This is a genomic window from Tenacibaculum xiamenense (assembly GCF_964513065.1).
Classification (GTDB): Bacteria; Bacteroidota; Bacteroidia; order Flavobacteriales; family Flavobacteriaceae; genus Polaribacter; species Polaribacter xiamenense.
In genome coordinates this window covers 634386-692056 of record NZ_CAZEQU010000033.1, presented here as the reverse complement: position 1 = coordinate 692056, position 57671 = coordinate 634386, and the positions used below count along the sequence as shown (strand labels likewise).

48 protein-coding genes (2 of these 48 cut by a window edge) are annotated in these 57671 nt (G+C 31.3%); 15 read left to right on the top strand and 33 right to left on the bottom strand.

The genetic code is table 11. From position 1 onward, the window contains the following. On the top strand, window positions 1-422 hold the 3' end of the coding sequence (acs, locus tag ACKTTV_RS14125) for an acetate--CoA ligase (protein ID WP_408031495.1). The gene continues 1504 nt to the left of window position 1, outside the view; only the last 422 of its 1926 coding nucleotides appear in the window; its start codon lies beyond the left edge, outside the window; it ends in the stop codon at window positions 420-422. Window positions 423-549: 127 nt separating this feature from the next. On the opposite strand, the gene ACKTTV_RS14120 is transcribed toward acs, so the two are convergent. From ACKTTV_RS14120 to ACKTTV_RS14105, 4 genes are all read right to left on the bottom strand, one after another. Further along, window positions 550-828, bottom strand: a complete 279-nt coding sequence (locus ACKTTV_RS14120; RefSeq protein ID WP_408031494.1) for an STAS domain-containing protein — start codon at window positions 826-828, stop codon at window positions 550-552. 104 nt (window positions 829-932) lie between these two features. Continuing rightward, window positions 933-1490: an RsmD family RNA methyltransferase gene (locus ACKTTV_RS14115; protein ID WP_408031493.1), complete on the bottom strand. Its 558-nt coding sequence runs from the start codon at window positions 1488-1490 to the stop codon at window positions 933-935. Next, the gene (locus ACKTTV_RS14110; protein WP_408031492.1) at window positions 1490-2314 is read right to left on the bottom strand and encodes a DUF3822 family protein; all 825 of its coding nucleotides are present in this window, start codon (window positions 2312-2314) and stop codon (window positions 1490-1492) included. Before ACKTTV_RS14110 ends, ACKTTV_RS14115 begins: the two co-directional genes overlap by 1 nt. Then, window positions 2292-3023, bottom strand: a complete 732-nt coding sequence (locus ACKTTV_RS14105; RefSeq protein WP_408031491.1) for a hypothetical protein — start codon at window positions 3021-3023, stop codon at window positions 2292-2294. Before ACKTTV_RS14105 ends, ACKTTV_RS14110 begins: the two co-directional genes overlap by 23 nt. A gap of 107 nt (window positions 3024-3130) precedes the next feature. On the opposite strand from ACKTTV_RS14105, the gene ACKTTV_RS14100 reads away from it, so the two are divergent. From ACKTTV_RS14100 to ACKTTV_RS14090, 3 genes are all read left to right on the top strand, one after another. Beyond that, entirely contained in the window at window positions 3131-4561 is a 1431-nt protein-coding gene (locus tag ACKTTV_RS14100) for an ATP-dependent DNA helicase (protein ID WP_408031490.1), read from the top strand. Between the two features lie 177 nt (window positions 4562-4738). Continuing rightward, window positions 4739-5416 (top strand): energy transducer TonB, encoded by a 678-nt coding sequence (locus tag ACKTTV_RS14095; RefSeq protein ID WP_408031489.1) that lies wholly within the window; start codon window positions 4739-4741, stop codon window positions 5414-5416. A 209-nt stretch (window positions 5417-5625) separates the two neighbouring features. After that, the gene (locus ACKTTV_RS14090; protein WP_408031488.1) at window positions 5626-8106 is read left to right on the top strand and encodes a PIG-L family deacetylase; all 2481 of its coding nucleotides are present in this window, start codon (window positions 5626-5628) and stop codon (window positions 8104-8106) included. Window positions 8107-8193: 87 nt separating this feature from the next. Here the strand turns inward: ACKTTV_RS14090 and ACKTTV_RS14085 are convergent, their stop codons facing one another. Continuing rightward, complete coding sequence (locus ACKTTV_RS14085) at window positions 8194-9084, bottom strand: LysR family transcriptional regulator (RefSeq protein ID WP_408031487.1); 891 nt, start codon at window positions 9082-9084, stop codon at window positions 8194-8196. A 144-nt stretch (window positions 9085-9228) separates the two neighbouring features. Here ACKTTV_RS14085 and ACKTTV_RS14080 point away from each other — a divergent pair, with 144 nt between their 5' ends. Together ACKTTV_RS14080 and ACKTTV_RS14075 are read left to right on the top strand one after the other, a co-directional pair. Beyond that, entirely contained in the window at window positions 9229-10266 is a 1038-nt protein-coding gene (locus ACKTTV_RS14080) for a hypothetical protein (protein ID WP_408031486.1), read from the top strand. Beyond that, the gene (locus tag ACKTTV_RS14075) at window positions 10259-13165 is read left to right on the top strand and encodes a T9SS type A sorting domain-containing protein (protein WP_408031485.1); all 2907 of its coding nucleotides are present in this window, start codon (window positions 10259-10261) and stop codon (window positions 13163-13165) included. The genes ACKTTV_RS14080 and ACKTTV_RS14075 overlap by 8 nt, the downstream gene beginning before the upstream one ends. A 109-nt stretch (window positions 13166-13274) precedes the next feature. Here ACKTTV_RS14075 and ACKTTV_RS14070 read toward each other — a convergent pair whose 3' ends face one another. Continuing rightward, entirely contained in the window at window positions 13275-13709 is a 435-nt protein-coding gene (locus ACKTTV_RS14070; RefSeq protein WP_408031484.1) for a winged helix-turn-helix transcriptional regulator, read from the bottom strand. 92 nt (window positions 13710-13801) lie between these two features. Here ACKTTV_RS14070 and ACKTTV_RS14065 point away from each other — a divergent pair, with 92 nt between their 5' ends. Then, entirely contained in the window at window positions 13802-14812 is a 1011-nt protein-coding gene (locus ACKTTV_RS14065; RefSeq protein ID WP_408031483.1) for an SDR family oxidoreductase, read from the top strand. A gap of 40 nt (window positions 14813-14852) precedes the next feature. Here the strand turns inward: ACKTTV_RS14065 and ACKTTV_RS14060 are convergent, their stop codons facing one another. After that, entirely contained in the window at window positions 14853-16475 is a 1623-nt protein-coding gene (locus ACKTTV_RS14060) for a class I SAM-dependent methyltransferase (RefSeq protein WP_408031482.1), read from the bottom strand. Between the two features lie 923 nt (window positions 16476-17398). Here ACKTTV_RS14060 and ACKTTV_RS14055 point away from each other — a divergent pair. Continuing rightward, window positions 17399-17992, top strand: coding sequence for a GNAT family N-acetyltransferase (locus ACKTTV_RS14055; protein WP_408031481.1), 594 nt, complete (start codon window positions 17399-17401; stop codon window positions 17990-17992). A 16-nt stretch (window positions 17993-18008) separates the two neighbouring features. Here the strand turns inward: ACKTTV_RS14055 and ACKTTV_RS14050 are convergent, their stop codons facing one another. From ACKTTV_RS14050 to ACKTTV_RS14015, 8 genes are all read right to left on the bottom strand, one after another. Further along, a complete protein-coding gene (locus ACKTTV_RS14050; protein ID WP_408031480.1) occupies window positions 18009-19514 on the bottom strand; it encodes a cryptochrome/photolyase family protein in 1506 nt (501 codons plus the stop codon). Window positions 19515-19535: 21 nt separating this feature from the next. Then, window positions 19536-20837: a DASH family cryptochrome gene (locus ACKTTV_RS14045; protein ID WP_408031479.1), complete on the bottom strand. Its 1302-nt coding sequence runs from the start codon at window positions 20835-20837 to the stop codon at window positions 19536-19538. Between the two features lie 220 nt (window positions 20838-21057). Beyond that, window positions 21058-21954: an MBL fold metallo-hydrolase gene (locus ACKTTV_RS14040; RefSeq protein ID WP_408031478.1), complete on the bottom strand. Its 897-nt coding sequence runs from the start codon at window positions 21952-21954 to the stop codon at window positions 21058-21060. 63 nt (window positions 21955-22017) lie between these two features. Continuing rightward, entirely contained in the window at window positions 22018-22755 is a 738-nt protein-coding gene (locus ACKTTV_RS14035) for a hypothetical protein (protein WP_408031477.1), read from the bottom strand. Window positions 22756-22864: 109 nt separating this feature from the next. Then, window positions 22865-23440 (bottom strand): hypothetical protein, encoded by a 576-nt coding sequence (locus ACKTTV_RS14030; RefSeq protein WP_408031476.1) that lies wholly within the window; start codon window positions 23438-23440, stop codon window positions 22865-22867. A gap of 45 nt (window positions 23441-23485) precedes the next feature. Beyond that, window positions 23486-24343, bottom strand: a complete 858-nt coding sequence (locus ACKTTV_RS14025; protein WP_408031475.1) for an ExbD/TolR family protein — start codon at window positions 24341-24343, stop codon at window positions 23486-23488. Between the two features lie 521 nt (window positions 24344-24864). After that, window positions 24865-26583, bottom strand: a complete 1719-nt coding sequence (locus tag ACKTTV_RS14020) for a hypothetical protein (RefSeq protein WP_408031474.1) — start codon at window positions 26581-26583, stop codon at window positions 24865-24867. A 53-nt stretch (window positions 26584-26636) separates the two neighbouring features. Further along, window positions 26637-27059: a hypothetical protein gene (locus tag ACKTTV_RS14015; RefSeq protein WP_408031473.1), complete on the bottom strand. Its 423-nt coding sequence runs from the start codon at window positions 27057-27059 to the stop codon at window positions 26637-26639. Window positions 27060-28016: 957 nt separating this feature from the next. Between ACKTTV_RS14015 and ACKTTV_RS14010 the strand changes: the two genes are divergently transcribed. After that, a complete protein-coding gene (locus tag ACKTTV_RS14010; RefSeq protein WP_408031472.1) occupies window positions 28017-28760 on the top strand; it encodes a LytR/AlgR family response regulator transcription factor in 744 nt (247 codons plus the stop codon). Window positions 28761-28767: 7 nt separating this feature from the next. Here the strand turns inward: ACKTTV_RS14010 and ACKTTV_RS14005 are convergent, their stop codons facing one another. The 5 genes from ACKTTV_RS14005 to ACKTTV_RS13985 all read right to left on the bottom strand — a co-directional run bounded on the left by ACKTTV_RS14005 (window position 28768) and on the right by ACKTTV_RS13985 (window position 36521). After that, window positions 28768-29493, bottom strand: a complete 726-nt coding sequence (locus tag ACKTTV_RS14005; RefSeq protein ID WP_408031471.1) for a (S)-benzoin forming benzil reductase — start codon at window positions 29491-29493, stop codon at window positions 28768-28770. 429 nt (window positions 29494-29922) lie between these two features. Continuing rightward, entirely contained in the window at window positions 29923-31536 is a 1614-nt protein-coding gene (locus tag ACKTTV_RS14000; protein WP_408031470.1) for an RluA family pseudouridine synthase, read from the bottom strand. A 77-nt stretch (window positions 31537-31613) separates the two neighbouring features. Then, entirely contained in the window at window positions 31614-33386 is a 1773-nt protein-coding gene (locus ACKTTV_RS13995; protein ID WP_408031469.1) for an AMP-dependent synthetase/ligase, read from the bottom strand. A 301-nt stretch (window positions 33387-33687) separates the two neighbouring features. After that, a complete protein-coding gene (locus ACKTTV_RS13990; RefSeq protein ID WP_408031468.1) occupies window positions 33688-34863 on the bottom strand; it encodes an aspartate aminotransferase family protein in 1176 nt (391 codons plus the stop codon). 5 nt (window positions 34864-34868) lie between these two features. Next, window positions 34869-36521 (bottom strand): OstA-like protein, encoded by a 1653-nt coding sequence (locus ACKTTV_RS13985; RefSeq protein WP_408031467.1) that lies wholly within the window; start codon window positions 36519-36521, stop codon window positions 34869-34871. Between the two features lie 397 nt (window positions 36522-36918). Here ACKTTV_RS13985 and ACKTTV_RS13980 point away from each other — a divergent pair, with 397 nt between their 5' ends. Next, window positions 36919-38352, top strand: coding sequence for a pyridoxal phosphate-dependent decarboxylase family protein (locus ACKTTV_RS13980; RefSeq protein WP_408031466.1), 1434 nt, complete (start codon window positions 36919-36921; stop codon window positions 38350-38352). 55 nt (window positions 38353-38407) lie between these two features. On the opposite strand, the gene gcvT is transcribed toward ACKTTV_RS13980, so the two are convergent. After that, the gene (gene gcvT / locus ACKTTV_RS13975; RefSeq protein ID WP_408031465.1) at window positions 38408-39490 is read right to left on the bottom strand and encodes a glycine cleavage system aminomethyltransferase GcvT; all 1083 of its coding nucleotides are present in this window, start codon (window positions 39488-39490) and stop codon (window positions 38408-38410) included. 206 nt (window positions 39491-39696) lie between these two features. Here gcvT and ACKTTV_RS13970 point away from each other — a divergent pair, with 206 nt between their 5' ends. Next, complete coding sequence (locus ACKTTV_RS13970) at window positions 39697-40248, top strand: TlpA family protein disulfide reductase (RefSeq protein ID WP_408031464.1); 552 nt, start codon at window positions 39697-39699, stop codon at window positions 40246-40248. A 50-nt stretch (window positions 40249-40298) separates the two neighbouring features. On the opposite strand, the gene ACKTTV_RS13965 is transcribed toward ACKTTV_RS13970, so the two are convergent. Together ACKTTV_RS13965 and ACKTTV_RS13960 are read right to left on the bottom strand one after the other, a co-directional pair. Then, a complete protein-coding gene (locus tag ACKTTV_RS13965; protein ID WP_408031463.1) occupies window positions 40299-40637 on the bottom strand; it encodes a hypothetical protein in 339 nt (112 codons plus the stop codon). A 298-nt stretch (window positions 40638-40935) separates the two neighbouring features. Further along, complete coding sequence (locus ACKTTV_RS13960) at window positions 40936-41286, bottom strand: hypothetical protein (RefSeq protein WP_408031462.1); 351 nt, start codon at window positions 41284-41286, stop codon at window positions 40936-40938. A gap of 215 nt (window positions 41287-41501) precedes the next feature. Between ACKTTV_RS13960 and priA the strand changes: the two genes are divergently transcribed. Both priA and ACKTTV_RS13950 read left to right on the top strand, forming a co-directional pair. Further along, window positions 41502-43943: a replication restart helicase PriA gene (gene priA, locus ACKTTV_RS13955; RefSeq protein ID WP_456243527.1), complete on the top strand. Its 2442-nt coding sequence runs from the start codon at window positions 41502-41504 to the stop codon at window positions 43941-43943. Between the two features lie 287 nt (window positions 43944-44230). Continuing rightward, window positions 44231-44386: a hypothetical protein gene (locus tag ACKTTV_RS13950; protein ID WP_408031461.1), complete on the top strand. Its 156-nt coding sequence runs from the start codon at window positions 44231-44233 to the stop codon at window positions 44384-44386. A 169-nt stretch (window positions 44387-44555) separates the two neighbouring features. Here ACKTTV_RS13950 and ACKTTV_RS13945 read toward each other — a convergent pair whose 3' ends face one another. The 9 genes from ACKTTV_RS13945 to ACKTTV_RS13905 all read right to left on the bottom strand — a co-directional run bounded on the left by ACKTTV_RS13945 (window position 44556) and on the right by ACKTTV_RS13905 (window position 55204). Further along, on the bottom strand, window positions 44556-45122 hold the full coding sequence (locus ACKTTV_RS13945) for a type 1 periplasmic binding fold superfamily protein (RefSeq protein WP_408031460.1): 567 nt from the start codon (window positions 45120-45122) through the stop codon (window positions 44556-44558). 20 nt (window positions 45123-45142) lie between these two features. After that, window positions 45143-47545 (bottom strand): TonB-dependent receptor, encoded by a 2403-nt coding sequence (locus ACKTTV_RS13940; protein WP_408031459.1) that lies wholly within the window; start codon window positions 47543-47545, stop codon window positions 45143-45145. 39 nt (window positions 47546-47584) lie between these two features. Then, entirely contained in the window at window positions 47585-47863 is a 279-nt protein-coding gene (locus ACKTTV_RS13935) for a hypothetical protein (RefSeq protein WP_408031458.1), read from the bottom strand. A 118-nt stretch (window positions 47864-47981) separates the two neighbouring features. Beyond that, the gene (locus tag ACKTTV_RS13930) at window positions 47982-48755 is read right to left on the bottom strand and encodes a TerC family protein (protein WP_408031457.1); all 774 of its coding nucleotides are present in this window, start codon (window positions 48753-48755) and stop codon (window positions 47982-47984) included. A 3-nt stretch (window positions 48756-48758) separates the two neighbouring features. Next, complete coding sequence (locus tag ACKTTV_RS13925) at window positions 48759-49208, bottom strand: hypothetical protein (protein ID WP_408031456.1); 450 nt, start codon at window positions 49206-49208, stop codon at window positions 48759-48761. Beyond that, the gene (locus ACKTTV_RS13920; protein WP_408031455.1) at window positions 49205-49771 is read right to left on the bottom strand and encodes an adenylate kinase family protein; all 567 of its coding nucleotides are present in this window, start codon (window positions 49769-49771) and stop codon (window positions 49205-49207) included. Before ACKTTV_RS13920 ends, ACKTTV_RS13925 begins: the two co-directional genes overlap by 4 nt. Before the next feature lie 4 nt (window positions 49772-49775). Further along, window positions 49776-51119: an adenylosuccinate lyase gene (purB, locus tag ACKTTV_RS13915; protein ID WP_408031454.1), complete on the bottom strand. Its 1344-nt coding sequence runs from the start codon at window positions 51117-51119 to the stop codon at window positions 49776-49778. A gap of 238 nt (window positions 51120-51357) precedes the next feature. Then, a complete protein-coding gene (locus tag ACKTTV_RS13910; RefSeq protein ID WP_408031453.1) occupies window positions 51358-54459 on the bottom strand; it encodes a T9SS type A sorting domain-containing protein in 3102 nt (1033 codons plus the stop codon). Between the two features lie 148 nt (window positions 54460-54607). Then, a complete protein-coding gene (locus ACKTTV_RS13905; protein ID WP_408031452.1) occupies window positions 54608-55204 on the bottom strand; it encodes a Crp/Fnr family transcriptional regulator in 597 nt (198 codons plus the stop codon). Window positions 55205-55271: 67 nt separating this feature from the next. On the opposite strand from ACKTTV_RS13905, the gene ACKTTV_RS13900 reads away from it, so the two are divergent. Further along, entirely contained in the window at window positions 55272-55679 is a 408-nt protein-coding gene (locus tag ACKTTV_RS13900; RefSeq protein WP_408031451.1) for a group III truncated hemoglobin, read from the top strand. Window positions 55680-55769: 90 nt separating this feature from the next. Here ACKTTV_RS13900 and ACKTTV_RS13895 read toward each other — a convergent pair whose 3' ends face one another. Next, on the bottom strand, window positions 55770-56114 hold the full coding sequence (locus ACKTTV_RS13895) for a hypothetical protein (RefSeq protein WP_408031450.1): 345 nt from the start codon (window positions 56112-56114) through the stop codon (window positions 55770-55772). A gap of 132 nt (window positions 56115-56246) precedes the next feature. On the opposite strand from ACKTTV_RS13895, the gene ACKTTV_RS13890 reads away from it, so the two are divergent. Then, a protein-coding gene (locus ACKTTV_RS13890) for a VWA domain-containing protein (protein WP_408031449.1) crosses the window boundary here: on the top strand, window positions 56247-57671 show its 5' portion. The gene runs 594 nt beyond the window's last position; only the first 1425 of its 2019 coding nucleotides appear in the window; its start codon is at window positions 56247-56249; its stop codon lies off the right edge, out of view.

The following is a 57671-nucleotide window of genomic DNA, read 5'->3' as shown; positions in this document are numbered from 1 at the left end:
GAGTAGATGACGTAATTATTGTTTCTGGACACAATTTAGGAACAGCTCCAATTGAAGATGCTATTAATGAGCATCCAGCAGTTGCAGAAAGCGCTATTGTTGGTTTTCCACATGACATTAAAGGAAATGCTTTATATGGTTATGTAATTTTAAAGGAAACAGGAGAAGGAAGAGATCATAATAATCTACGAAAAGAAATAAACCAAATTATAACGGAACATATTGGCCCGATAGCCAAATTAGATAAAATTCAATTTACCGAGGGGTTGCCAAAAACTCGTTCTGGTAAAATTATGAGACGAATTTTGCGAAAAATAGCGCATAATGAGTTAGATAACCTAGGAGATGTATCTACTTTGTTAAACCCTGAAGTAGTTCAGAGTATTATTGACAAAAGATTGAGCAGCGAGTTGGTTAGCTAAAATAAATAGGGAACTATTTACATTTTTGATTAAGATGCCCTCGAACCTTACCAGTTCGAGGGTTTTTTATATTCAACAGCTTTAATAGCTTATTATAAATCTCTTAAGAAATAATATTAAGGTAGTTTTAAAGTATATCTCGAGCAATTAGCTCATCATATATATCTTTTGTTCCATAGCCAACGATATTTACCTGCTTTTTATGACTTAAAGCATCTGTAAACATTTGAGCAATACAGTTTACTGCACGTGTATCAATTTCATTTACATCGTTGATGTTAAGAGTAACATTAGATTGCTTTTTTAAAAAATTATTGACTTTTTTCTCAACTTTTTTGAAGTTCGTTACGTTTAAGTCGCCTTTTAAATAAAAAAGGTCGTCGCTTTTTGTAATTTTTAGGGGCATTGTATAAATGTTTAAGGTTACTTAAAACTATTTATAAAGAATAAGGATTTAATGTTTTTTAGTTTAATGTTCCCGTAAATTCGTTAAAATACCAATTACTGTAGTTAATCAGTTTCTGCTTCTACTTCTGTTTCAAAAAAGCTAAATACACTACCACCATATCGCTTTTCATAGCTGTATTTTGGGTGATTTGATAATTTGGTATGTTTTGAATGTTCAATAATTAATACTCCTTCTTCATTAAGTAAGTTTCTTTCAAAAACAAGATCGGCAATTTTTATAAACTCTTCTTCTTTGAAGTCATAAGGTGGATCAGCAAAGATTAAATCCGTTTTTAATGGTGTTTTTTCTAAAAATTTATATACATCACTCTTGTATGTAGAAATATTCAAATCGAGTTCTTTTGATGTTTCATTGATGAATCTAACACATCCATAATGAGCGTCGATAGAATATATTTCTTGGGTTCCTCGTGAAGCAAACTCAAAACTTATGTTTCCTGTACCAGCAAATAAATCCATTACAGAAATACTATCGAAGTAATACAGATTATTAATAATATTAAATAAAGATTCTTTAGCCATATCAGTAGTCGGTCGAACAGGCAGTTTTTTTGGGGCTGAAAATCTTTTTCCTTTATGTTTTCCAGAAATAATACGCATTATGAAAGTAATAGATAGGTTGAGTGATTAGAAAGCTCATCATTGTTATTAAAAAAAACGGTTGAACTTTCTATAAAATTAATATTTCTTACAAAATTGTAAGTAATTTGATATAAATCTGATGTCTCTTCAATATTTCCGAGCAAGGTAAGGTTAAATAACTCGGGATCTAAGTGCAGTTGCTCAGCAACAAATAAAATGTAGTAAATAAAATCTTCTTTTGTTTCAAACAAAAAAGAATTATACAGTACTAACTGTTTATTATGAACAACTAAAATATCCATTTGAGAAACACCTACATAAACAAACATCTCTTTTTCTACTGATTTTGAATATGGAAGTAGTTTGTTTATTAAGATGGAGGCATGGTGTTGATATTCGAACTCTCCAAAATTTTGAAAAATAAAATTATTGATATTCACATAAGGAATATAAACATTATGAGCTTCAATAGCCTCAAGATTATCATATGTTAAAAAATCGGTAGATAATGTTTTTACCGAAAAGTTTAAATAAGGCTTTAAATTGTTTCGATCAAAACATTCACTAGGAACAATAGTGGCTAAACTATTCTGATGAATAGCGAAAACATTGGTGAAATCTTGTTGTAATTCTGGATCGTTTCCAAAGATAAACATGATTTTTTCTAGCAATAACTCCGGAGAAGCCACTGTTTTCTCAAAAGAATATTCAGTATAGTTTAATACTTCTTTAGACTCCGAATTTCGAATACAAAAAGAAAATCCATCCAAACTGAATTGGATGGATAGACTTTTATGTGGCGCTATTGCGCTAATTTTTTTACTTCTTTTTTGCAAGTGCATCAGCTTTGTCGTAAGAAGGAGGCCAGTTTCCTCCTGTTGTTACATCTCCTAAAGATCCAACAGAAACGTGAGTTCCTTTAATTTGGTCGGCTTCTTTTGCTTCAAGTTCTTGTTTAATTAAAGAACGAGACAACCCTTTTAAGATAGGCTCTTTACTTACTTTGGCTTCAAAAACTGGTACGTTTAATCCTTGTACTTTTTCAACAGTTCCAGTAGCTAATTCAAATTCAGCATCAGTACCAGGTACTTTAAACATGTTTGAGTAGTCTTTACCTTCAAAGTATTTCTTTACTGGCTCATACCCAATAGTATCAATAACCTTTTCAGAAATTTCTTTAGTAATTCCACCACCTAATTCAATTACTTTAGGCTGGTTTCTTGTTTTAGTTAAAACTAATTGCCCATTTTCAATAAAGTTGATAAGAGTATCTTTGTTATTGGTATATTGTCCGTGAACTTCGTTATATTTTATTTCAGCGTCGCGTATTAATTTTAAATTCTTAATAACTTTAGCGTAGCGAACCTTTTTCTCCTTGGCAAAATTAATAGGCTCCATAATTCCGTTATAAATCTTGAAAACCAAGAAAACAGCAAGTGCTAATAATACAACAGATACTAACCATCTTAATTTTAGTGGTACAAACTTAACAATCACGATTGCCAGTAAAACTGCCACAACAACCGCTGCTAAAATCAATAATAAATTCATTTTATTTCTAGTTTTTTAATATATGATATTCGCAAATCTACAATTTTTTTTTAATGATGAAAATTTTTAACTATAAATAGATTTATCTTTGAAAATTATTTGAATTTATGATAGCATCAGCACACAAATTTTATACTGAAATACTTAAAAAATTTCCATACGAGCCAACTTACAGACAAAATGAGTTATTAAATGAGTTGACCAACTTTATTTTTGAAGACAATAATCGTGCCTTATTTGTTTTAAAGGGGTATGCAGGTACTGGAAAAACAACAACAATTAGTACTGTAGTAAATAATTTGTGGAGAGCAGGAAAGAAAGCTGTTTTATTAGCTCCAACTGGACGAGCAGCCAAGGTAATTTCTGGATACTCTGGGAAACAGGCGTTTACAATACATAAGAAGATATATTTTCCTAAAAAACAAGGTAGTGGTGGAGTAAGTTTTGTAATGCAACCTAATAAACATACCAATACTATTTTTATTGTTGATGAAGCTTCAATGATTTCGGATGAAAAGCAAAATTCTAAATTGTTCGAGAACGGTTCGTTATTAGATGATTTAATTTCTTACGTCTATTCAGGAAAAAACTGCAAAATCGTTTTTATTGGAGATACGGCTCAGCTACCACCAGTAAAGTTAAACGTAAGTCCTGCTTTAGAGGCAGATAAACTTTCTTTTGAATTCAATAAAGAAATTACTGAAATTGAATTGAATGAAGTTGTTCGTCAACAAGGAGATTCAGGAATATTGTTTAACGCAACAGATTTAAGATTACTTATACAAAATGATGCTGTTGATTTTAAGTTTGATACTGATTTCCCTGACATTGTTCGATTACAAGACGGATATGATATTCAAGATGCGATAACTTCTGCCTATGATGGAGATATTGGGGTGGAAGATACAGCTATTATTGTTCGTTCAAACAAAAGAGCAAATCAATATAACCAACAAATAAGAACCAAAATTAGAGGACAGGAAAGTGAAATTTCTACTGGAGATTATGTTATGGTTGTTAAAAACAACTATTTCTGGTTAAAAGATTCATCTTCTGCTGGTTTTATAGCCAATGGTGATATATGTGAAGTTTTAAGAATTCGTAATATTAAAGAGTTATATGGATTCAAATTTGCTGAAGTTGAAGTTCGAATGATTGATTATCCTGATATGCAACCTTTTGAAACGGTATTGTTACTTGATACCTTAACAAGCGAGAGCCCTTCACTAACATATGAAGAATCAAATCGGTTATATGAAGCGGTAAAAGAAGATTTCGCTCATGAAAAATCGAAATACAAGCAGTTTATGGGGGTGAAAAAGAATAAATACTTCAATGCCTTACAGGTTAAGTTTTCATATGCTATGACTTGTCATAAATCTCAAGGGGGGCAATGGAAAACCATTTTTATAGAACAACCTTATTTACCAGACGGTCCAAATGTTGAATATTTACGTTGGCTGTATACAGCGGTAACTCGTGCTCAAGAAAAGTTGTATTTAATAGGCTTTAAAGACGAGTATTTTGTGAACAATTAGCCGATAAATGGCGTTCAACTTATTATATAAAAAATCAATACATCTCACCGATTATTAAATTGTTTTCACCGATTTAATGTTTTGAATGTGACTTATTTACGGAAATTGCGTCATAATAGTAGAAACCTCTTGAAACTATTAAGATAAAATTAAGTAAAAGAATTAGAACATTTTATCATGAAGAAACTAACATTTTTAATCGCCCTATTAATCGCTCAACAGATTGTTGCCCAAGAACACTGTACATCTCCTAAAGATGAGATCAACGACCCAAATTCAATTTCATTAAGTAAATGTGAAGTTGATAAAGAAGATAATGAAAAAGTAGAAGCTACAAAAGAGTTTCCATTAAGAACGAGATATTTAAAAAGAAGAAGAAACTCTAGAAGAGCGGATATTGTAGCGAATATAATTGAAAGCGAAAAAAGCGTTGAAAACTTAGAGTTAGCTAATATTAAAAAGAATATAAACAATGTTGTTAATTCAAAGACTGAAGAAAAAGTGGTTTCTTTTTCTGAAGTAGAAACCTTACCAGCGTTTGAGTCTTGTAAAGAAGGAAACATTGATGGAGAACTTTGTTTTAACTACGAAATACAACAACATATTAACGCCAATTTTTCATACCCAGAAGAGGCATTAGAAAATAAAATTGAAGGTATTGTTTTAGTTAGTTTTGTTATCGATAATAATGGTAATGTAACAGATCTTACAACAATTGCACCTCAAAATACTGAAATATTGAAAAAAGAAGCTATTAGAATCGTATCATTACTTCCAAAGTTTGTCCCAGGAAAACATAAGGGTAAGGAAGTAGGAGTAGCTTATAGCTTTCCAATGGAATTTAAGATTCATTAAAATACTTTTGCGTGAATAAATCCTTCCCCTAAATAAACACATGATAACTCCTTGTTTAATCAAGGAGTTTTTTTGTTGTATCATTTAACTAATTTAAAAAGGGATCTATGAAAATTTACTTTTTCTATAATTTAAATGTTAGCGTTTTGTTAATTTGATGGAATGCCGAAACAAAAAACTTATTTTTGTTAGCAATCAAAACCTTAAAAATGAACAAAAAAGTAACCATTTTTCTTTCATTTTTATTGATGACTTCATCAATAATAGCCCAAAAACAACAAAAACTAACTTCAAACCAGATTTATGAAAAAATTCAAAAGTTAAATTTTTTAGGGTCGGCTTTGTATATAGCAGCGCACCCAGATGACGAAAATACACGTTTAATAGCCTATTTGGCAAACCATGATAAAGCAAGAACAGGATATTTGTCTTTAACAAGGGGAGATGGAGGACAGAATTTAATTGGACCTGAAATTAGAGAATTGTTAGGGGTAATCAGAACACAAGAACTTCTTGCAGCAAGAAATGTTGATGGAGGTGAGCAACTTTTTTCAAGAGCGAATGATTTTGGATATTCAAAACACCCAGATGAAACTTTGGAAATATGGGATAAGGATAAAGTATTGGCAGATGTTGTTTGGACTATTAGAACGTTTAAACCTGATGTAATTATAAACAGGTTCGATCATAGAACACCAGGAACAACTCATGGTCATCATACAACTTCAGCTATGTTAAGTGTAGAAGCATTTGATTTAGCAAATGATCCATCGAAATATTCAGATCAATTGAATTATACGAAGACTTGGCAACCAAATAGATTGTTTTTTAATACCTCATGGTGGTTTTATGGAAGTCGTGATAATTTCGCTAAAGCTGATAAGTCGAAAATGTTGAAGTTCGATATTGGAACTTATTACCCTTTAAAAGGATTATCAAACAATGAATTAGCTTCAATTGCAAGTAGTCAGCACTTATGCCAAGGATTTGGAAGATTGACAACTAGAGGTAGTCAAGAAGAGTATGTAGAGTTTTTGAAAGGTGATTTTCCAACAAGTAAAGAGGATATTTTTTCAGGGATTAATACTACTTGGAGTCGTGTAAAAGGAGGTAAAGAAATTGGAGATATTTTAAACAAAGTTGAAAACGAATTTGATTTTATAAATCCATCAAAACATTTACCAGAACTAATGAAGGCTTACAAATTGGTTCAAGGGTTAAAAGATGAGCATTGGAAAGGAATAAAGTCAAAAGAACTTAAAGCCATTATAAAAGCTTGTGCAGGTTTGTATTTAGAAGCTTCTGCATCAAGTTCAAGTGCTACACCAAATAGTACGGTAAAAGTGAATTTTGAAACTCTAAATAGAAGTAATACTCCAATAGAGTTGGTATCTATGGAAGTTCAACCTCAAGAAAGACTTCTATTGAAAAATTTGAAATTGAACTCAAATAAAAAAGAGAATTTTTCGGAAACTCTAAATATCGGAAATATGAAATATTCTGCCCCTTATTGGTTAGATCAACCTTGGGGATTAGGAATGTATAAAGTGGCAGATCAAACCGAAATTGGAAATCCTGAGAGTAAAAGACCTTTCAATGTCAAATACAACCTTTCAATTAATGGAGAGAGCATTTCATTTGTAAAGCCTATTGTTTACAGATATTCTCAGAGAGATAAAGGAGAAATTTATGAGCCTTTTGAAATCGTACCTCAGGTATCAACAAAACTAACCGATAAAGTATTGATTTTCTCAAAAGGAGATGCACAAAAAGTTAGTGTTGAAGTAAAGGCAGGAGCAGACAACTCAAATGGAATTGTAAAAATTCAAGCTCCAAAGGGATGGAAGGTGAGTCCAGCAGAAATTTCTTTTTCAATAGAACAAAAGGGAGATGTTCGAATGACCGATTTTATGGTTACCCCTACATCAAATGAATCAGAAGGTTATATTAATGCAATTGCTGTAGTAAATGGAAAAACGTATGATAAGGAATTGGTAGAAATAAATTATGACCACATACCAAAACAAACTGTTTTACTTCCATCAAGAGCAAAAGTAGTTCGTTTAAATATTAAAAAGGAAGGTTCTCATATAGGTTATATTCAGGGTTCAGGTGATGCCGTACCAGAAAGCTTAAAGCAAATTGGCTATAAGGTAACCGAAATTACTCCTAGTGAAATAAATGACAAAATTCTTTCTCAGTTCGATGCAGTTGTTGTTGGAATTAGAGCATATAACACCAAAAAGGAACTTCAGTTTAAACAAAAGTACTTGTTGGAGTATGTTAAAAATGGAGGGAACATGATTGTTCAATACAATACAAATCGTCGTGTTGATGTAAAGGCTCCATTTGAATTGAAATTATCTAGAGATAGAGTTACTGACGAGTATGCAAAAGTAACAATGTTAGCAAAAGATCACAGAGCTTTACAATATCCAAACAAAATAACAGATCAAGATTTTGAAGGATGGGTTCAGGAACGTGGATTGTATTTCCCAAATTCTTGGAGTAAGGAGTATGTGCCAATTTTATCAATGAATGATAAAGGAGAATCACCAAAAAAGGGGAGTCTTTTAATTGCAAAATATGGTAAAGGAAATTATGTATATACAGGAGTAAGTTTCTTTAGAGAACTTCCTGCAGGAGTTTCTGGAGCCTACAAATTATTTACAAATTTATTGTCTTTGTAAGACTTATTAATAAATAGAATAATATATCCCATGCTTGTATTAATCAGGCGTGGGATTTTTTTTAAACTTGTTGTTAATTCTATTTTCTTAATTTTTTTTATCCAATACGATTTTGAGAAAACTATCAAGAAAAGGATTGTCATTAGTTTTCCGATACGATAAGTTAACAGGTAACTCTTGAGCCTGTTCTTTTGTAGGAGAAATAAATTTAACTCCCGAAATATTATACTTCGCAAAGTTTTTTCCCGTAAATGTAATACCAGTTCCTAAAGAAACTAGATTAATTTTTTTCCACATAGATTCAACATGTTGAACAATTTTTGGAGAAAAACCGAACGAATAACACCTTGCTAGAAAAGTTTCGTACCATATAGGGTCAACCAATCTAGGAAACAAAATAAAGTTTTCATCTTTTAAATTACCCAAACATATTGATTCGTTTTTAGAAAACTTATTACTTTCAGGAATGGCATATAAAACATGGTCATGTTCAATAACTACACTCTCAATTCTTGTATCTAATCCAAAACCATAAGTGATTCCTATATCAGTTTTGTTACTTAAAATTTTTTCTTTCACATTGTATGTCCCCTCTGTTTCACTTATAATTAGTTTTACTTTAGGGTATTTCGTTCTAAAGCTATCGATGCATTTCTGCATACATTCAGATATTCCGAAAAAAGTAAAGTCAATACGTAAAGTACCAATAGTATCTTCATCAAACAATCTTAAAGAATCAGTAGCTTCCTCTAGTTTTAAAAGGACTTCTCGAGCCTTTTCTAAAAAAATAGAGCCTTCATAGGTAAGTGAAATTTTTTTCTTTTCTCTTTTAAATAGTGTTACTCTTAATTCACTTTCTAAACTTTTAATAATTCTGGTTAAAGGAGGTTGAGAAATGCACAATCTTTCCGAAGCTTTCCTGAAACTAAGCTCTTCGGCAACAACAATAAAACTTTTAATCTGCTTAATGCTAACCATATACTAAATATAGCAAAAAGATCAAAAAAAGTATCAAGTGATATAATATTAGAAATGAAAGAGATAACGATCAACGATCATAATAATGATATTTGATAGAAGTTCTACAGCTTCATCCAAATTTTAAACTTAAATCCGCAAATCATGAAACTACGAATAGTAACCTTTGGACTGATTTTATTTAGTTATACTGCATTCTCACAATGGACAGGAACTGATCCTGTGATTCAAAGTGGAGCAGCCAAAATAAACAAAAACCTAACCATTGGAAACCAGTTATTTGGTATTGCTCCAGTAGGCGTTCCGTCGCCAATAGTATTGCCAGAAAGAAAATTGAACATATTTCGAAAGCATATAGGAGGACTCGCTTATCCTTTAGGAGCACCCTTGTCTAGTTACACTACTGGTTTAAAAATAGTTCATAATGTAACAGCTTTTGGACCTAGTCCAGAACAAAATTATAATTGGGAAATCGCTGCATCTAATCGCCATCTCTTTTTTCACTATGGAAACGATAATCGCACTTTATTAACTATGAAATCTAATGGAAGAATTGGTGTAGGAGTTATAAACCCTGATGCCACCTTACAAGTAAAGAATAATAACGGCACAGGTCTGGATTCTCACTTAGAGGGGTTTACTTTAATGGATGGGAATCAAGCATCTTTACTTCTAGGAGCTGAAACTAATGCACCTTATGGTGAATGGGGAATTGAATACAACCAAGGAGCTCAGGGACTGAATTTCTGGAAGCCAGCTGGAGCTAGTACTGGGCATGGTAATTATTATATGTTCATTAAAAATAATGGAAAAGTAAGTATTGGTCTTGATCCATTGGAACCATCTACCTATAACGGTAATTATAAGCTTTATGTGGCTGATGGTATTATGACAGAAAGAGTTAAAGTAGCATTGCGTGATTCAAGTGACTGGGCCGATTACGTATTCGAGGAAAATTATGACTTAAAACCTCTTTCTTATGTAAAATCGTTTATTGAAAAGAACAAGCATTTACCTGGTGTTCCGAGCGCTGAGGAAGTTGTTGAAAAAGGAATTGATCTTGGTAAAATGGACGCTCTTCTTCTACAAAAAATAGAAGAACTAACCTTATATATTATTGAGTTAGAGAGTAAGATAGAGAAACAAAATCAAGCAAAGAATAAAAAATGTAGTCATGAATAAGGTTTTTATATCCATAGTTCTTGTGTTGGGTTTGATCATTCCTTTCGAATGTTTATCCCAAAGAAAAGGAAAATCTTTTAGTGATGAGATAGAGGCTGCCGATTACATTTTTGGTCAGCTAAACCCTTCTTATTTTGATGGTGTATTGTTAAATAGATCTTTTGACAAGAGTCCGATTACAATGGAGCAAATCAAAGGAAAGTATGATCAGACTTTTACATCAAATGATTTTCTAGATGTTTTCTCAAATATTTCAGTCTCCTCTTTGAATTCGAAAAAAACTTCGAACATACAAGGTGTTACGAATGATATTTTAGATTTTTTTAAAAATCAAACAGATGAAGATGAGCTGGTTCAGCCCTTTGGGCTGATTTTAAACAATGCTAGTTTTATTGATGAGCAAACAGGAGAAACAAAATTTAGAGATAAATCAGGGCGATTGGTTCCAAACTTTGAGAGTCGATCATTATATAAGAAAGTATTACTTAAAGCGGCAGGAGTTATTGAGTTATATCCTGATAATGGATATGAGGTAGGTCAGTTGAAATACGATTCAAAATTTATAAATACGAGCAAAGACATTAGTATTAAAAGCATTGAAATAAATCTTAACGATGGTAAGGGGTTTCAAATGTTTGGGAAACGTAATCCTAGTTTATCATATAATAGAACAGTCGATTATTCGAAAGCAATAGCAAGAGTATCGTATGAATTAAATGGTCAACATTTTACCGACAACATTAAATTTTACATTACCACAAAAAGCAATGAATCTGTTAGATATGAAAACAGAGGAAGCGATGGGCCTTGGGATGAAATTTGGCGAAATGTGAATCCCATACCTTTTAATGGACTTAAGTTTAGAGTAGGTATTAAATATGGTTGTGGTAATAATGGTAAGATTAGAAGACCAATTATTATATCACCACCTTACAGACCTCTAATTCAACCCTTTTCCATGAAAAAATATTGGAATCAATTTAATGTTGGAGGGTTATTTGATAAATATGTAAACTTGGGTTATGACATTATATTCATAAGGCAAAATTTTGGTTTTTTATCCCTGCAGAAAACGGGTGCTGAGTTAGCTGAATTTATCAAATACATCAATAATCTCAAAAAAACGAATTATCCGAATGAGGATTGGGAAAATATTTTAATGGGGTATAGTATGGGAGGACAAAATGCGCGCTATGCCTTACTTAAATTAGAAAAAGAACATATGGAAGCAGGAGGGGAACATCATCATACAAGGTTATACATTCCTTTTGATTCACCTCATCATGGAGCCAATATTCCACTATTCGCTCAGGCTACTTATAAAACATTCGCTAATACGAATATTGTAGCTAGTATCGCTTATAGTAGTTTGATTGACCCAGCATCGACTGACATGGGACTTTATAGTATTAATAGTTATACTGATTTACCTGGAACTAATATTTTTAGAAAAGAACGAATACCGCATCCTCATTCAAATGCAATCGATTATCAAAATGAAATTGTAAGTGATTTTAATCACCATTATTCGAACACAGGAGACACTCGAAAGACTTTTCCAGCTTTTACGAGAAATGTAGCGGTGTCAACAGGAAGCTATAAAGACGATTATGAAGATAAATGGAATTTATACCCAGGGAAACTTCTCTTCTCTCAAAATGCTCCAGGTATAACACCTTATGGAGTAGGAGTGGTAAATAGAGATATAAATGCGTCTTATTACTCAACTAGCTCTCCTAGGCGTATTTTCAGAAGGCGAGATTTTTATCTGGCAGTATTTATTCCTCTTTATATTAGAAAGGAATATCATATGCAAAACGCTTATGAATGGGATTTGGCGCAAGGAGGGTATAAAACACTTTTTTATGATGGAGCAGCAGGTGGAGCTACAACCATTTTAAGATTAGGGGCTTTTGGATTTGGTACAAAGCATTATAAGGATGAAATGTCGTTTTTACCATTGGTATCTTCTTTGGCTATAAACCCTACAATTTGGCAAAACAATAACATCAAATATAATTTACAGGCAAATGATTTGTTTATCGCAGGTCTTACTCCAAGTGGATCCAATATTGTAACCAACAATTTTGGATATCCGAACTTAGGGCATCCTTCGGATCATTTTAAGATTACACCTTTTGAAGCTATTTATGCTGATATTCATAGTTGGGATCATATTGTAATGAAAAAAACAGTGGAAGATTATGGCAGCGTAACCAGTGCAGATTTTAACCCACTTGTTGATTTTCTAGTTAATGAGGTGGAGGCAGAAGAAGTTGCTCTTCAAAATAAAGTTATTGGAGAAAACCATACACTCTCATCAAATTACCGTTATAAAGCATGGTATAAAGGGTGGAAAAAGGTTTCATTTGGAAGTAATATTACATACAAAACAGATCCTGGTGATTATATCATTAAAAAAACTGGTGATATAACATCGTTTTCTGGAGGAGCTGTTACTTTGGAACCAGGATTTAGCGTTGAACCTGGTGGTACTTTTCTAGCGTATATAGATCAGAAGCGTAGAGATAATTCAGCATGGTATGATTGTTATTATTATGGACCAAGGAATGGAGAGCAAACATCAACAGCTACTGATAGTAATTTGGATGATTTAGAAAATAGCATAGAGACAGATACCCCCGATAAATTGACTGAAAATAAATTGTTGGTATTTCCCAATCCCAATTCGGGTAAATTTACTTTGCAAGTTAATAAAACCAGTAATGGAGGTCGTTTGGAGATATTCAGTTTAGATGGTCGATTGGTGTTCCGTCAACAAATCTTAAAAACTAAAACGAATGTATTAGCAGATCTAAAACCGGGCTTATATGGAATTGTGTACTATCCTAATGATACAAATGAGGAGGTACAAACAACAAAGCTGGTTGTAGATTAAAATCAACACATCAAGAGTGCTCTTTCGCGCTCTTGATGTGTTATCTTTATTTTTCTACTTCATTTTTAAGTTTACTGTTGAATTCATTCTCACACATTACAAATGGGTTTTATATATTTAATGAAGCTACTTTTTTTCGATATCTTTCTTCAAGCATATTCGCAAAAGTGTTTTTATCGGTTCTTAAAATCTCCATAGCTTCATTATCAATTAATGTAGGGTTTAATTCTCTTAAGTTATCATCACCCCATGCCGCCAATTCTACAATTAAAGGTATTAGTGCTAGTCCTTTATCGGTTAGTAGGTAGAGATTCGTTTTTTTATTATGAGGTAATTTGGTTTTCTTTATAATAGCAAATTCTTCAAGCACTTTTAATTTTGTTGATAATATATTGGTAGCTATGGCCTCATCACTTTCTGTAAAATCTTTAAATGTGTGTTTATTTTCAATCAAAATTTGTTTTATAATAACAAGCATCCATTTATCACCGAGTATATCTAAAGTAGAAGTTATGGGGCAATTGCATCGAAATTTAGTGTCCATGATTAAAAAGTTTTATTATTACTTGCAAAATGAAAGTAATTATGTATTTTTACTTGCAAAACAAAAGTAATAATAATTAGGGAAATCATATCATGAAAAAAAAGGTTTTGTTGACGGGAATATCTGGGTTTGTAGGGCAACATTGTGCTGTTGAATTATTAAAACAAGGATATAAAGTAAAAGGATCGGTAAGAAATTTATCAAAAGAGCAAGAGGTTAGGAGGGGACTGGCAGAGGTTATTGATGTAAAAGATAATCTTGAATTTTGTAAACTCGATTTATTAAATGATACAGGATGGGAACAAGCAATGAGAGATTGTGATTATGTATTACACGTGGCATCTCCTTTTGTTATAGCACAGCCAAAGGATGAAAATGAATTAATAAAACCTGCGGTTGATGGAACATTAAGAGCGTTGAAGTTTGCTCAGAAAACAGGAGTGAAGAAAGTTGTATTAACATCTTCGACAGTTGCAATGGCGGGAGACAAAAAAGTTAATCATTTACATGAGAATAGTTGGACTAACGCTAAAAAAGATAAAGTATCAGCTTATATTAAAAGTAAAACAATGGCTGAAAAGGCCGCTTGGGATTTTTATAATAATCAAACAGGTCCGAATAAAATTCAACTTACAGTAGTAAATCCTGGACCTATTTACGGACCAACACTCACAGGAAATTTATCAGGAGCTTCGATGGAACTGATAAAAAAGGTAATAACGGGAAAAATGCCAATGCTACCAAACAGTAATTATGTAATGTCAGATGTTCGAGATATTGCAAAAATTCATGTTGCAGCTTTAGAAAACTTGAAATCCGAAGGAAGAAGATTTATCGTTTCATCAGCCAAACCTTATTCGTTTGTTGGAGTTGCAAAAATTTTAAAGGATAATGGTTTTAAGAAGGCAAGTCCGAAAAGAGCACCAAGTCTAATGGTAAAATTTATGAGCCTTTTTGATAGTGAAATGAAAGGAATGTTACCATTTGTTGATGTTTTGGTTAGTGCAGATATTTCACCTGCAATGGAAATTTTTAAATGGAAACCAATTCCATTCGAAAAAACGATTATAGATACCGCGGTTTCAATAGAAAAAAATCTTTAAACCAATATAAGAGTTCATGATCGGAAAATTATATTTCCGATTATGGACTCTTTGTTTTAAATAAATTTATAGAAACCGTAGCTAAATCAGAATTTGGAAACTTTTTAAAAGCTTTCTCATCGGGCAACAGACCAATTGACTCCATAGCTTCCATATATTCATCCAATTCAATGATATACTGATCGGAATATCCATGAGTGGCGTCATAAGCTGTGGCAGCTGTTTTTCCAAGGTTTTGAGATACTAGTTTAGGATCTGAAGTATGAAGTTCAATTAGTAAAAGACCAAATTTATCAATATAAGGTTTCCATTTAGTAAAATGTTGTTTCAACGATTCTATAACTAAATTATTATCGAGTCGCTTTCCACGATACGCATAAGCACCGGTAGATTTTGACAAAGACATATTTTTTGAAATAGACGGTTCTTCCCAAATTCTATTATGATCTAAAAAGGTTCGCACATTTAGTAAATCTGAAAGATTGATACCATATTTTTCTTCTAAGTCATTCGATAGCGCTTCAGGATTTCCAATATCGCCCCAAATCACCTTTGCCCAAATGTCTGCTTGTACTAAATTCTTTCGAGTTATTTTTAAGGCAGCTTCATTGTAATCTACACCAATTAATAAGAGCGGGTGTTCTTCTAATTGCTGTCCTCTATTGGTTCTGTTTTCAATTAAATTGAAAAGATGTTTCAAAAAAGCACCGTTTCCACAGCCAACATCTAAAATTCCTTTAGGTTGTTCATCAATCGGTCCGTTAAACAAATCGATAATAATCTCATCTATAACTCTAAAATAAGCGGCATGCGCCCCACCACTTCCCCAAACATTCATCTCTCTATCTACATGAATTTCTTGATTGCCAATCCCTTCTGTTCTAAAAATACTTGGATTACCAAAAATTAATTTATCAAGTTTTCGAAGTGTAGGTATATACGATACAGTAACACCATATGCACTCGCTCGTTTGGCAAAAAACAGTCCTTTATCAGTAAATTCATAAGATTCATTGTTTTTTGTAAACCAACCCAGTTTACTAAGAATATCTAATAGACGTCCAAAACTCTCAGGATCTTTATGAAACTCTTCTGCTTTAAATTTTGTTTGCATAAAGTATTTATGAAACATACCACTCATTCCAAGTAAAACAATTGTTGGTCCGACAATAATGCCTTCAATATGCTGAAGTACTTGTGATAGAATAGTTTTCTCTTTTGAGTTTTCTTTTACGGAAACATTAAAGTTTTTAGTGAAATTTTTAAATAGGTTTTCTAATTTATAAAAAGGTTCTTTTTCGAATTTTCTTGAACTGTAATTTTCGGAATATTTCAATAACTCGAAGGCTTCTTTATAAATGTAAAAATAGTTGAAAGCAATTTCTGAGGTTTTATTGCAAGTATATGTAACAATATTAGTTGTGTTATCAACTTCTTGATGCAACCATCCTTGCGAACATAGTGTTCTTAGAGCAACATTTAAATAACCATCATTCGCTTTGAATTTTTCAGCTAATTCAGATAAAGTTGCTTTCTTATTTTCTAAAAGATACTTGGTAATTCCTTTATCGAAAAGCACAAATGCAGAAGGGCAAGTTACGATTCCATCTAAATGTCTAAATAATTGATTTCTGAGGTGAGATTTTTCTTGTTTGGTTAGCATGCAAATATTCTTTTCTTAAATATAATCAATTGAAATTGAATTATAAAAAGAATAAAAGAGATGTGGATGTGAATTTAGAACAAAATAAAAGGCCTACTCAAAATAGCAAGCCTTTGACTATGTTTAATAGCCATCCAAGGTATATTGTAATATTTTATGTTTTTACTTTCTCGATGAGTTAAATATAGTTAATAACTAACTGATAACGTGTAACATTTGTTACAGAAGCTTTTTATTTCTTGTAAGGTAGATATGATATTGTTGTCATGTAACTTAGAGTGTTTGATAACATGTTACGTAGTGTGCAAGGATATGAATTTGTAGTAAGTTAATTTACCAATTAGCTCTGTATTTTTTTAATATTGGTAGATTGCAACCTATGTAAATGTTTCTTTTTAGTGACCTCGGTCTGTCCAATGAGGTTTACTTTATGTTTCATCTATCTGTTATCAATCGATTAATATCGAGTAAAATTCGTATGTGGTGTAGTGTAAGTAATTAGTGATAAACGCAGTAGTAAGCCCTATTTCTTGACATAGCAATTAAGTATTTTATGTAGAATCACGTAGTTTTTAGCGTTTGGTAAATGTTTCTTTTTAGGGACCTCGGTCTATCCAATGAGGTTTACTTTATGTTTCATTTTTTGCTATCAATTATGATATCTAGTTAAATGTCTATTTCGAAATAAATAAGAACTTTTCGTTTACATTAATTATGACACACTTTTTTTTCATAGGTCACATATTTGTAAAAAAATGCTATTTAAATTATTTAAATCAAAAAATATGCCAAATAAAATATGTGAATTAATAAATTTCGAGACATTCTTTTAATAGTTATGCACTCGTAATTTGAGGGGATAATGAGCGTAGTTTTCATTTAGGTTTTGTTAATTTCGCCCGTTCTTATTGAAGATGAATTTTATGAAAAAGACTACAATAAAAGATATAAATAGAATTACTGATATTTTAACAGATGCCTTTAAAGAAAATAAATCCATTATAAATGTTACAAGAAAAGGGAAAAAGCAAGATACTCGAATTAGAAAATTAATGAGATTTTTCTCTTTAAACACTTTTTGTAATGGAGATGTGTTTATTACAGATGATGCTAATGGGTGTTTATTAATGCTAACCAATGGAGAAGAAAGAAAAAAAAATGTGTCAGAAAAATTGCATTTATTGATTTGGAAGATAAATTTATTTTTCAATATTCTAGGAATTAACAATGTTAGGAATGTTTTACAACGTGAAAAAGCAATTAGTAAAAATCACCCAGAAGGTAAGTACCTTCATTTATATTATGTAGGAGTTTTTAAAAAAGATCAAGGAAAAGGTATAGGAACAAAGTTGATAAATCAGGTAATGAATTATTATGACAAAGATTATACAATATACTTAGAGACTTCTGATAAAAGGAATATACCACTTTATGAAAAACTTGGATTTAAGGTTGTAAACATACATGATGAATTAGAGATAACGCTTTACATTTTAAAAAAAGAAAGTAAATGTTAGATTTTGAGGTAATTGTTTACAGTAAATTCAATTGGTTAGATTTTTTGGGTTGATTGAGATTATTTAAAAAGGTTTCGGCGTTATCAAAATGCTTTGCACGTTTTTCAGAGTCCATTTTACCTAAATTTGCAATTAACATTTTAAGTCGCGGGTTTTTAGAAAGGAAAATTCTGTTTTTATCCATAAACCTCCAGAATAATCCATCCCAAATATTTTGCCAATCACCATTTGGATAATTACTCATTTTCTTTATATAATTACTACTACTGATATAAGGTTTCGTAGACATTAATCCTCCATCGGCAAACAAACTCATGCCATATACATTTGGTACCATAACCCAATCGTAACTATCAATAAAAAACTCCATAAACCATTTATATACCTCATCCGGGTCAAATTCACAAAGGAGCATAAAGTTTCCAAGAATCATTAAGCGTTCTATGTGATGAGCATAACTAGTAGATTTTAGTTTTATGATAGTAGTATCCACTGGTAAAATGCCTGTGGTTCCATCATAAAATGACGCTGGAATTTTTCGATTATGCTTCCAAAAGTTTTTGGTTCTTTCTTCAGTGCCTTTAACCTCATAAATTCCACGTATAAATTCACGCCAGCCTAAAATTTGCCTTACAAAGCCTTCTAAAGAGTTAATCGGTATGTTATTTGCTTCGGAATAACTAATCGAACTTTTAATAACATGTTCTGGACTTAATAGTCCAACATTAATTAGAGGTGATAAAACACTATGATTTAAAAAGTGATTATTGGAAACTATAGCATCTTCATAAATACCAAATTCATGAAATCTTGATTCAAAGAAATCGGTTAACCAAACTTCGGCTTCTTCAAAGGTTGTTGGATAAATTGGGACCTCTTTAAGTGTACCTAAGTTTTTTGAAAAGTGTAATTGAACATATTCTTTTGCTTCCTCATAATATAAACTTGTCTTCGGAAATGAAATAGAAGGAGGGACTTTTCCTTTTGGATATTTCTTGCGATTTTCGGTATCATAGGTCCATTTTCCACCTACTGGTTTCTCATTTTCCATGAGAATATTCCTTTTTATTCGTTGTTCTTTGTAAAACGAGGTTTGAAAGAACTTCTTTTTGGTTGGCTTAAAGAAAGGTGATAACTCATTTTTATTATTTATAAATAGGGGGGAACCCTGAATGCTTATGTTAATTTTATCTTTAAAACTTGTAATTCTTTTTTCGAGCCAATTATCTGTAGGATCGATTAGATGTAGTTTCTCTAAACCTTGTTGAATAAGTTTTTCTAAAAGTATTCTTACATCACTTTCTTCATGTATTGCTTCTATATAATTAACGTCGAATCCTTGTTGTTTTAAGTAGTTTTCATAATACTTCATAGTAGCTCTATGGAAGGCCAATTTTTGTTTATGAAAATTATATTGGTTGAAGAATAAAGATTCTTCAATTAGATAGATTGTATACTTCGAATTATAGATTTCTGTGTTCTTAAAGATTTGGTGAGGAAAAACAAAGGTTACCTGTTTCATTGGGGAATTGTATTGAGTTATTTAAAATAAGGAAGATTGTAGCCAAGTTCTGCGGTAAGTTCCTTTGGTGTCATATCGTTCAGCTTGCAATTGCACATTGAACTTTCTATCTCTAGGATCGTTGCCAACACCAGCTACATATTGCCAGTTTCCATAATTACTATGCACATCATAATCAAGAAGCATACTTTCAAAATAGGCAGCACCAATACGCCAATCTAGTAAAAGTTTTTTAGCGAAAAAAGAAGCTACATTTTGTCTCCCTCTGTTACTCATCCATCCCGTTTTCTTAAGTTCTAACATATTGGCATTAACAAAATCGTTGGAAGTTTGTCCATGAATCCAATTATAAATAAGGTTCTCATCTCGACTCCAAGTATATTCTACACGTTTAATTCCAGTAACTTTAAACAAACTGTTTTCATGTTTAAGAGATAAAAACTTGAAATAATCTCTCCAAATTAATTCAAATATCAACCAATAGGTAGACTGATTGCTTCCGAATTCATTTTCAAACTTTTTGACTTCCCAGTAAATTGTTTTTGCCGAAATACAACCATTGGCTAGCCAAGGTGAGAATTTCGAACTGTAATTGATCCCTAACAATCCGTTTCTTGTTTTTTTGTAGACTTGGAGTTTTTTAGTTTTATAAAAATAATCAAGCAAGCGGTTGTGTGCTTCGGTTTCACCTCCATTAAAAGGGAAGGCAGACTTTTGATGCTTTTCAAAATCTTCAAACCCTAGATCTTTCAAAGATGGAAGTTTAGTATCAACAGGAATCCAATTACTGGCTTCTTTAGGAATTACTGTTATTTCGGAGTGAATAGCAACATATTTTTCAATCTTTTTTCTAAAAACAGTAAAAACCTCAGGAGTATTACTAATCTTAAAATTTATCGTATCAGGATGGTACAAAAACTGATCATAATAACAGTTTGTAGTTATGGTTTTTGATAATTTCTGTTTTACGGAATTAAGTAGATTGTTTTCTTCTAGAGTAAACTCTTTTTGAAAGAATAGTGCTTCGGCTTGATGGAGTTCACAAAAGGTTGGAATTTTGTTTTCTGGTTGGTCAAAATAAGTAAATAGGGGGATATTTAACTTCTTTAGATTTTTTGAAAGGTTGCTAACGGACTCAATTAGAAATTGGGCTCGAAACTTTTCGATCTTTTTGAATCCAAATTGTGAGCTATTAAATAGATTTTTGTCAAAACAATAAACACCAATCACACTGGAATATTGAGAACAGGCTTCATACAGAGCTTTGTTATCTCTTACTCTCAGATTATTTGTAAACCATACAACTGCTGTTTTTTGTTGCATTATTCTTTCGTCTTTGATTTTGATATCAAAGATAAAATATTTTGTTTAACATTTATGTTGTATTATTAAACAAAATAAGTGGTAACATTTTTTAATCTATAGATGTTTGATTTCGTGAAGCACATCCATTAACTAGTAAATTTTTAGCTCATAATAATTTGAGGTAAGAGGACGAACTTACTTTTTGAAAATACAGAGTTTTTCGTCGGTAATGTTTGAACTATTTTTTTAAACTTATATAAAATGTTCTACGTATTGCTTCACCAGAAATAAACCAATTACCGTAGTTAAGATCGTCATATTTTTTTGTGAGCTTAGGGTTTTTAGTTACCTCTTCTTCAGTTCTTCCAGAACTGATTTCTGTAAGGATACTCGTTTTAATTTCCTCTAACATGGTTAAGTATTCTTTTAGTTCGGCTTTGGAAGAGAGGTTTCTATGACCAGGAATTATTTTGGTGTCATCGTCAATTATTAAAAGAGCTTTTTTAATAGCGTCAATATATCCTTGAGCACTTCCTCCTGAGTCTAGGTCTATATATGGGTATTTTCCTTGAAAATAAGTATCTCCCATGTGAAGAACGTTACTGTTTCCAAAATACACCATAGCATCGCCATCGGTGTGTGCATTGTGCACGTGAAAAGCATATATCGATTCCCCATTAAAATGAAAGTTGAGGTCTTTTGTAAAGGTTATTATGGGTAGAGCATCTTTTGGAGCAGCTTTTATTGTTCGATTACGTCTCTTTTGAAATTGATCAGTACTCATGCGTTTTCTTACATTTTCATGAGCTATAATTACCGCACCTTCTTTTTCCATGTTTTCATTACCTCCTGTATGATCGCCATGCCAATGGGTGTTTAATAAAAACTTAATTTCTTTTTCACTAACTGTTTTTATTGCTTTTAAAATTTTGGGAGTCAATCGTGCAAATTGATCGTCAATCATAAAAATACCGTCTTCGCCTGCTGAAATAGCAATGTTTCCTCCTTGTCCTACCAGCATATATACATTTTTAGAAACATGGTGTACTTTTATTTGGATTTCCTTTTGTTGCGAAAATATATGAAGATTAGTAGCTAAGAATATGATGGTAATAAGAAAAGATAAGAGCTTCATGATAATTGAGTTTGTGAATACTCTGTCGGAGGAAATTACAATTCCTTTCGAGGTGGAATGATGTTAATAAGCCCTATTATTTTCTCTATTGCCAATGTATTTAGCAAAATTCTCGCCCGTTTTACGATCTATTAAATGAAAAACTTTTAAGCTATCCGAAGTTATTCCAACGATAATGAGTTCATTTTTATGTGAAACCATTTTAACTTTTGCAATCGAAGGATCCATTTCATATCCATGGAAAAACGTAATCATTCTCAGTTTATAATTGTAACTTTCGTTTGTAAAGTATAATGAATCTTTTCCAATTGTATAAGGAAGCTCTTGACCGTATTGATTAATGAGTTCATTTGATTGTTTAAACGTTGGATAGAATCCTGAATAAGCCCCTTTTTGGTAACCAAATATTTTGGTGCAAAGCTTTATTGCAAGATTATTTGGAGTATGTAAAAGAGGTTCAATTCCCGTTACTAAACATCCGGAAGTAGAATTGTATACTCTATATTTCTTATCTAAGTTACCAAATCCTAAGAATGGATACCCAGTGGTTTTTAAATGGGCATTACCGTTAAAATAAAAATTTATACCAAAACAAAAGCTAAGAAAGGGAAGTATAGTCCAAGAAGATAATCCTATTAAATACCATTTTAGATTAGATTTTTTAATCCATAAAACAAAAAGAATTATTAGCCAAAAGGCAAAAGGTAAAAACCAGAAAAAAGGAATAATTATAAAAGATATCCATGATGATAGAAGAGCAATCCAAAATATTAAATGCTTCTTAAATGTCTTGGGTTTCATATGCAATACTTTTTATTCTAACGATTGTTGTAATGCCTTTATTGCTTATCAATTACGTTGGTGAAATATATTTTCACTTGCACTATTTTGACAATGAAAACACTTCTATCTATTTACCATATAAAACAGTTCCATCTTTCTTTAATCTTGGAGGCATACCGGCTCTTCCATTGATATGCCAGAATATATAGGCTTTTTCGTATTCTGAAATTCTATTCTCTTTAAACTCTTTGGTAATGACTTCTTTTATGGTATCATAATACTTTTTGGGAGAATGAACGAAAATAGAATAAGCGGATGCTCGATATACTTCTAGTCGATTTCTACTAGGGAAACCATATTTTTCAGTTAATTTCAGTAGGAGTTTGGTATTAGAATCATCCGTTTTAGCGATAATATTATTAACACTATCCTTGCTTTTCTGATACTTCTTAAAGTTTTTTCCTAGTTTTTCCTTTTTCGCTTTTAAAGTAAGAAACTTCCCTCCATTATTCTTAGTATCTACTTTGAAGTTTGAGTCAACAGCTATTAAATTATGTCGATGTTTCTGATCTAACGCATACATTGAATCAATTACCCGATTTAACCAGGTTTTATCTTTAGTTGTTAACGTTTTTACTGTTCCACAAGAAAATAGAATAAAAACTATGAAAATAAAGATGGTAATGTTGGGAAGGGGCTTCATAAAAATTGAAATTTAAAAGAGTGAAAGTGTTATATGGGGAGTTTGTTAAATCTTAATGTCCGCATTTTTTAATAACTCTAACATTTCATGTGAAATAAATGAATAGTTAGGGATTCTCATTTTGTCTTTTTTGTTATATAGCTTGTTTCTTAATTTTAGTTCCTTTCTAATACATTGTATGTTTTCAAAATAAATTGAATAGGGTAGTTCTGGTTGGTATTCAATAAAACAAATATCTGCTTCTTTTATTTCATTATGAATAGCTTCAGTATCATTTGAGCTAAATTTTTTCCCACCAATTGTTAATGTTGTTGAGTCTATAAACTTCATTTTTTTTATTTTCATCTTCACAAAAAACTCTTTGGCTAACTTATATTTTTTGGAATACAAGTTATAGATAAAATTCTCGTGATTGGAAGTACCGGATGATTGGTATTCCTCAAAAGTTATTAGTTTAATTCCATCAGGAGACTTTTCATCCGATGTTCTATAAAATAAAGTAGGTTCTAAAGAAAAGAGGTAAATTCCTAAAGTGAAATCTTCAATGTTATCCGTTCTGTAATAGTATCTTATCTGCGTTTTTTTTAACTCTTTTTTTAGTTTGTCTACATATTTGTAAGGAGTATTAACATCTATATTTAAAGGAGCAATAGTATTGAATTTGTCGAAAGGATGATTAATAATAAATTTATAGGCCATATTTCCGAGTTGTTCAAAGCTCACCAGTGAGTCTTGAACATAAACATCTCCATTTTTTTTTAAGTAAACATCAAAAAGAGAAATGATGCGACGGCTTTTTTTAAAATTCATTTCCCCTCCATTTTTTGGTAGCTGAATATCTTTGATTTGAGAATAACATAAAGAGCTAAGGAGAATAGCAAATGGTAATAGTAATTTTTTCATTTTTAGTTTTAATATTGAAAATACTAAAAAGGTATTTTCATTTCTAGGTTTGATTTAATATCAAAATTATGGAAATAAATGATTTATTTATATGTGTATTTAGCTTATTTCGTAGTTTATTTAAATGTAGAATAATGTTAGTACTGTAGGTTTTTGTTAATTTTAACATTAAATAAGTCACGTTTAGTCGCTAATATTTGTATATTGCGCCAGCTATGGAAGTGCTTTACTTTCTAAACGAACGTAAAAATTGCTTTCAATCATAAAATTTTGAAGAAATAATGTTTGAATATTTCAAATATTCAAAGTGTATGTTGCTGTAGATAAATGTTTCTAAACAGCAATAAAGATATTGTAGTTCTTCCATTTTTGAGATCAATGGAAAACTACGCCCTAGATTTTTTAAGTTTTATCTGGGGATAAAATACAGGTATGGGGGTACCTGTATGGTTGATTTCTCATTTGTAGAGTTGAGGTTGTTTATTGCTATGAACAACCTCTTTTTTTACCTAATTCCGACACTATAGTTTTAGTCCGTCAAAATTATATTGAACAATTAAACCGAATGAAATTCCTTCATCAAAAAAGCCTTTATCATTTTTATGCACTCCAAACAAATCTCTGGTTTGAACATATACACCTCCCATAAGTTTATTGTCTTTACTATTATAGGCATGAAAACCAATTCCTAAGATTGTATTATTTTTTAAAACATTCGCATTGTTGTATATTCTATGCCTTAAATAAGGGTTTACACTTAAATACATTTGACTTGGTTTATCAGGATTTCTTTGTTCAAGAAGCTTAAACAAATAAACATAATCAAAGTTAATATCTAAACGATGAAAGCGATCATAACTTCCTGTAAGAGCATTTATCTGTTCAACATTCACTAAGTTTCCTCCTTGTACGTTTGGATCAACGGTTTGAAAAGCAAAGGTTCTGTTTTCCAAACTACCTAAATTATGAGTATAGGAATAAGCAATGCTGGCTCCAAAGAATTTTTGTTTTTTGAATTGCATGGTTGTACCTAATTCGACGTTGTAGCCATTAAAGGAAGTATCAGCAAATCGAGAATCAATACTAGTTCCATTATTTTGAAGATCGAGTTTAAATTCAGATCCTGAAAATCCGCCACGAGCATAAACTAAATATTTGTTTTTGTAATTCAACGTATTAATAATATCATTTTCACTTTCTACATCAAGTTTTTGAAGTAAGTCTAAGCCAGTTGCATATTTTTTAAATGAAGTAATTACTTTATCTATTTCCTGTGTAGGGTTAAAGCCAGCTTTAGCGTTGTACTTTTCATCTTTCTTTTGTAAGATTAATTGATCAATTTTTTTAATAACCTTATCCCATTCAGAGGCGAATAAGTTGTCTTTATCATAGGGTACTGATGTGAGTAGAAACTTGAATTCCTTTTTCTTTATAAGATTTTCTAAAGATTTTTTATGAGAAAAGATATCGCCATCGGGTTGATTTCTATCAATAACTCCTTGTAAACGTTTTGTATGTGATACTAATAATTGCAAGTGATTAATAACATCATCCATGGTAGGAATATAGTTCGCTTTTAGCTTTTCAAGTACGTTTATATTACTATGAACTTTACTGAGTTTTTCTTTAACAGTTATGGAATCATTATTCAACTTTGTAACGAGGTATTTTTGATTCGTAGGTGTAAGAACTCTGTTTTTTACAAGTTTTTTTAACTGTTTTTTAATTTTTGAATACTCTTGCATATTTAATCTTGCTTGAACATAGTCGAGTAAATGCTCTTTAGTATGATGGTGAGTCATCCATTTTATCCCAACAAGCCCATTAATACTAGCTGAAGAAGCTAATTTTTCTGAAGAAAATATGGGAGCGAGTCCGTTTTCAGAGCTACCTTTTAAATCTACTCCATAATAGAAGTATTTGCTAGCCTTTTCTTTATTTCGAATAGCTTCTCTTTGTTTAAGTATTTTTTCCAGTTTACCGCTTATAATCTTAGGATCATTGCTTCCTCTAAAAGCACTTGATATTGTTGGAAGAGAAGCAACGTTATTATTATTAAATCTTGAACTTCTATAGAGACTAAAGCTGGCAACATCTTCACTTAGGTTCAAAGTAATATTTGTTGATGGAAAAACTAAGGTACTGAAGCCTTCAGTATCTTGCCCGAGTGATTGACTAAATATTTGACTGGATAAGATCAAAAGAGTCCTCCCAAGCCAAAGTTTGATTTGATTTTTCATGTGTATTGTTTTTTATAGTTTTTTGTAATCCTTCGTACTGAATAGTAAGGTTTTTATGCAGGTTCTGTTTCTATAAGAACATAATCATCATTATCATTTATAGGATTATTTGTATGATTATATTCTTGCGAATGACTGCGAATGTAATCAGTACTAAAGGTGTAGTAGCTATTCGTCGGAGTGTTTTGATTTACCTCTAAATCAATGGTATTGTCAGAGTTCATAGATACATTGGATAGAATTCCAAAAGCGCTTGTTGATCCTTCCCCGCCAATATAAATAGTATCTAAATCTATTCCTGAAATAGAATATTTAACTTCAACAAGAGTCCCAACATTATTCAGAGAACTAATTCCAATAACATTGGAAGCTTCTAAAATGCCTTTCACCGTTTGAAGAGAGGCACGTTTATAGAAACTTCCCTTTAAATCCTCAAGAGACAATTTGGTAGAGCTTGCTTCAATTATATTTTTCATCTCCGTTTCCAAGTTTTTTAAACGGGTGTTGCTTTGTAAATGTTCGGTTGTTATCATAATTTGTAGATTCAGTTAAGTAGGGTAAAGGTATAAAGTGTTTTGGAAGTGTAACTACCTATGGATAGGTATTTTAAATCGTCCATATGTGAAGTAGTATGAAAAAATTAATAATATCTTTAATCTTGGATGAAAAACGCTTAATCGACTTATTAATGCGAATAATCATATAAGAGCAAGTGGTTAAACTGATTTTGTAAAATTAGAACAAATGATTTTTTAATTTTAAGTATCACTCAAAACTAACTGTATATTGTGTTATAGACATTTTTAAGGAAATTGGTAATTCAAGTTAATGACCATATGCAGTTAGTTGTTTAAAAGTCTAGTGGTTTTATAGGGTATTTTATTCATCGATAAAATCCAACCATTTAACTAGAAAAAAGGACAAAATATCTAAATAACTCAAAAAGTATCATATATACCTTTAGTTTTGGTATTAGTGTAGTAAGCTTTAGTGTAAGGATAGGAAGGTTTAACTTTGAGAGTAAACTTCTTATCCTTTTCTGCTATATTGGTATTAGTTATTCATTGTGGTATTGCGCAACAGGAGGATGAATTTATAACTGTTTTCAATGAATTCACAACGTTTTAATAATCAAAAACATTCTTTTAGCGTTGTTTTTACCTTATTTAGGCTAGCATTAAAAAAAGTTACAGTATTGAATGTATTGAAAAATGGTATTTAATTAATATCATATGGAAAAGGAAATACCTATATTATCCGTTTTTAAAACTTCAGAACGGTTTTTATATCAAGAGCTTAATGCTCAAATTTTCTGAACAATAACTTTCTTTTTGATAAAAATAGTGATAAATAAATTTGTGTTTGTATTTAATGCCTATTATAAAGCCTCGTAAAAATTGGGTTTCTTAACAAATTAGTTTTACTTTTATATTATGAATAGACTAAGATTATTATTGCTTGAAGATTTAGATAAAGAAGCCACTCAGTTAATTTCTTTTCTTGAGAGTAATAGTTATGAAGTAATTAGAGCTCATAATTCCTTAGAAGCTGAGAAAGAGATTAAAAATCGTTTTTTCGATGTGATAATTTTAGATATCATGATTGATGGCAAGCCAGAAGGAATTGAACTTGCACAACGTTTAAATAGACAAGGAGTAGACATTCCATTTTTATTTTTAACAAGTATGCAAAGTAAAGCAGTGTTTGATGAGGCAAAGCTTACCAACCCTATGGTTTATTTATTAAAACCTTATAATGAATTAGAATTGTTGTATTCATTGGAATTAGCCATAGAGTCTTGTTACCAACAATCAAATAGCATTAGTTTTAATGAAAAGAGTGCAGTAATTAGTCCATCATACCTTTTTATTAAGAAGAAAAGGAGTGTGGTTAAGGTAGATGTTGATTCCATAAATTTTGTAGAAGTAAAAGAAAAGTACTGTAGTATCACATGTGCTGATGGAAGCTATCTTATAAAGTTATCTCTTACAAAATTGAAGGAAATACTTGGTGAAACCGATTTTAGACAAGTTCATAGAAACTACGTGATTAACATCAAAAAAGTAAGAGAAATTTACTTTGAAGATAATTTAATCATTCTAGAAGATGGTAATCAAATACCTTTTAGTGAACGTTATAAAAACGCTTTTATTAAGGATAATACTATTTTCAGGTAGTAGTCTTTTAGATATTTCTTATATCGAAAACAGAACCGTTTTCTAGTTTATTTTCTAAGGCAATATTATATATAGTTTCTGCTACATATTCAGCAGAATACAAATCGTTGTTTTCTTTTAAGTCAACAAAACGTTGTAGATTTTTAAAATCTTCTTTTTTGGTCCCTCTTATTTGTGCCTGCATACTGGTATCAACTACCCCAGGATAAAGAGCAATACATTTTACACCATTATTTAAAGTTTCCTGTTCAGCCGCAACTGTTTTTGTAAACATGTCTAAGGCGGCTTTAGAAGCGCAATATACACTCCAACCTTCATAGGGTTTTGTAGCTGCTCCAGAAGAAATATTAATGATTTCTTTTTTACAAGATAGCTTTTTAGTGAAATTGATAAACATATTTGAAAGAACCATTGGTCCTGTTAAGTTTAAATTCACGCTTTCTGCGATGTCTTTTGGGCTAATGTTTTCAATATTAGCAATTGTACCAAGGCGTCCAGCATTATTGATTAGTGTTATTGAGGAAAGAGAAAGTTTCTTTAACTCGTCAAGAAGCATAGAGAATTGATTTTTCATCTCATTAAAATCACTCAAATCAACAGCGATTTGAACGACATCTTGTATATTAATTATACTTCTTGAAAGAGAGTATACTTTGTAATTTTCTGAAGCATATTTTTGGGCCAAGGCTTTTCCAATTCCTTTACTACCACCAGTAATAATAACAATATTCATATGGGTAAAGATACGGTAAAAATGCTTTAAAGATCGATAAATGGTAAAAAACCATTTATCTAAAATAAGACTTTGTTGATCGCAAGATACAAAGGATACTGTCTTATTTTTCCAGTCCTAAGAGAGCTTCCGATGTATCTTTAAACAAAAGTTTTTTCATTATTAGATTTTTTAAATTGGTTTTTAGTTTTAGCTCTCTTCGGAGGGCTTTTTTTGTGGGTAATGGTTAATGGGTAACGCTAACTAGGGAAAACCCTGACTCTATTTCTAGGGCTAACCCTTACAAGGAAATATGATGATTTTGACTACCTTGCAAATGTGTTTGTACCGAAGATACAAATACGATACATTCTGCTAATATTTAAGGGATATCTCCTTTCGTACGAAAGGAGATTTTTTCTTGTCTTAAATTTGAGAAATTAAAATTGCCTAAAAGGGAGCAGGAGAGTGTATAACAATTTCATTCTTTAGAATAGGATGAATGAATTTTACTTGCTCTGCATGTAAGCATAATCTTTTCGATTTATTCCCGTACAAATCATCTCCAACAATAGGTGAATTTAATCCAAGCGGGTGAGCCGCATGTACCCGTAACTGGTGTGTTCTTCCTGAAATAGGGTAAAAGTATATTCTTGTACAATTATTTTCTACGGCTATTGCTTCCCATTTTGTCAGTGCTTTTTTTCCGTGCTCGTAACAAACCATTTGTTTTGGTCGGTCGTTTAAGTCAACTCGGAGAGGTAAATCAATGGTTCCTTGCATATCGGGTATAACACCTTCCAAAAGGGCGACATACCTTTTTTTAATGGTTTTTTTAATAAACTGTTCCTGAAGTTTTTTGTGTATCTCTTTACTTTTAGCAATTAATAAAATTCCTGAGGTTGACATGTCCAATCGATGTACGATTAAAGGACCCGTTGCTTTTGGAAAGTTCTTTTTTACTAAATATTCGATACTATGTTCAATTTCTTTTCCTTCAACGCTTAATACGTCATGTGGTTTATTTAGAGCCAATAAATATTCATCTTCATAAAGAATATCTAAAGAGTCTGTTTTGTTTATGGTAGCCAACAAAGGGTTAGTTTCAACGGAAAGCCCTTGAAGCATGTGATTTAATATAGGTTTACATTTACCTGTACAAGCAGGATAATACTGCTTATGTTTTCGAACCGCTGAGGTTAAGGGTTTTCCCCACCAAAACTCTGCCATTGCTATAGGAGTGAGTTTGTTTAAATAGGCGTATTGAAAAAGCTTTGGAGCACAACAATCACCTGCACCAGCCGGAATGTTTTGTGGACTTTCTTTGAAAATATGTAACAGGTTTTCTACTTCATTATTGTTGTTTACAAACTGATAACTTTGAAACAACTTTTGTTGAATTTTAGCTGAAAGTTGAGCTCTTTCTCGTTTTAACTCCTCAATTCTTTCATATTCGTTAAAATAAGCAGTTCTTAATGCCTTTATTTTGTTGTTGAGATATGTTTCATATTCTCTTAAATAAAATTCCTCATTAATGTTTTTTTGATTGTCTATGGAGTTTTGAGTTTTTCTAAGCTTTCTTCTTTGTTTTATTTTGATTTGCTCAGTCTCCAAAAGATCTTTTTGAAGTTTGCTTTTTCGATTGTAAGCGTCTTTAAGGTCGAGATATTGTTTATTCGAACTTAGTGCTTCAATACTTTTAGTTAGCTTGTTTAATTTACGTTCTGCTTCTAGGTAAAAATTACGAGTATCTAAAACATCAAAAACAGGAGGGACGAAATACTCATAAGTAGTTCTTTCAGCTAACTTTCCAGAAAAAGCGGCTAAAAAACCAAGTTCTTTTTGTTCGTTCTTAACAACAAGCACTCCAAACATTTTCCCAACCCCTTCATTTGAATCTAATCCAAAATCATGGTTGAAATCAGTTTGCTTTTCTAAGTACATTTGAAGTTCTTTGGAAGCAATTTGAGCAATTTTATGTGGAGTATAGTAATGAGGATAAGCTATTTTATTCGGAAGTTCAATAGCGGTAATATTACTTTGGAAAGAATGAAGTTTATTCATTGGTTGTTATAAAAAGAAACGCCATTGCAAATATACAGTGACGTTGTTTATTTAACTCGAATTATATTTCAGATTATCTATGCTTTATAGATTTTATCATATAAATCTTTATAAATATCTTTAATAACAGCACGTTTCATTTTCATAGTAGGGGTAAGTTGACCACCGTCAATAGACCATTCGTCAGGTGTAAGCTCAAATCGTTTAATTTGTTCCCATTTTCCAAAGTTACAATTGCATTCGTCAACTTCTTCTTGAATTCTATCAATAACTTTTTGATTGGAAATAACATCAGCATTATCACCTAAAGTAATATCATGGCGTTTTGCCCATTCTCTTACAAATGCAAAATTTGGTTGAACTAGTGCCGCTGGCATTTTTTCACCTTCACCTACAACCATTACTTGTTCAATAAATCTTGATTGTTTTAATTTTCCTTCTAATAATGGGGGTATAACATATTTTCCTCCAGAAGTTTTAAACATTTCTTTTGTTCTACCAGTAATTTTCAGGAAGCCATCTTCACAAATTTCACCTTTATCACCTGTATGGAAGTAACCGTCTTTTAAAACTTGAGCACTTTTTTCTGGATCCTTATAGTATCCGACCATAATATTCGGACCTTTCACGAGAATTTCACCAGTATCGGCAATCTTTACCTCAACACCTTCAATAATTTTACCAACGGTTCCAATTCTGAAACCTCCATTTCTCTGATCATTTACTGAAATTACAGGAGAGGTTTCCGTAAGACCATATCCTTCCATAACGGGCATTCCAGCTGCTGCAAAAACTCTACCCAATCTTGCTTGTAACGGAGCAGAACCCGATACCATCAACTTCAATTCACCACCTAAGGCAGCTTGCCATTTGGAAAAAATAAGTTTACGAGCTAAACCAAGTTGTTTTTCGTACCACCATCCATTAGCTCCATATGGCTTGTATTTTAATCCCAGTTCAATTGCCCAGAAAAATAACTTCTTCTTAATACCTGATAACTCGCTTCCTTTGGCATATATTTTATCGTATATTTTTTCGTAAAGTCTAGGAACCGCAGTCATTACATTAGGCTTTACTTCTTGAGCATTTTCACTAAGCTTTTCGATAGATTCAGCAAAGTAAATAGAAACACCACAGTACTGATATAAGTACAAGATCATTCGCTCGAAAATATGACAAACAGGTAAAAAGCTTAAAGACTTCTCTTTTCCATAAGAAAAAGGTACGCGCTTTTCACTGCTAATTACATTTGAAACAATGTTTTTATGAGTTAGCATAACCCCTTTTGGTCTACCAGTTGTTCCTGAGGTATAAATTAATGTAGCCAAAGTATCTGGTGTAACTGCATTCATTCTTTCTTCAACCTCTGATTGGTTGCTTTCATCTTTACCTAACTCTAGTACTTCTTTCCAACTTTTTTCACCAGCGATATCATCAAAAGTAAATACTCCTTTTAGTTTAGTTTTTGATTTTATCTGATTTAGCTTTTCAAGAACTTCAATATCAGAAACAAAGCAATAAGTAGCTTCAGAGTGATTTAAAACGTATTCGTAGTCTTCTTTAGAAATTGTTGGATAAATCGGAACGTTTTGCGCTCCAACTTGTAAAACACCAATATCACAAACATTCCATTCAGTTCGATTATTGGTTGAAATTACTGCAATTTTATCATCTGGTTCAACTCCCAATCGTAACAAACCACGACTGATAGTATTTGCTTGTTCAATGTATTGTTTTGTAGATATCGATTGCCATTTGCCGTCATATTTTGTGGTAAATGCTTTCGATAAATTATAAGTCTCTAATTGGTAATAAGGAAAATCAAAAAGACGTTTAATTTCGCTCGGCATATAATCAATGTTTAGTGTAATGCAAAATAGGAAAAATAGGTCGATTGCACAAAAAATGTCTTGATGACTGATTTATTGGTGATTACCTAATTTTTTAATAGAATAATTGCGGTTTTTTGTTGTTTTTAGGGGTAATTATTTCTTGTTGATAATTAATTGATACTTTAAAAATTAAATTTTTATTGAATGTTTGGTCAATAAAATTAAAAATCAACTAATTTTTAAAATATGATGTATTTTACTAAAAAGATAAACTGTTTTCATTAGAGACAAAAAATCCCAACATGTTATGATGGGATTTTTAGTTGTTTAAAGCTTCAAGAATTATTGTACAGCCCTTTATAATTTCTTCATCTGAGATAGTTAGAGGAGGAGTAACTCTTATAGCTCTTCCTTCAAATAACAGCCAAAATAAGATAAGTCCTTTATTCATACACTCTAAAATAACTTGCGTGGCAAAATCAGAGGAATCTACAATAAGGGCTAACATTAATCCTTTACCACGAATTTCTTGAATTTTCGGATGGTCTTTGAAAAAATCTCTTATAATATTCTCTTTCCGTAATGCATCTTGCATCAAAGTTGAATTGCTAATTTCGTTAACTGTAGCCAAACTAGCGGCAGCGATAACTGGATGGCCTCCAAAAGTGGTAATATGTCCTAGTTTTGGATTTTCTTTAAGACTGGACATTATTTCATGCGAAGAAATAAAAGCTCCAATAGGCATTCCTCCACCAAGGCCTTTTCCGGTAATAATAATGTCTGGAATCACATTGTAATTCTCAAATCCCCAAAAGGTACCTGTTCTTCCGATTCCTGATTGGATTTCATCTAAGATCAAAAGGGCACCAACTTCTTTACATCTTTGTTTTACTTTTTGTAAAAAGTTGTTTTTAGGTTCAATAAAACCCGCGCCTCCTTGAATGGTTTCTAAAATAATACCAGCTGTTTTGGTTGTTATTTTTTCCAGAGCAGATTCGTCATTAAACTGAATAAATCGCGTTCCAGGAATTAATGGGCGATAGGCTTGATTTTGTTGCTCAGCGCCGCATACACTCATTGCCCCCTGTGTGTTTCCATGATAAGAGTTTTTGGCAGCAATAATTTCACTTCGTCCTGTAAAACGCTTGGCAAGCTTTAAAGCTCCTTCAGTTGCTTCTGTACCTGAGTTCACCAAATAAACGGAACTTAAGGATTCTGGTAAGGTGTTGGCTAACGATTTACAAAGCTCTAATTGAGGTTTTTGAATAAACTCACCATAAACCATCACATGAGTATATTTAGTCAATTGATTTTGAATAGCTGCAGTTACTTTTGGATGATTGTGTCCTAAACTATTTGCAGAAACCCCAGCAACAAAATCTAACATTTCATTTCCTTCAACATCGTAAATATAACTACCATTCGCATGAGAAATCTCGATAGCTAATGGGTGAGGAGATGTTTGACCTTGATATTTAAAGAAGTCGTCTTTCATATCAATTACTCTTTTTTAAACTTGTATACCTTTTCTTTTTCTTTCTTTTCAAGCTCTTTTGAAAACTGTCGTTTTGCTTTTAAAACCTCTTTTTTAGGTTTATCTAAAATAGGCTTTTTATCTTTCAGTTTAACTTTGCTTTTGTCCTTATCACTAATAAATATGTCTTCCATGGTCAAAGGCTGTTCTTTACCTCTCCATATAAAACCTCTAAATTTTTTCTGGTCTTCAGGAAACTCAGAAGGGGGAAATGTTTTTCCTTCAGATTTTTTGAAATATTTCGTTTGTGTGATTTCGTTGTTTTCTAGTGTAAATTCAATATCACTGGCAATTTCTTTAGTTATGGTCTCTAGCTTTTTAGTTTCTTCATCTCTACTGTAATATAGCGATTCAGCATTTCCTTTAACCAACATAGTTCTCAAATCGTTTCCTTCAAATTTTCCATAGATATTCCTTCCTTTAATTTGGTTATAATCATCAATGGCAAGAGAATCTTTTTCTATCATAAAGGCATTTTGAAGCACGAACAAAGAATCTAACTTATTCGTTTCCTTGTCTGAAAGTAGTTGAATACTATCACCTGTTATCTGACTTTTCCCTGACCAGAGAACCGGGTTTCTAAACATACGTGTTAGCCCCGTTATTTGACTTGTATGAATTGAGTCGCATTTACCTTGTAGATTCGATTTAAAGATTTTTACATCATTAAATATTCTTACAATACGTTCTTCACTTTTCCCAGTAACCAAAATTTTATCGCCATGAACATACATAGAGTCTTTGTCATGGACAGAAATGGCAACAGCTTTTTTTATGATAAATAAAGAGTCTTTTTCTTCATACAATTCTGCATAATTACCTTTGGTAACCATATTTTGAATTGTATCAATAACCTTAATTCTGTTTGTAGCTGAGGCAAAACCTCTTCTCTTATCATAGTATAAACTATCACCTTCAACAGTTCTATCTTTTAAAAAGAGTTTTGCTCTTTTTACGAAATATGAGATTTCAGTATTTGTATCATAAAATCCTCGTTCCGAATATATCTTCGTACTATCTTTTAAGTTGGTAATAGTACTTGGTCCATACAAATAAGCTAAGCTGGAATTTGTATAATAATCTAAATGATTTGACTCTAAAAAGTGCTCTGGATTGACAACAGTTACTCTAGATTTAGCTGAAAATTTCTTTTCTTCTAGGTAATAAGTACCTTTTCTACTTTTTAAAGTGTTTTTTTTGTCCGTTATGGTTCCTCCACTTTGATAATACAATACTTGCTCCTTTCTATCAAAATAGAGAGTATCGGTACTCATTTTCATTTCTTTATCATTCACCTCAACATTTCCCCAAGAAGTAGCTCGTTTTGTATTTCCATTGTAAACAGCAAAATCGCTATATTGAATAATACTATCTCCTTGTTCAATGACAACCTCTCCTAAAGCCTTAAAAATATTTTCTTTTTTATAAAGTAATGCTTGTTTACAATCTAGGGTAGCGCCTTCATGTGCAATTTTTACATTACCAATTAAAATAGTGGCTCCAGGATATTTTTTTTCATCCGCTTCAGAATATTCACTCGATAAAACTTTGATTTTCTTTGTTTGTGAAAAACTACCAGCAGTAATTAATAAAAAGAATAGAACAAATAATCTTTTCAAAATAGTATTGTTTTAAGTGAACAAAAGTAATGAAAAACAGATGCTAAATTTCTTAAGGAGAGTATAAAATTACCAATCTGAATCTTCAATCATTTTTCCATAGAGGTATGCCTGAAAATACGCTCCTATTAAATAGAAGAGTTTTCCCCAGAAATTTAATAAGGTAAATAAGTAAATGTATAGTATCATTAACATGAAAATAGAAAGATAAATTACAAGTTTTAAGGCCTTTTAAAAGGAAGAATTGTTTAACCAATTTTTAATAGCCAATCCCAAAGGGAGTAATGCTATGTGGGCTTATTTTTTCATGTAATATTCTTAAAATATTATTAGGAATAAAGCTGGTTAACGCCTTGAATTATCTTAATTTTGCACAAAATTTAAAATACTTAAAAATATGAGCGCTCATTTTGATTTGTCAAAAGAAGAGATGAAGTCGTATGGATATAAAATAGTTGATTTAATTGCTGAGCATTGGGACAGTATTGGGAGTAAAAAACCAGTAATGCGTGCTACCAGAAAAGAAATGGACAAAGTTTTCTTGCAAGAGGCTCCTGAACAAGGAACTCCTGCTGAGGAAGTTTTGGATTTTGTAATGGAAAACGTAATGCCTAATAGTACCGTTATATCACACCCAAAAGCATATTCATTTGTACCTGGACCTAGTAACTTTATTAGTACTATGGCTGATAGTTTAGCAACTGGATTTAATATTTTTTCAGGAGGATGGATGGTTTCTCCTGCTGCTGCCGAGTTGGAAATTGTTACAATGAATTGGTTATTAAAAATGTACAACTTCCCAGTAGAGAAGGGAGGAGGTCTTTTTACAAGTGGAGGTTCAATGGCGAACTTAACTGCTTTAGTTACCGCGAGAAGAATTAAATGTGGTGATGATTTTTCAAAAGCAGTAATCTACTTATCAGATCAAGCACATTCTTCAAACATTAAGGCAATTAGAGTTTTAGGATTCAAAAAAGAACAAATTAGAGTATTACCAACAGACTTAGAGTTTAGAATTAGCATTAACAAATTAAAGAATGCTATTGCTAAAGATAGGTTAGAAGGGTTACAACCATTTTGTTTTATAGCATCTGCAGGAACTACAAACACGGGGACAGTAGATCCTTTAAATGATATCGCAGATATTTGTGAGGAAGAAGATTTATGGTTTCATATTGATGGTGCCTACGGAGGTGCAGCGATTTTATCTGATAAAGGAGCTAAAGCGTTAAGAGGAATTGAAAGAGCAGACTCTTTAACTGTAGATCCTCATAAATGGTTTTATCAGCCTTATGAAATCGGATGCTTGTTAGTAAAAGATGCCTCTTGGTTAAGTAACACCTTTAGTGAAACTCCTGAATATTTAAGAGATATTGAAGGAAATGAATCTGAAATTAATTTTTACGATTACGGTGTTCAGCTAACACGTCGTTTTAGAGCATTAAAGTTTTACATGTCTATTAAAACATATGGACTGGATACTTTTAAGAAGGCGGTAAGCTATAATATTCAATTGGCAGATGACGTAGAAAAAATGTTACGTAAAAGCAGAAATTGGGAAATTATATCACCCGCTACTTTAGCTGTAATTAATTTTAGATACAATCCAATTGGACTAAATTTAGAAGAACATGAAATTGACAAGTTAAATCAGAAAATTTCAGAAAAAGTAATGGAATCAGGAGAAGCTTTCTTGGTAACAACAATTTTAAACAAGCAAGTTGTACTAAGAATGTGTTTGATTAATCCGAAAACTACATTCGACGATGTAAAATCTACTTTTCTTTTATGCAACAGTTATGCAGAAGAAATTTTAGAAAAACAGAAATAAATAAAAAGGCTATTCAATTAAGAATAGCCTTTTGTATTTTTTTAGTTGTTCGTTTTTATCCTTTATAAAAAGGCAGCTTTACTACCTTAGCAGGAACTTGTTTCTTACGAATTTGAACGAATATTTCACTATCAACTTTTGAGTTTGCAATAGTTACATATCCCAATCCAATACCTTTATTTAAAGAAGGACTCATAGTACCAGAAGTAACATTTCCAATTACATTTCCATCTGCATCTACTAAATCATATCCTTGGCGAGGAATTCCACGTTCAGTTAATTCAAAAGCAACTAATTTACGAGTAACACCTTCTTCTTTTTGCTTTTTTAGAGCTTCAGCATTAACAAAGTCCTTTGTAAATTTAGTAATCCATCCTAAACCAGCTTCAAGAGGAGAAGTAGTATCGTTAATATCATTTCCATATAAACAATACCCCATTTCTAAACGTAAAGTATCACGAGCAGCTAAACCAATTGGTTTAATACCCCAGTCAGCTCCAGCTTCAAATACTTTCTTCCATACAGCTTCAACATCTTCATTTTTAACATAAATTTCGAATCCACCAGATCCTGTATATCCTGTTGCAGAAACTACAACATTAGGAAGTCCAGCAAAATCAGTGATTTCGAAAGTATAAAATTTAATAGTAGAAAGGTTTACCGAAGTTAATGATTGCATTGCTTCAGCAGCTTTTGGACCTTGGATAGCTAATAAAGACCAATCGTCTGAACGGTTTTCCATTTCAACACCTAAATCATTATGTTGTGAAATCCAGTTCCAATCTTTTTCAATATTTGATGCATTTACTACCAGCATGTATTCATTTTCACTAATCATATAAATAATTAGGTCATCAACAATACCACCATCGGCATTTGGCATACAGCTGTATTGTGCTTTTCCTGGAATTAATTTTGAAGCATCGTTTGAAGTAACTTTTTGAATTAAAGCCAACGCATTTTCACCCTTCAAAAAAAACTCACCCATATGGCTCACATCAAAAACACCAACTCCATTTCTTACAGTTTCGTGCTCAATGTTCACACCTTCATATTGTACAGGCATATTAAAACCAGCAAAAGGAACTAATTTTGCTCCTAAAGCCTCATGAATGTGCGTTAATGCAGTATTTTTCATTATGTAGAATTGTTTGTTTTATAATACTGCTAAAGTAGCTAAAAAATGAGAAACAAATTCTTTGAAACTGTTGAATATTTTTATGATTTTAGTTTTGAGTAAGGATTAATTTTAGTCTATGACTAAAGAATAAAATACCTTATTGAAGTATTTATTTAAAATAGGTGTGTTTTTGCGTATTTTCCAATCAAGAAATGAGATAATAAATGAAAGTAACCAAAAAATTAGTGTCTAACATATTATTTATTTTAGTAATAGCATTATTGCTATATCCACCAACCAAAGAACGCATCATTAGGTTGGTGTCCTTTGCCCCTTCAGCTATAGAAAAAAGTGAAAGGAAGGTTTTAACTAATTACAATTGGACCCTGCAAGGTTTGAATACAACGTCTATAGAAGGAAGTAACCTAAAAGGAAAAGTTGTTTTCTTAAATTTTTGGGCTACTTGGTGTCCTCCATGTCGAGCAGAATTACCAAGCATTCAAAAGTTATATAATGATTATAAAGATAAAGTCGATTTTGTTTTTATAACTAATGAAAAATGGGAAGAAGTAAAACAATATTACAAAAAGGAAGGTTATCTGTTGCCCACATATAGTTTAAGAAGTAAACTTCCTAGCATGTTAGAAACATCTTCAATACCACAAACATTTATAATTAATGGAGATGGAGAAATAGTAGTATCAAAAAATGGTGCGGCAAACTGGAATTCTAATAAAATTAGAGAGCTATTGACTCAATTAGTTTCTCAGAAATAAAAAAAAGTGGCGTTGAGCCACTTTTTTTCTGCTAAAATATTTATGCTTTACTATTTTTTAATTTTAATAGGTAAAATATAAATTTCTTGATTTTTTATTTCTGAGGCAGATGATACCTTCTTATAATTAATTTTATTTTTGATATAAGAGTTTACTTCTTTGTCTTTAGAAATAACATCTACAACTACTAATTCGTTTTGATTGTTTACTACAAAAGAAACACGAACAATAAAGTTTTCTGCTGTATTCATTGGAACTTTTTTTCCAATTAATTCAACTATTTCAGAACGTAAAGCATTCGCTACTTTTGGAGTTTTGTCATTAGCATATGCACCTACAGATACAAATAATGCTACAGCAACTAATAAGGTATTAAATATTGATTTCATAATCGTTTTTTTACAGTTTTTATTTTTGGTTTTAAATGATACGGCAAAGATATGTAGAGTAAATTTCAAATAGAAACTTAAAAATATAATTAACGTTTTTTTAATAAAACTATATTTTTTAGTCTATGAAAAGGTGTTTTTTTACATAATCTTTAATTTTGAATGGGTTTGGGTTTAAATACTTTTAACTAAATATTAAATTTTAGATAATTTCGTAAAGAGTTAATATGTTAAAAAAATAGTATCTAATTTTCGTGTCTAAATTCCGAGTTTATCTTACTAATTTTTGGAAAGAATTTTATTCAAGGACATTTACTTTTACTGGAACTTCATAAAATGCTCCTCTTTGTGATTTAGAGATGTTGATCTTTTTGTAATTCAATCTATTTTTTATCATTAGACTCAAGTTATCGTCTTTAGAGTTAACCTCGATTACTACGATTTCATCTTTAGCATTAATTATAAAATTAACATGAGCTTCTGAAGCATTTAGTTTATCGGCAGGAATTTCTTTACCTAATAGTGCAACAACTTGGTTTCTAATATTTTTTTTATTTTCTGGAGAAGTTGGATTCGTGTTAGCCACTGCTGATACCATGGTTAAGATCGTGATTCCAATGGCGACTACAATATTTATTAAGGTTTTCATATTATGGTTGTGTTAATGATTTTATTATAAGACTACTCTGTTTGATTTATGTTTCAGTTTGAGTAGTGGTTTAATATAAATTTAACACTTTTTGTTTTTAATGCTTTGTAAAACAGTATTTTGTGTTTTGTTTTGCTCTTTTGTTAACAAATAGAAAACTGTTCGCAAATGTTATCAATTTGTTGTAATTTTGATTTCTTTAAATTTATATTCCTATCAATTTTATAGATGTTATATTACCAATTCCTCTGCGTAAAACTTTTACGTATGCTATTACTCCAGCTGAAGCTAAGTATTTGAAAAGAGGAATGCGTGTTGCGGTTTCGTTTGGAAAGAGTAAAATTTATACGGCTCTAGTTTTTAAAATTCACCAAACGGCTCCGGAGTTGTATGAAGCAAAAGATATCCATCAAATTCTGGATGAACATCCAGTAGTTAATGAGAGTCAATTGAAACACTGGGAGTGGATATCTAATTATTATATGTGTGCATTAGGTGATGTCTATCGAGCAGCATTACCTTCTGCATTTTTATTGGAAAGTGAAACGATTATTTATAAAAACGCTTCATTTACTGATGATGTTTCTTTGGGAGATGAATCCTTTTTAATTTTTGAAGCACTCCAGCATCATTCTCAATTAACCATACACCAAGTATCAGATATTTTAGGAAAGAAAAAGGTATTACCTATTATTGACGAGCTCCTTCAAAAAGATGCTATATATATAAAGGAAGAAATATACGAAACATACAAACCTAAGCTAATTAAGTATGTTAAACTTACAAGTGAATATAATAATGAAAGTGGGTTACAGGTTGTATTAGAGAAATTGTCGAGATCAAAAAAGCAACGCGAAGCATTACTTCATTATTTTCAATTAGCAGGAAGCAAAAAGCCGGTAAAAACCAAAGAACTTCAAGATAAGGCAGGAGTTTCTTCCGCTGTTCTAAAAGCATTGGTAGATAAGGAAATATTTGAGTACTATCATATTCAACAAGATAGAATTAGTTTTGAAGGTGAATCAAATGGATTAAAAACGTTAAACGAGTTTCAAGAAGAAGCCTTTTTAAAAATTAAAGAATCGTTTAGGGAAAATCCGATATCCTTATTACATGGAGTTACTGGATCTGGTAAAACAGAAATATATGTAAAATTAATTAAAGAAGTAATAGAGGAAGGAAAGCAAGTTTTGTTTTTATTACCAGAAATAGCATTGACCACTCAAATCATTACGAGGCTTCAACGTTATTTTGGAAATTATTTATCAGTATTCCATTCAAAATATTCAATGAATGAAAGGGTAGAGGTATGGAATAATGTTTTAGAATCAAAAACTAAAGCTCAGATAGTGTTGGGAGCACGTTCTTCTATCTTTTTACCTTTTTCCAATTTAGGATTAATTATAGTGGATGAAGAACATGAAAGTTCTTATAAGCAATACGACCCTGCTCCAAGATATAATGCAAGAGATGCTGCTGTCGTTTTAGGATATCAACATAAAGCTAACGTCTTATTAGGTTCCGCTACTCCTTCATTAGAAAGCTTTTACAATGCTTCTCAAAAGAAATACGGCTTTGTTCCTTTGAATAGGCGTTATGGAAATATTCAGTTACCCAAAATAGAGTTAATTGATATTAAAGAGAAGTATAAGAAAAAACGAATGAAAGGTCATTTTTCAGATCGTCTCTTAGAAATGATAACTGAGGCTTTAAATGAAAAGGAACAAGTGATACTGTTTCAAAACAGAAGAGGATTTTCTCCTGTGGTGGAATGTAAAACTTGTGGTGTTTCTCCTCAATGCCCTAATTGTGATGTTAGCTTAACGTACCATAAGTATAGAAATGAATTAAAATGTCATTATTGTCATTACCACAGAGCAATGCCCAATGCTTGTGGAGCATGCGGAAGTAGTACTTTGGATACCAAAGGTTTTGGAACGGAGCAAATTGAATTAGAGCTTAAAGATCTTTTTCCTGATAAGAAAATCGGAAGAATGGATTTGGATACCACAAGAGGAAAATATGGATATCAAAAGATTATTGGCGCCTTTGAAGCCCAGGAAATTGATATTTTAGTGGGAACTCAAATGCTTTCGAAAGGGTTAGATTTCCATAATGTTTCTTTAGTGGGAATTTTAAATGCTGATTCCATGCTTAATTTTCCTGACTTTAGGGCTCATGAACGAGCATTTCAGTTAATGGTACAAGTATCAGGAAGGGCGGGAAGGTCAAAAAAACAAGGAAATGTTGTAATTCAAACCTATAACCCCTATCATCAAATACTTCAACAGGTTTCTACGAATAGTTATCATGAAATGTATAAGGAACAATTACAAGATAGATGGCAGTTTCATTATCCGCCTTATTATCGAATAATTAAAATTACATTAAAACACCGAGATTATACAAGAGTAGACTCAGGAATAAATTGGTTAACCACGGCACTAAGGAATTCATTTGGACAGCATGTATTAGGACCTGCTGAGCCAGTTGTATCTAGAATACGAAATCAATATATTAAAAATGTGACTATAAAAATACCTCCAAAGCAATCTTTGGTGAAAACAAAAGATCAAATTCAAAAAATTAGAGTTGCGTTTGAGGCTATTAAAGATTATCGTCCTATTCGTTTTACTATAGATGTAGATGCATATTAATCGGGTTTATGTTAACTAAATTTTAGAAAAATTACATAAGTGTCATTATTTTATTTTGTGATTAATATATTTTGTGTATATTTGTAGAGTCTTTGGAGACGTCCTTAGACTTTCTTTTTCATAGCAATTTTCCCACTCAATCTTTGAGTGGGTTTTTTTATCTAAGATCATTTACGTTTTATCTACTCAAATAGCATGTTAACAGGAGGTTAACAGGATTTCAACTAAAACCAAAGCTTCACATTCCGATAACTCACTAATTTGCAGTGTAATTAAAGCTTATATATATGAGAACAGAAGTCATTAAAATAAAGCTAGTCAATAAAAACGGATACGAAGCCACACAGAATTATGTGTTTATTGAGATTCCCTTAGTTTCAAATGAGGTCTTATTTAATCAAGTATATATGATTAAAGACTTTGGATGTGTATTTTTAAGTTAATAAATATATAACAATATATTTTTCCCCTTGTACTAGAAAAATGAGAGTAATATGGAAGAAACACTCTCGAAAAAAGATGTGTTAGAGAATAAGTCTCTAATCAATAAAAAATTAAAAAGGCTGTCTGGATTTTTCCTGACAGCCTTTAAAAATTTACAATCTTGAAAGATTATTGAATAGTAATTGGAAAAACTATTTCAATGTCAGTAGAACCACCTGCATTGGTAATATCTCCGTCTTTAACTCCAGCAGCTGTTTTATTTGGCTCATGTCTTAAAGTTACCGTGTAAGTTCCAGTTCCAGCATCTCCTGTTGTTACAGTAAATGAAAGACCAACAGGATTTCCATTAGAATCATTAGCTCCAGCATAAGCAAATGTACTACTTAGTCCTGCAGAAGCACTATAGAAAAATTGGTGTTCATCAGCATGTTCTTCAATTTCTTCTGTAATATCATGGTGTGGGTCTTCTGCCTTATTAGTTAAGGTAATTACTCCAGTGTAAGTAGTGTTTGCAGCGAAAGTCCCTCCAGTAATAGTAGGATCAACACCACCTTCACCATCTAAATCTTCACTAGAAAGATATACTACTGATCCACTTTGTGGAGTTAAAACGATATCCATGTTTGTAATTACCTCTTCTTCATGCTCTTCTTCTGGAAGTGTTTCGTCATCAGAACAAGCTGTAAAAGTTAATGTAGCAATAAATAAAAAGGCTAATAATTTAATATGTTTCATAATGTTTTAGTTTTAAATTTTTAATAATAAATTTTTAATTGAATTTTAAAGTTTCTGCCTAAATCATCAGTAAAATATCTCAATCTATTTAAATAATTTCTATAGGACGTGTTCAGTATGTTATCAACTGAAAAATTCAAACCAAATTTTGTTTGAGATAAATTGAATTCAAATCCCGAAGAAAAATTTAATAAATGATATGATGATGGAGGTGTGCTGACATCAACCAATTCAAAACTATCTGAAGTAGGTATGTAAGCTTCAAAATTGTTGTCGGGGAATTGTGTCTGTTCAGCATTGAATTCACTTTCTAAAGAAGCATAAAAGTTTTTCCAATTAGGCTTTTTAAAAAGTAAGGATGTGGTTGATTTAAAGGGAGGGATGTCTATCAAAGATCTTTTTGTTGATAAATCTCTTCCGTTTAAATAAGATAATTTATTACTGAATAAAATATCTTGTGTTAATTGGTATTGCACGTGGGTATCTATCCCCAGTAATTGCGCATTAATTTGCTTATAACTCCAAACAGGAAATGCACCTCTTAATGTTGTTTCTACTCCTGATGGCTCTATATAAATAAAATCTGAAATATAATTGTAAAAACCTTCTAAACGTATATTAAATTTATCGTCATCATACTGATATGTAGCCGAGACTCTATGAGAAGTCTCTGGTTGTATGCGTAAATCTCCTAATTCAATTCTCGCAGCAGAATGATGTAAGCCGTCACTAAATAGCTCAGATGGATTGGGTGCTCTATTTGACAAGCCATAATTCATAGTGATGGAGTTTTTATCATTAAGATTATGGGATGCACCGATAGAAGCAGAAAAATTATGATAATTGAATTTAGGATTGGCTAGCAATTGAGAACCATCTACATCGTCTCTAAGGACCGTATGTCCGAAGTCTTGTTGATAATTCTTTTCTTCCCAAAATGAATCTTTATAAAACTTTTTGGCGTTAATATGATCAAAATCATATCGTAAACCAAGTTCTAAAAATATTCTATTTAGTTTAATGTTACTAATGGCATAGGCACCTAAATAGTAACGATCATAATCTGGAATTAACCTTCTTACTCCCGTTACTTCAGGGAAGTTATTTTGATAACCTGAATTGATACCAAACTTGTATATGTTTTCAGAATTTGAATCTAAGTGTAAGTCAACTTTGGCGGAATGTGTTTGAAGTAATAAATCTAAAGCTGGCTTAGTACTTCTACCTCCACGACGTATATCAAATTCCAATCGTTTATTTCGTTGGTAATCATATTGAAAAGAAACTTTTCCAAAACCTTTAAAACGTTTATAAGCAGTGGCTTTTAAAAGTTGATGAGTTACATCTTGTTTAGGATTGTTAATGTCAAAGCTAAAATCTTCAGCAACCAAAGGTTTTTGAGTATTAATAGCATTTACTAAATCAGTAACATTTCCTATATGAGATGCTCTTAAAATTCCAAGCTCATTAGTTAAATGACTATAAAAAACTTCAAACCCTTTATCGAACTTTTTAAAACCAGTACCTACTGTAAAAGATTTTGAATCAATACCAGTATTAGTTAAATAATAATCAGGAGCTCTAAAATCTCCAGCTCTTTTGTAAGAAGCTTGACCATTTATAAACCAACCAGAGCGGTAATTTTTGCGAATACTCGATGTAGCAGAAAATAAGTGACCGTTGGATTGTTGAGAAACTATAGTTTTACCAAGTAACGTGTCTTTACTAAATGTTCTTACTGGATTAACAATAACAACACCACCAATGGCATCACCTCCATATTGAAGTGCGTTAGCTCCTTTAATTACGGAAACTGACCCTGCAGCATTGATATCAATATTCGGAGCATGTTCAATACCCCATTCTTGATCCTGAAGCCTTACATTATTAAATGAAATAAGAACTCTACTACTATGGAGCCCGTTTATCACGGGTTTAACAATAGAGTTTCCGGTATTAATGGATGAGACCCCAGAAACTTTTTTGATAGCATCACCTAAATTAGCATTACTATAATTTTCTAAAGTTTCAGTTTTCAATAATGTTTCCTGAGATGTTTTGGTTTTCAATCCAACACTTCCTTTGACACTGATTTCATTCAACTCTTCAATATGATGCTCAAGATCAATAACTTTATAAGTATCTCCATTTACTTGTAGCTCAAAAATTTGAGGATCACAAGCAACATGAGAAATTTCAACAGTTATTTTACCTGAACAAATATTTTTGATAGAAAATTTTCCATCGGTATCAGTGGTGGTGTACTTATTTAAGTTTTTAATAAAAACAGTAGCACCAATAATAGGAGATTTATCATGAAAATCTTCTACTAAGCCAGAAAATGTGTGTTTACAGTCTTGAGCTCTTAATGAAGCAAAAGTGCATATCATTAAAAGTACCAAAACGATACTCTTTAAATTCATTTATGATTTTATTATAATTATATACAGATTGTTGAATAATTATTGTAGAGCAGGAGGAGCTCTTGGAGATTTTTTAGCATTATCTAAAACCATGACATTTTTCGTTTGCTCAACAATAAGCTGATACGATTGCTCAAAAGCAATATCAAAGTCATTTACATAATTGTAAGAAAATATTTCTGAATGAAAATGCCATAAAGAACAGTCAACTTCTTGTTCATGAAAATGATGCTCATCTAATGAAGTACAAAGATTATGTGAGTGGTTTTCGAATGCATGGATAGATTGCAGTACTGAAGGAATCAATAATACAACCAAGCAAAATAATGTTATGTGCTTTTTAAGTTTTAACACAGAACAAAAGTAAGTAAAAAAAAGAAACCTCAACATATTAAAATATTGAGGCTTTTTTTCTGTTAAAGTAGACGTTTTTCTTCTACTTCTTATTTTTTCTCATTCGCATATTTAACATTTCCACAACTAAAGAAAATGTAATAGCAAAATATAAATATCCTTTTGGAATTGCACCTACTTCTTGACCAAATAACTTAGCATGCGATAAGTGAGCCGCTTCAGCAATTAACATAAATCCGATAAGAATTAAGAACGCCATCCCTAACATTTGAATAGTAGGATGTTTATTCACGAATTTTCCAACAGGATTGGCAAATAACATCATGATGATCATTGATAATACAACAGAAGTAATCATAATAATCATAGCACCTTCAACACCATTTGTCATACCAACAGCGGTCAAAATAGAATCAAATGAGAATACGATATTAATCAATGTAATTTGTACTATTGCTTGACCTATCGTGTATTTTTTTTTAGGTTCATCATCTTCTAAATGATTCTCACTTCCTTCAACCTTATGATGGATTTCTTTGGTACTTTTATAAAGAAGAAATAATCCTCCAGCAAACAATATTAAACTTTGTCCTGTAAATCCAGCTTTAAACCAAGACCAGTCTATGTGAAAGAAAGGAGCATTCATTGCTATTAATAATGATATTCCGAAGAGTAATACAATACGAAGCACCATTGCTAATAAAAGACCAATGTTTGTTGCTTTTTTTTGTTCACCTTCAGGAAGTTTGTTTGCAGCTATTGAAATAAAGATAATATTATCAATACCTAATACAATTTCTAAAAAAGTAAGGGTGACAAGAGCTCCCCAGGTGTCTGCTTGTAAGAAAATTTCCATAGTTTATTTCACTTTATATACGGTTCCTGTTTGTTTATAATTTGAATAACCAATTCTTAAAGAAAAATCGTAAGAACTATCTTTAACCTTGGTAATTTGCACAAATATAGGATCTTTATCCAAATCTGTTTTTGGATTTTTCATAATGCAAGTATAATTGAAATTATTTTTCCATTTGATATAAAAAGTATCAATATGTTTAATTAGCTTTTCGGTATTCATACTATCATTCGAAATGCTAATTTTTTCAGTATACTCTTCAATTTGTAAGCTATCTGCTCTGGTAATTTTAATCTTGCTAAGATTTCCTATTGGGGGAAATTCGAAAACTCCATATTTAAAGCGATCAGGGTTTCCTTTTTGCTCTGATTTGCATCCTATTAAGCATGCCAAAACAACAAGAAAAACAACTTTGGTAATATTCCTTTTTAATATATTTCTTAAACCTTTCACTTTTTTAAAATTTGAATTATCTCGTTAAAAATATCTTCTCGAGTTTGAGTACCATCTATTTCGACAGTTTTAACTCCGGTATCTTTTATATACTCAATAGCAGAAATTGTTAATTTACTAAACTCATTTATTCTAGTAATTACAGTATCGGCGTCCGCATCATCTTTTCTGTTTTCTTCAAGAGCTCTTTTCTTTGCTCTTTCCAAAAGAATATTTTTAGGAACTTTTAAATAAATAACTAAGTCGATTTTATTATTATCGGTATTCAAAAATTCAAGCAAATGTTTTGCTTGTTTAATATTTCTTGGATAGCCATCAAACAATAAGCCTTTCCCAATATTAAGCTTGTAGAAATTCTCTACAATTTTCATGACTAAGTCGTCAGGCACAAGAAGCCCGTTTTTACTATACTGCTCGGCTTTTTTACCTAGTTCTGAATTTTTATCTTTTTCAGCTCTTAACACATCTCCAGTAGAGAGATGTGTTAGGCCAAAATTTTCTATTATATTTTTCGATTGAGTTCCTTTACCAGCAAGTGGAGGACCGAAAATGATAACGTTCATAACCTTAAATTCCAGTATAATTAGAAGGGGTGATCGCTTTTAATTCGTCTTTAATTTCAGAAGAAACCTCTAACGTATCAATAAAAGAAGCAATTGAGTTCTGTGTTATTTTTTCGTTAGTACGTGTAAGCCCTTTTAAAGCTTCGTATGGATTTGGATAAGCTTCTCTACGCAAAATAGTTTGAATAGCTTCCGCAACTACAGCCCAATTATTTTCTAAATCCTCTTCAAACTTTTCTTTGTTCAATAATAACTTATTTAACCCTTTTAAGGTTGAAGCAAATCCAATTAGGGTATGTCCGAAAGGAACACCAACATTACGTAAAACGGTACTGTCAGTTAAGTCACGTTGTAGGCGAGAAACAGGAAGCTTTATTGCTAAGTGTTCAAAAATAGCATTGGCAATACCTAAATTACCTTCAGAATTTTCAAAGTCTATAGGATTTACTTTGTGAGGCATTGCAGAAGAACCAACTTCTCCTTTTTTTATTTTTTGTTTAAAATAGTCGTTTGATATGTAGGTCCACACATCTCTATTTAAATCGATTAAAATTGTGTTTACTCTTTTTAAACCATCATACAAAGCAGCCATATGATCATAGTGCTCAATTTGAGTAGTAGGGAAAGAGTGGTGCAATCCTAATATATTTTCAACGAAATCAGTTCCAAAGTTTTTCCAATCGATATTTGGATATGCTACTTTGTGAGCATTGAAATTACCAGTAGCTCCACCAAACTTGGCTGCATGTGGTGCATGTTGAACATGTATTACTTGGTTATTAATACGCTCAACAAAAACAAAAAACTCTTTACCCAAGCGAGTAGGAGAGGCCGGTTGTCCATGAGTACGTGCAAGCATAGGTACATCATCCCACTCCTCAGCTAAATCAGCTAATTTAGAAACTAATGTATCTAAAGTAGGGTAGTAAACTTCTTCCATGGCATCTTTAATAGATAATGGAATAGCCGTGTTATTTATATCTTGAGAAGTTAATCCGAAATGAATAAACTCTTTGAATGCTTGTAAATTTAAAGCGTCAAATTTTTCTTTAATGAAATATTCTACAGCTTTTACATCATGGTTTGTTACGCTTTCAATTTCTTTAATTTTTCCTGCATCTTCAGCAGAAAAATCTTCATAAATTTTACGTAAATCACCATATAAATCCTTGTTGAACTCCGTCAATTGAGGAAGAGGAATTTCACATAAAGCAATAAAGTATTCAATTTCAACTTTAACTCTATATTTTATCAACGCTTCTTCAGAAAAATAGTTTGCTAAGCTCGCTACTTTGTTACGGTATCTACCATCAATAGGAGAAATGGCATTTAATTGTGTTAAGTTCATGTTTATTTGTTGTGTTGAAACAACAAAAGTAAAAATTCTACAATTGATATTAAGTATTAAAAGTGGAAATTTTATAGGGGTGTTTTAATTTTTTAGAATCACATATTTTTCTGTTTTTAAAGAAATTTATCAAGAGATTTTGTTGTTTTAAAAAGCATTGATTCTAAATTCATGGAGGGTAATAGGAAATAAAAAAAGGTCTCTTTTAAAAGAGACCTTTAATAAACTATTTTACAAACTAGTTCTTTATAATTTTTTTGAAGCCGACTTTATTATCGAGGCTTTCTATTCTTACAAGGTATACTCCAGTAGGAAGCTCCTCGGTATTTATATCAGTCTTTTTACTTTTAATAACCAAGTAGCCCAATGAGTTAAAGATTTGTACTGATTTAATTGACTGATTATTGGCAATATAAATAGTTAAAGTTTCTTCTACCGGGTTAGGATATATACTGATTTCCTTTGAAAATACTTCATCGATACCAGCTGTTGCATAACAATCTAAACTATAAGTAGCGGTACTACCTTTTAGCCAATTAGTATTGTTTTCGGCATCTGTTACAGAATCAACTTGAATACATGATAATGTATTTATAAATCTAACATCTACACTTGATATGTTGGCATTATTCCCATTTTTAAGGTTAATATTAGTCAAATGCCCTGAACGACAATAAAGCTCTTTTAAATTTGTGTTAGCACTTAAATCTAAATTCACAATTTGAGTTCCAATTAATCTAAAATTAGTAAGACCTGTAAAATACTCAAGCCCTTGAACGTTTAATATTTCATTAGTTCTTACATCTAAAGAAGTGACTCTTTCAGCTTCCATAAGCTGTATTTCATTATCACCATTAATGTTAATACGATTGTTAGCTAAAAGATCTTCTTTGAACTTAGCATCTGGTATAGTTGCTATTTGAGTTAAAGCTTGAGAACAATTTGTATTATAAGACATATATGGAGCTTCTGACCAAGAAGGTTGGTTATAAGCAAACTCCACGTCATCTACATCAACACATAATAATTGTTGATTACCCTGTAAATCTAAAGTTGTTAAAATGTTGTTATTCCCGTTTTTTAAATTTAGCTCTTTTAAGTCATTTCCATAACATAGAAGTCTTTCCAAAGGTGCATTAAGGTTAATTTTTAACTCATCAATTTCGTTCCATCCACATTCTATTTGTTTTAATGAAGAATTATTACGCAAATCTAATTTAGTTAAGCTATTATATTGGCAGAAAAGCGTGGTTAAATTATGAAAATGTTCAATTCCAGTTAAATCAGAAATTCGTTCTTCATTTGGGGTAGAATAAGAATTACTAACATAAATACTTCCTGTATATCTATTTGCTTCAACTTCTTGTATTTCATTGTCTTGGTTAATGTTGATAGATGAATTGTCTAGTAGTTTTTGCTTGAATATTGGGTCAGGAATGGCAATAATATCATAAGTTATATTAGAGCAATCTGTATTGTAACTTGCTGCATCGTCTTTAAACCAATTTGTTTGAGTATTGGAATAATCTGGATTATCTACCTTAATACAAAATAACCTATTACTTCTTACTTCTAAAGTTTCAATAGATTCATTGGCACCATTTTTTATATTTAGATCAGTAAGTTGATTGTTATCACAATAAAACGTTACTATTTTATTATTTTGACTAAGATCTAGCTCTGTCAATTGATTACTTCGGCAGTATATTTCTGTTAGATTGACGTTTTGACTTAGATCTAATTGCGTTAATAGATTATTACTACACGATAATTCCGTTAAATTAGTATTTTGACTTAAGTCTAAAGTAGCTATCTGATTACGTTGTGCTCTAAGTAATGTTAAATTAATATTTTGGCTTAAATCTAAAGTAGTTATTTGATTATCATTACATTGAATCTCCGATAAATTAGTGTTTTGACTGAAGTTTAGTTGAGTCAACTGATTTTCACCACAAAAAACTCTTGTTAGGTTGCTATTTTGACTAAGGTCTAATTGCGTTAAGTCGTTATTTGAACAATATAGTCTTTGTAAATAACCGTTTTGGCTAACATTTAAAGAAGTTAATTTGTTATAAGAACAATATAATTCTGTTACTTTTTTGAAGTGTTCTATACCTGTTAAATCCGAGATTTTTTCATTATCAGGAGTATCGTAATTATTGCTGGCATCAATTGTTCTGTTATAATCAATGGCTTCATAATACTGAATTTCATTATCTTGATTTGTGTTTATATATTCATTAGAAAGTAACTTTTGTTTGAAGTTATTATCAGGAATGTTTATCACATTATTAACGTCACAATTACTATTGTAGTTACATTTAGAATCTTTTTGCCAATAATAATTAGTATCGAATGGAGCTTCAAAATCAGCATCTAATTGAATACAAAATAGCTGGGCATTATTATTTATTAATAGTTGCTGTATTAGTTCGTTACTTCCATTGGCCAAGTTAAAACTAGTAAGATTATTACTGTCGGCATTTATCCTAATTAGTTTGTTTAAATTAGCCCCATCAAATGAAGTAATTTGATTATTAGTCATAAATACATTCTCCAGTAATACATTTTTACTTAAATCAATCGAGCTTAAGTTGTTTTCTTGGCAATGAAGGTCTTTAATGTTTACAAAGGCTTCAATTCCTGTTAAATCACTAATTTTTTCATTGTCAGGTCTGCTATTACCTTCGGCATTAATTGTTCCTGTTACTGATTCGGCTTCTGATACTTGAATTTCTCCATCACCATTGGTATCAATAACTGGGCTGTGATTTAATAATATACTTTTAAAGTTAGCATCAGGAATAGTAACGATAGGGTTTTTATCTACTAATGATACGTTATCAATTAATATTTTAGCGCCTTCGTTTCCATAAGTTTTAATATAAACTTGAATGTTTTCTGTTGAAGGAGCCGTAAATTCAAATTCCCCTTTAATCCAATTAGTTCCTGAAAAGTCAGTAAACTCATTGGTAGAGAGGTCCTGTGGCCAAACTCCTGGTTTATGAACTAAATTATAGTTAACTTTAGTAAAAGTACCCGATATAACCTTATAATAAAAGCTGCAAACATAGGTAGTACCTTGTGTGAAGCTAATGTCTGGGCTAAATACGAAGTTTTGGGTATAACCAGCATCAATTTCAAGTTCGAGACTTGAATTTCCGTTTTGAGCCATATTGCTTTCTCTCCATATACCATTTAGATATCTGCTCCATTCTGTTGGGCTTCCATTGTGACTTTGCCAATTTTCAAAATCTCCGTTTGGAACAAAATTGTTTTGAGCAGTTAAATAATAAAGAGGAAATAAGCATAGCAATGTAAATAAGTAGTTTTTCTTCATATAGAATTAATTTTAAATTAATTAGCGAGCAAATGTAGAAAAATAAATGGTAGATAGACTGTTTCAAAAGGAAAAAGAATCTTACTTAACCTTAGCTTAAACTACTCTATTTCTTATAGGTTTGTTTATAGTAAAGATTATCAATGAGTTACCTGTATACTTTTCTGGAAATTATTTTTACCTCTCCCTTTTTTTCTAAATTTTTTATAGATCGAATTACGGTTTCAACGCGTAATCCTAAAACATCGGCAATTTGTTGTCTTGTGTAAGGAATTTTAAATGAAGAATTCGAAGTAAGTTCATGAACATCATTTTTTAGATAGTCAAAAAAACGGAGGATTCTGTGCATAGGTTCTTGGCCCGAAATTTCAGAAGCTATAATTGCCTTATAATAGAGTCGTTTTGCTAGGTTTTCCGTTATTTTTAAATGAATATCATGATGTTTCGTTAGTAAATCAAGTAACCTTTCTTTGGGTAATATGAGTATTTCTGAATCGGATAAGGTAATCGCATTTGCAGGATAAGGAACGTTAATAAATAATGGAGGTTCTCCAAAACTTTGCTCCTTATAAAAAATGCCTTGAATAAATTCCTTTCCATCATCGTTAAAATTACTCATTTTAACAGCCCCTTTTAATACCTGATAATAGTTTCGAGCAATTTCGTTTTCAGAAAATATTTTTTCATCTTTATCAAAAGCTTTAATCTTGGCGTTATATTCAAATAATATATCTTCTGGAATCATTATGATTTAGGTCATAAAAAAGGTTGATGTAAATATATACTTTTGGAGCTTATTAATTGGATTTTACATGAATAAAAGAGAAATAGAATCGAGAGAAGACGTTTATTTATTGGTTTCAACATTTTATGATCGTATAAAGAAGGACGATTTTATTGGACCTATTTTTATTGAAACAATACCTGAGGCTGAATGGAAGGATCATTTAGAAAAACTTACCGATTTCTGGGAGACAAATTTGTTTTTTGTAAGAAAATTCAAAGGAAACCCAGTTAAAACCCATAAGGATGTTGATAGAAATTTTGAATACAATATTTCTCAAAACCATTTTGGTCGTTGGCTGCAATTATGGTTTTCGACCATAGACGAGTTATTTGTTGGAGAAAAAGCAAATAACGCTAAAGAGAGAGCAAGAAATATAGCTTCTATGTTGTTTTTTAAAATGTTTGAAAACAGACCTAAGTCTTCAATGAAATAGTTTTTATTCGAATAAATTATTAATTACTGTTTTAAATTTTCAGATACACCGGTATATCTGAAAATTTTTATTTAAAAAAACACCTACTTTCTACATGAAAGGAATAAGTTGATAAATAATAAGTAACAAGTTTCCAACAATATTGATAATAAATGCCCAAGTAACTACTTTAAACGGACGCTGACTAATAGCGGTAACATTAGCTCCCATTGCTGATAAACAGGTAAAAGCTAAAGGAAAATATGCGATATCGCCATGAATGGCTAGAGCAGCGGAGATAGAAGCAACCATTGTACCTACCATGATAAATAAAATGGAAATTCCAAAAGCATTTTCTTGTTCTTTTTTAACCCAATTATTGATAGCTGAAACCAATGAGAAGTTTCGCTGTTTTGAAATTGTAATGTTTGCGGGTATTGAATTTGTGGTATCCATATTTTAATATTTGATACTACAAAATTAATGGATAGTCTCTTTCTTATTTATGACCTCAATCATAAATTAGAACAAAATGGATAACACATATTTAGAAGATATTTTTATCTTCACATTTTTAAAAAATATTCTTTGGAGTCATTAACATTAATTTACGTTGTAGTAGCTTTACTTGTAAGTTTAGCGGTCGCTTTTTTTCAGTATTTTTATAAAGAAAGAAAACAACCTAAAATAACCATAGCTCTTTTTGCTTTACGAGCGTTAAGCCTATTTTTTATTGGAATTCTTTTGATTAACCCGCAATTTAATGTTGTAAGTACTGAGAATATAAAACCTATTGTTTCTCTATTAATTGACGACTCTAAATCTACTAGTATTTTTAATGAAGAAAAAAATGTAGAAAACATTGTTGAAGCAATAAAAGCAAATGAGAAATTAAATGAAAAGTTCGAAGTAATTCCTTTTAGTTTTGGCGAATCTTTAAAACCTTTGGATAGTTTAACCTTTGAGAAAGGGAATACTGATATTAACGAGGCAATAGCGACAGTTAATAAATTATATCCAAAACATAAGCTAGCCACAATTTTGGTTACAGACGGTAACCAAACAACTGGAAACGATTATGAATATTATTCTACTAAAAATAAGATATATCCAGTTGTTTTAGGAGATACAACTAAATATCAAGACATCCAACTAACTCAGCTAAATGTCAATAAATATAGTTATATAAAGAATAAATTTCCAGTTGAAGCACTAATTCATTATGAAGGGGATGAGTCCGTGAGCTCTGTGTTTACAATTACTCATAAAGGAAGAAGAGTTTTTACAAAGAAACTTGAGTTTTCTCCTAATCAAACGTCTCAAACGGTTAGTACAACATTAACCTCTAATGAAAAAGGAGTACAGTATTATCAAGCTTCAATTAGTCGATTATCAGGTGAAAAAAATACAAAGAACAACTATAAAAGTTTTTCAGTTGAAGTAATTGATGAGCAAACGAAAGTTCTGTTATTAAGCTCGATTTTACATCCAGATTTAGGAGCTCTTAAGAAATCGATTGAAAGTAACAAGCAACGAAAGGTAGATATTAAAATCATGAATAAAGACACCTTTGTTCTAGATGATTATCAGATGTATGTATTTTATCAACCTAATTTTCATTTTAGGAGAGTTTTTGAACAGATTTCGACCGATTACCTTTTAATTTCTGGAACAAAAACGGATTGGCGATTTTTGAGCACTCTTGGTTTGGGTGTTAATAGAACAGTTATAAATCAACAAGAAGTTTCTACCGCTTCCTACAACGATCAATTTTTAACTTTTTTACAGGAAAATATTGGTTTTGAGGAATTCCCGCCATTGGAAGATACTTTTGGGAAAATAGAGCTTACAAGAAGCAATCAGGTTTTGTTAAGTCAAAATATTGGAGGAGTAGATTCTGGACAACCTTTGTTAGCTACGTTAGAGGAGGGGGAAAACAATACCATGATTTTGTTTGGTGAAGGTATTTGGAAATGGAGAGCAGCAAGCTTTATGAAAGATAAAACTTTTGAA

Bases quoted from the DNA above. Each gene is read 5' to 3' on its own strand.
- ACKTTV_RS14120 (WP_408031494.1), bottom strand. From the start codon at position 828: ATGCCCCTAAAAATTACAAAAAGCGACGACCTTTTTTATTTAAAAGGC.
- ACKTTV_RS14115 (WP_408031493.1), bottom strand. From the start codon at position 1,490: ATGCGTATTATTTCTGGAAAACATAAAGGAAAAAGATTTTCAGCCCCA.
- ACKTTV_RS14110 (WP_408031492.1), bottom strand. From the start codon at position 2,314: ATGCACTTGCAAAAAAGAAGTAAAAAAATTAGCGCAATAGCGCCACAT.
- ACKTTV_RS14105 (WP_408031491.1), bottom strand. From the start codon at position 3,023: ATGAATTTATTATTGATTTTAGCAGCGGTTGTTGTGGCAGTTTTACTG.
- ACKTTV_RS14100 (WP_408031490.1), top strand. From the start codon at position 3,131: ATGATAGCATCAGCACACAAATTTTATACTGAAATACTTAAAAAATTT.
- ACKTTV_RS14095 (WP_408031489.1), top strand. From the start codon at position 4,739: ATGAAGAAACTAACATTTTTAATCGCCCTATTAATCGCTCAACAGATT.
- ACKTTV_RS14090 (WP_408031488.1), top strand. From the start codon at position 5,626: ATGAACAAAAAAGTAACCATTTTTCTTTCATTTTTATTGATGACTTCA.
- ACKTTV_RS14085 (WP_408031487.1), bottom strand. From the start codon at position 9,084: ATGGTTAGCATTAAGCAGATTAAAAGTTTTATTGTTGTTGCCGAAGAG.
- ACKTTV_RS14080 (WP_408031486.1), top strand. From the start codon at position 9,229: ATGAAACTACGAATAGTAACCTTTGGACTGATTTTATTTAGTTATACT.
- ACKTTV_RS14075 (WP_408031485.1), top strand. From the start codon at position 10,259: ATGAATAAGGTTTTTATATCCATAGTTCTTGTGTTGGGTTTGATCATT.
- ACKTTV_RS14070 (WP_408031484.1), bottom strand. From the start codon at position 13,709: ATGGACACTAAATTTCGATGCAATTGCCCCATAACTTCTACTTTAGAT.
- ACKTTV_RS14065 (WP_408031483.1), top strand. From the start codon at position 13,802: ATGAAAAAAAAGGTTTTGTTGACGGGAATATCTGGGTTTGTAGGGCAA.
- ACKTTV_RS14060 (WP_408031482.1), bottom strand. From the start codon at position 16,475: ATGCTAACCAAACAAGAAAAATCTCACCTCAGAAATCAATTATTTAGA.
- ACKTTV_RS14055 (WP_408031481.1), top strand. From the start codon at position 17,399: ATGAAAAAGACTACAATAAAAGATATAAATAGAATTACTGATATTTTA.
- ACKTTV_RS14050 (WP_408031480.1), bottom strand. From the start codon at position 19,514: ATGAAACAGGTAACCTTTGTTTTTCCTCACCAAATCTTTAAGAACACA.
- ACKTTV_RS14045 (WP_408031479.1), bottom strand. From the start codon at position 20,837: ATGCAACAAAAAACAGCAGTTGTATGGTTTACAAATAATCTGAGAGTA.
- ACKTTV_RS14040 (WP_408031478.1), bottom strand. From the start codon at position 21,954: ATGAAGCTCTTATCTTTTCTTATTACCATCATATTCTTAGCTACTAAT.
- ACKTTV_RS14035 (WP_408031477.1), bottom strand. From the start codon at position 22,755: ATGAAACCCAAGACATTTAAGAAGCATTTAATATTTTGGATTGCTCTT.
- ACKTTV_RS14030 (WP_408031476.1), bottom strand. From the start codon at position 23,440: ATGAAGCCCCTTCCCAACATTACCATCTTTATTTTCATAGTTTTTATT.
- ACKTTV_RS14025 (WP_408031475.1), bottom strand. From the start codon at position 24,343: ATGAAAAAATTACTATTACCATTTGCTATTCTCCTTAGCTCTTTATGT.
- ACKTTV_RS14020 (WP_408031474.1), bottom strand. From the start codon at position 26,583: ATGAAAAATCAAATCAAACTTTGGCTTGGGAGGACTCTTTTGATCTTA.
- ACKTTV_RS14015 (WP_408031473.1), bottom strand. From the start codon at position 27,059: ATGAAAAATATAATTGAAGCAAGCTCTACCAAATTGTCTCTTGAGGAT.
- ACKTTV_RS14010 (WP_408031472.1), top strand. From the start codon at position 28,017: ATGAATAGACTAAGATTATTATTGCTTGAAGATTTAGATAAAGAAGCC.
- ACKTTV_RS14005 (WP_408031471.1), bottom strand. From the start codon at position 29,493: ATGAATATTGTTATTATTACTGGTGGTAGTAAAGGAATTGGAAAAGCC.
- ACKTTV_RS14000 (WP_408031470.1), bottom strand. From the start codon at position 31,536: ATGAATAAACTTCATTCTTTCCAAAGTAATATTACCGCTATTGAACTT.
- ACKTTV_RS13995 (WP_408031469.1), bottom strand. From the start codon at position 33,386: ATGCCGAGCGAAATTAAACGTCTTTTTGATTTTCCTTATTACCAATTA.
- ACKTTV_RS13990 (WP_408031468.1), bottom strand. From the start codon at position 34,863: ATGAAAGACGACTTCTTTAAATATCAAGGTCAAACATCTCCTCACCCA.
- ACKTTV_RS13980 (WP_408031466.1), top strand. From the start codon at position 36,919: ATGAGCGCTCATTTTGATTTGTCAAAAGAAGAGATGAAGTCGTATGGA.
- gcvT (WP_408031465.1), bottom strand. From the start codon at position 39,490: ATGAAAAATACTGCATTAACGCACATTCATGAGGCTTTAGGAGCAAAA.
- ACKTTV_RS13970 (WP_408031464.1), top strand. From the start codon at position 39,697: ATGAAAGTAACCAAAAAATTAGTGTCTAACATATTATTTATTTTAGTA.
- ACKTTV_RS13965 (WP_408031463.1), bottom strand. From the start codon at position 40,637: ATGAAATCAATATTTAATACCTTATTAGTTGCTGTAGCATTATTTGTA.
- ACKTTV_RS13960 (WP_408031462.1), bottom strand. From the start codon at position 41,286: ATGAAAACCTTAATAAATATTGTAGTCGCCATTGGAATCACGATCTTA.
- ACKTTV_RS13950 (WP_408031461.1), top strand. From the start codon at position 44,231: ATGAGAACAGAAGTCATTAAAATAAAGCTAGTCAATAAAAACGGATAC.
- ACKTTV_RS13945 (WP_408031460.1), bottom strand. From the start codon at position 45,122: ATGAAACATATTAAATTATTAGCCTTTTTATTTATTGCTACATTAACT.
- ACKTTV_RS13940 (WP_408031459.1), bottom strand. From the start codon at position 47,545: ATGAATTTAAAGAGTATCGTTTTGGTACTTTTAATGATATGCACTTTT.
- ACKTTV_RS13930 (WP_408031457.1), bottom strand. From the start codon at position 48,755: ATGGAAATTTTCTTACAAGCAGACACCTGGGGAGCTCTTGTCACCCTT.
- ACKTTV_RS13920 (WP_408031455.1), bottom strand. From the start codon at position 49,771: ATGAACGTTATCATTTTCGGTCCTCCACTTGCTGGTAAAGGAACTCAA.
- purB (WP_408031454.1), bottom strand. From the start codon at position 51,119: ATGAACTTAACACAATTAAATGCCATTTCTCCTATTGATGGTAGATAC.
- ACKTTV_RS13910 (WP_408031453.1), bottom strand. From the start codon at position 54,459: ATGAAGAAAAACTACTTATTTACATTGCTATGCTTATTTCCTCTTTAT.
- ACKTTV_RS13905 (WP_408031452.1), bottom strand. From the start codon at position 55,204: ATGATTCCAGAAGATATATTATTTGAATATAACGCCAAGATTAAAGCT.
- ACKTTV_RS13900 (WP_408031451.1), top strand. From the start codon at position 55,272: ATGAATAAAAGAGAAATAGAATCGAGAGAAGACGTTTATTTATTGGTT.
- ACKTTV_RS13895 (WP_408031450.1), bottom strand. From the start codon at position 56,114: ATGGATACCACAAATTCAATACCCGCAAACATTACAATTTCAAAACAG.